This window comes from Micromonospora sp. NPDC048839, assembly GCF_040649915.1.
Classification (GTDB): Bacteria; Actinomycetota; Actinomycetes; order Mycobacteriales; family Micromonosporaceae; genus Micromonospora.
In genome coordinates this window covers 111992-154473 of the sequence record NZ_JBEZGL010000016.1, presented here as the reverse complement: position 1 = coordinate 154473, position 42482 = coordinate 111992, and the positions used below count along the sequence as shown (strand labels likewise).

Annotated in this window: 34 protein-coding genes, 31 tRNA genes and 4 pseudogenes (1 of these 69 cut by a window edge); 44 read left to right on the top strand and 25 right to left on the bottom strand. The window is 68.1% G+C overall.

Annotated elements, in window-relative coordinates:
- Positions 1 to 295: 295 nt before the first annotated feature.
- A pseudogene (locus AB0C25_RS26945) lies at positions 296 to 442 on the top strand (IS5/IS1182 family transposase); the annotation flags it as partial.
- Positions 443 to 536: 94 nt separating this feature from the next.
- On the opposite strand, the pseudogene AB0C25_RS26940 reads toward AB0C25_RS26945, so the two are convergent.
- The 3 genes and pseudogenes from AB0C25_RS26940 to AB0C25_RS26930 all read right to left on the bottom strand — a co-directional run.
- Positions 537 to 815 (bottom strand): annotated as a pseudogene (locus AB0C25_RS26940) (integrase core domain-containing protein); the annotation flags it as partial.
- A gap of 184 nt (positions 816 to 999) precedes the next feature.
- The gene (locus AB0C25_RS26935) at positions 1000 to 1257 is read right to left on the bottom strand and encodes a hypothetical protein (RefSeq protein WP_357376980.1); all 258 of its coding nucleotides are present in this window, start codon (positions 1255 to 1257) and stop codon (positions 1000 to 1002) included.
- A gap of 22 nt (positions 1258 to 1279) precedes the next feature.
- A complete protein-coding gene (locus AB0C25_RS26930; protein WP_357376979.1) occupies positions 1280 to 1609 on the bottom strand; it encodes a hypothetical protein in 330 nt (109 codons plus the stop codon).
- A gap of 575 nt (positions 1610 to 2184) precedes the next feature.
- Between AB0C25_RS26930 and AB0C25_RS26925 the strand changes: the two genes are divergently transcribed.
- The 3 genes from AB0C25_RS26925 to AB0C25_RS26915 all read left to right on the top strand — a co-directional run bounded on the left by AB0C25_RS26925 (position 2185) and on the right by AB0C25_RS26915 (position 5328).
- A complete protein-coding gene (locus AB0C25_RS26925; RefSeq protein WP_357376978.1) occupies positions 2185 to 2694 on the top strand; it encodes a hypothetical protein in 510 nt (169 codons plus the stop codon).
- A 517-nt stretch (positions 2695 to 3211) separates the two neighbouring features.
- Positions 3212 to 3895: a response regulator transcription factor gene (locus tag AB0C25_RS26920; RefSeq protein WP_357376977.1), complete on the top strand. Its 684-nt coding sequence runs from the start codon at positions 3212 to 3214 to the stop codon at positions 3893 to 3895.
- Positions 3892 to 5328, top strand: a complete 1437-nt coding sequence (locus tag AB0C25_RS26915; protein WP_357376976.1) for a HAMP domain-containing sensor histidine kinase — start codon at positions 3892 to 3894, stop codon at positions 5326 to 5328. The genes AB0C25_RS26920 and AB0C25_RS26915 overlap by 4 nt, the downstream gene beginning before the upstream one ends.
- A gap of 56 nt (positions 5329 to 5384) precedes the next feature.
- On the opposite strand, the gene AB0C25_RS26910 is transcribed toward AB0C25_RS26915, so the two are convergent.
- The 3 genes from AB0C25_RS26910 to AB0C25_RS26900 all read right to left on the bottom strand — a co-directional run bounded on the left by AB0C25_RS26910 (position 5385) and on the right by AB0C25_RS26900 (position 9373).
- Positions 5385 to 7529 (bottom strand): MMPL family transporter, encoded by a 2145-nt coding sequence (locus tag AB0C25_RS26910; RefSeq protein WP_357376975.1) that lies wholly within the window; start codon positions 7527 to 7529, stop codon positions 5385 to 5387.
- A gap of 85 nt (positions 7530 to 7614) precedes the next feature.
- Positions 7615 to 7971 carry a hypothetical protein gene (locus AB0C25_RS26905; protein WP_357376974.1) on the bottom strand — a complete coding sequence of 119 codons (357 nt, stop codon included), beginning with the start codon at positions 7969 to 7971 and terminating at the stop codon, positions 7615 to 7617.
- Between the two features lie 955 nt (positions 7972 to 8926).
- On the bottom strand, positions 8927 to 9373 hold the full coding sequence (locus AB0C25_RS26900; RefSeq protein ID WP_357376973.1) for a hypothetical protein: 447 nt from the start codon (positions 9371 to 9373) through the stop codon (positions 8927 to 8929).
- Between the two features lie 996 nt (positions 9374 to 10369).
- Here AB0C25_RS26900 and AB0C25_RS26895 point away from each other — a divergent pair.
- Positions 10370 to 13570 carry a BTAD domain-containing putative transcriptional regulator gene (locus AB0C25_RS26895; protein ID WP_357376972.1) on the top strand — a complete coding sequence of 1067 codons (3201 nt, stop codon included), beginning with the start codon at positions 10370 to 10372 and terminating at the stop codon, positions 13568 to 13570.
- 46 nt (positions 13571 to 13616) lie between these two features.
- The gene (locus AB0C25_RS26890) at positions 13617 to 14054 is read left to right on the top strand and encodes a hypothetical protein (protein ID WP_357376971.1); all 438 of its coding nucleotides are present in this window, start codon (positions 13617 to 13619) and stop codon (positions 14052 to 14054) included.
- Positions 14055 to 14486: 432 nt separating this feature from the next.
- Here AB0C25_RS26890 and AB0C25_RS26885 read toward each other — a convergent pair whose 3' ends face one another.
- The 6 genes from AB0C25_RS26885 to AB0C25_RS26860 form a co-directional block, all read right to left on the bottom strand.
- A complete protein-coding gene (locus AB0C25_RS26885) occupies positions 14487 to 15131 on the bottom strand; it encodes a response regulator transcription factor (RefSeq protein WP_357376970.1) in 645 nt (214 codons plus the stop codon).
- Positions 15119 to 16474, bottom strand: a complete 1356-nt coding sequence (locus tag AB0C25_RS26880; protein ID WP_357376969.1) for a sensor histidine kinase — start codon at positions 16472 to 16474, stop codon at positions 15119 to 15121. The genes AB0C25_RS26885 and AB0C25_RS26880 overlap by 13 nt, the downstream gene beginning before the upstream one ends.
- Positions 16475 to 16943: 469 nt before the next feature.
- Complete coding sequence (locus AB0C25_RS26875) at positions 16944 to 17891, bottom strand: alpha/beta hydrolase (protein ID WP_357376968.1); 948 nt, start codon at positions 17889 to 17891, stop codon at positions 16944 to 16946.
- Positions 17892 to 18211: 320 nt separating this feature from the next.
- A complete protein-coding gene (locus AB0C25_RS26870) occupies positions 18212 to 18886 on the bottom strand; it encodes a hypothetical protein (protein WP_357376967.1) in 675 nt (224 codons plus the stop codon).
- 56 nt (positions 18887 to 18942) lie between these two features.
- Positions 18943 to 19323 carry an Mth938-like domain-containing protein gene (locus AB0C25_RS26865; RefSeq protein ID WP_357376966.1) on the bottom strand — a complete coding sequence of 127 codons (381 nt, stop codon included), beginning with the start codon at positions 19321 to 19323 and terminating at the stop codon, positions 18943 to 18945.
- A 228-nt stretch (positions 19324 to 19551) separates the two neighbouring features.
- Complete coding sequence (locus tag AB0C25_RS26860; protein ID WP_357376965.1) at positions 19552 to 19716, bottom strand: hypothetical protein; 165 nt, start codon at positions 19714 to 19716, stop codon at positions 19552 to 19554.
- A 335-nt stretch (positions 19717 to 20051) separates the two neighbouring features.
- On the opposite strand from AB0C25_RS26860, the gene AB0C25_RS26855 reads away from it, so the two are divergent.
- Positions 20052 to 22952, top strand: coding sequence for an MXAN_6230/SCO0854 family RING domain-containing protein (locus AB0C25_RS26855; protein WP_357376964.1), 2901 nt, complete (start codon positions 20052 to 20054; stop codon positions 22950 to 22952).
- 95 nt (positions 22953 to 23047) lie between these two features.
- Here AB0C25_RS26855 and AB0C25_RS26850 read toward each other — a convergent pair whose 3' ends face one another.
- The 3 genes from AB0C25_RS26850 to AB0C25_RS26840 all read right to left on the bottom strand — a co-directional run bounded on the left by AB0C25_RS26850 (position 23048) and on the right by AB0C25_RS26840 (position 25691).
- The gene (locus tag AB0C25_RS26850) at positions 23048 to 23335 is read right to left on the bottom strand and encodes a hypothetical protein (protein WP_357376963.1); all 288 of its coding nucleotides are present in this window, start codon (positions 23333 to 23335) and stop codon (positions 23048 to 23050) included.
- Positions 23336 to 23758: 423 nt separating this feature from the next.
- Positions 23759 to 24988, bottom strand: coding sequence for a PQQ-dependent sugar dehydrogenase (locus tag AB0C25_RS26845; protein ID WP_357376962.1), 1230 nt, complete (start codon positions 24986 to 24988; stop codon positions 23759 to 23761).
- 109 nt (positions 24989 to 25097) lie between these two features.
- Positions 25098 to 25691, bottom strand: coding sequence for a lytic polysaccharide monooxygenase (locus AB0C25_RS26840; protein ID WP_357376961.1), 594 nt, complete (start codon positions 25689 to 25691; stop codon positions 25098 to 25100).
- 893 nt (positions 25692 to 26584) lie between these two features.
- Here AB0C25_RS26840 and AB0C25_RS26835 point away from each other — a divergent pair.
- From AB0C25_RS26835 to AB0C25_RS26740, 20 genes are all read left to right on the top strand, one after another.
- Positions 26585 to 27814: a cytochrome P450 gene (locus tag AB0C25_RS26835; RefSeq protein ID WP_357376960.1), complete on the top strand. Its 1230-nt coding sequence runs from the start codon at positions 26585 to 26587 to the stop codon at positions 27812 to 27814.
- The gene (locus tag AB0C25_RS26830; protein ID WP_357376959.1) at positions 27811 to 28038 is read left to right on the top strand and encodes a ferredoxin; all 228 of its coding nucleotides are present in this window, start codon (positions 27811 to 27813) and stop codon (positions 28036 to 28038) included. Before AB0C25_RS26835 ends, AB0C25_RS26830 begins: the two co-directional genes overlap by 4 nt.
- A 328-nt stretch (positions 28039 to 28366) precedes the next feature.
- Entirely contained in the window at positions 28367 to 29857 is a 1491-nt protein-coding gene (locus AB0C25_RS26825) for an endo-1,4-beta-xylanase (RefSeq protein ID WP_357376958.1), read from the top strand.
- A 255-nt stretch (positions 29858 to 30112) separates the two neighbouring features.
- A complete protein-coding gene (locus AB0C25_RS26820) occupies positions 30113 to 30757 on the top strand; it encodes a hypothetical protein (RefSeq protein WP_357376957.1) in 645 nt (214 codons plus the stop codon).
- A 335-nt stretch (positions 30758 to 31092) separates the two neighbouring features.
- A tRNA-Trp gene (locus AB0C25_RS26815) sits at positions 31093 to 31165 on the top strand.
- Positions 31166 to 31352: 187 nt separating this feature from the next.
- Positions 31353 to 31425 (top strand) — tRNA-Ala (locus AB0C25_RS26810).
- 50 nt (positions 31426 to 31475) lie between these two features.
- Positions 31476 to 31549 (top strand) — tRNA-Glu (locus AB0C25_RS26805).
- A gap of 16 nt (positions 31550 to 31565) precedes the next feature.
- A tRNA-Gly gene (locus AB0C25_RS26800) sits at positions 31566 to 31638 on the top strand.
- 7 nt (positions 31639 to 31645) lie between these two features.
- Positions 31646 to 31722 (top strand) — tRNA-Gln (locus AB0C25_RS26795).
- 106 nt (positions 31723 to 31828) lie between these two features.
- A tRNA-Leu gene (locus tag AB0C25_RS26790) sits at positions 31829 to 31903 on the top strand.
- Between the two features lie 13 nt (positions 31904 to 31916).
- Positions 31917 to 31992: transfer RNA gene (locus tag AB0C25_RS26785), tRNA-Thr, on the top strand.
- A gap of 1 nt (position 31993) precedes the next feature.
- Positions 31994 to 32069 (top strand) — tRNA-Gly (locus tag AB0C25_RS26780).
- A 99-nt stretch (positions 32070 to 32168) separates the two neighbouring features.
- Positions 32169 to 32240 (top strand) — tRNA-Gln (locus tag AB0C25_RS26775).
- A 5-nt stretch (positions 32241 to 32245) separates the two neighbouring features.
- Positions 32246 to 32323 (top strand) — tRNA-Leu (locus tag AB0C25_RS26770).
- Position 32324: 1 nt separating this feature from the next.
- Positions 32325 to 32398 (top strand) — tRNA-Thr (locus AB0C25_RS26765).
- Positions 32399 to 32458: 60 nt separating this feature from the next.
- Positions 32459 to 32530 (top strand) — tRNA-Met (locus AB0C25_RS26760).
- 13 nt (positions 32531 to 32543) lie between these two features.
- Positions 32544 to 32617 (top strand) — tRNA-Leu (locus AB0C25_RS26755).
- Positions 32618 to 32631: 14 nt separating this feature from the next.
- Positions 32632 to 32704: transfer RNA gene (locus AB0C25_RS26750), tRNA-Ala, on the top strand.
- Positions 32705 to 32729: 25 nt separating this feature from the next.
- Positions 32730 to 32802: transfer RNA gene (locus AB0C25_RS26745), tRNA-Asp, on the top strand.
- Between the two features lie 311 nt (positions 32803 to 33113).
- On the top strand, positions 33114 to 33371 hold the full coding sequence (locus tag AB0C25_RS26740) for a hypothetical protein (protein ID WP_357240601.1): 258 nt from the start codon (positions 33114 to 33116) through the stop codon (positions 33369 to 33371).
- Between the two features lie 10 nt (positions 33372 to 33381).
- Here AB0C25_RS26740 and AB0C25_RS26735 read toward each other — a convergent pair.
- Positions 33382 to 33672, bottom strand: a pseudogene (locus tag AB0C25_RS26735) (transposase); the annotation flags it as partial.
- A gap of 173 nt (positions 33673 to 33845) precedes the next feature.
- Here AB0C25_RS26735 and AB0C25_RS26730 point away from each other — a divergent pair.
- From AB0C25_RS26730 to AB0C25_RS26655, 16 genes are all read left to right on the top strand, one after another.
- Positions 33846 to 33918, top strand: a tRNA-Arg gene (locus tag AB0C25_RS26730).
- 4 nt (positions 33919 to 33922) lie between these two features.
- A tRNA-Pro gene (locus tag AB0C25_RS26725) sits at positions 33923 to 33996 on the top strand.
- A 5-nt stretch (positions 33997 to 34001) separates the two neighbouring features.
- Positions 34002 to 34075: transfer RNA gene (locus AB0C25_RS26720), tRNA-Pro, on the top strand.
- A 5-nt stretch (positions 34076 to 34080) separates the two neighbouring features.
- Positions 34081 to 34168: transfer RNA gene (locus AB0C25_RS26715), tRNA-OTHER, on the top strand.
- Position 34169: 1 nt separating this feature from the next.
- A tRNA-Lys gene (locus AB0C25_RS26710) sits at positions 34170 to 34245 on the top strand.
- Positions 34246 to 34248: 3 nt separating this feature from the next.
- Positions 34249 to 34322: transfer RNA gene (locus AB0C25_RS26705), tRNA-Arg, on the top strand.
- Positions 34323 to 34332: 10 nt separating this feature from the next.
- Positions 34333 to 34406 (top strand) — tRNA-Lys (locus tag AB0C25_RS26700).
- Between the two features lies 1 nt (position 34407).
- Positions 34408 to 34486, top strand: a tRNA-Met gene (locus AB0C25_RS26695).
- Between the two features lie 85 nt (positions 34487 to 34571).
- Positions 34572 to 34643, top strand: a tRNA-Val gene (locus AB0C25_RS26690).
- Between the two features lie 12 nt (positions 34644 to 34655).
- A tRNA-Glu gene (locus tag AB0C25_RS26685) sits at positions 34656 to 34733 on the top strand.
- A 1-nt stretch (position 34734) separates the two neighbouring features.
- Positions 34735 to 34804 (top strand) — tRNA-Asn (locus AB0C25_RS26680).
- Positions 34805 to 34808: 4 nt separating this feature from the next.
- Positions 34809 to 34880, top strand: a tRNA-Val gene (locus AB0C25_RS26675).
- Between the two features lie 20 nt (positions 34881 to 34900).
- A tRNA-His gene (locus AB0C25_RS26670) sits at positions 34901 to 34975 on the top strand.
- Position 34976: 1 nt separating this feature from the next.
- Positions 34977 to 35058: transfer RNA gene (locus tag AB0C25_RS26665), tRNA-Tyr, on the top strand.
- Positions 35059 to 35323: 265 nt separating this feature from the next.
- Positions 35324 to 35396 (top strand) — tRNA-Arg (locus tag AB0C25_RS26660).
- A 9-nt stretch (positions 35397 to 35405) separates the two neighbouring features.
- A tRNA-Cys gene (locus AB0C25_RS26655) sits at positions 35406 to 35476 on the top strand.
- 91 nt (positions 35477 to 35567) lie between these two features.
- On the opposite strand, the pseudogene AB0C25_RS26650 reads toward AB0C25_RS26655, so the two are convergent.
- From AB0C25_RS26650 to AB0C25_RS26625, 6 genes and pseudogenes are all read right to left on the bottom strand, one after another.
- Positions 35568 to 35654: pseudogene (locus AB0C25_RS26650) on the bottom strand (hypothetical protein); the annotation flags it as partial.
- Positions 35655 to 35745: 91 nt separating this feature from the next.
- Entirely contained in the window at positions 35746 to 36294 is a 549-nt protein-coding gene (locus tag AB0C25_RS26645) for a nucleotidyltransferase family protein (RefSeq protein WP_357376956.1), read from the bottom strand.
- A 10-nt stretch (positions 36295 to 36304) separates the two neighbouring features.
- Positions 36305 to 36826: a hypothetical protein gene (locus AB0C25_RS26640; protein WP_357376955.1), complete on the bottom strand. Its 522-nt coding sequence runs from the start codon at positions 36824 to 36826 to the stop codon at positions 36305 to 36307.
- A 192-nt stretch (positions 36827 to 37018) separates the two neighbouring features.
- Complete coding sequence (locus tag AB0C25_RS26635) at positions 37019 to 37216, bottom strand: hypothetical protein (protein ID WP_357376954.1); 198 nt, start codon at positions 37214 to 37216, stop codon at positions 37019 to 37021.
- Positions 37192 to 37653, bottom strand: a complete 462-nt coding sequence (locus AB0C25_RS26630; protein WP_357376953.1) for a hypothetical protein — start codon at positions 37651 to 37653, stop codon at positions 37192 to 37194. Before AB0C25_RS26630 ends, AB0C25_RS26635 begins: the two co-directional genes overlap by 25 nt.
- Before the next feature lie 100 nt (positions 37654 to 37753).
- Positions 37754 to 38089 (bottom strand): immunity protein YezG family protein, encoded by a 336-nt coding sequence (locus AB0C25_RS26625; RefSeq protein WP_357376952.1) that lies wholly within the window; start codon positions 38087 to 38089, stop codon positions 37754 to 37756.
- Between the two features lie 60 nt (positions 38090 to 38149).
- Here AB0C25_RS26625 and AB0C25_RS26620 point away from each other — a divergent pair, with 60 nt between their 5' ends.
- A complete protein-coding gene (locus tag AB0C25_RS26620; RefSeq protein ID WP_357376951.1) occupies positions 38150 to 38488 on the top strand; it encodes a GNAT family N-acetyltransferase in 339 nt (112 codons plus the stop codon).
- A gap of 197 nt (positions 38489 to 38685) precedes the next feature.
- Here the strand turns inward: AB0C25_RS26620 and AB0C25_RS26615 are convergent, their stop codons facing one another.
- From AB0C25_RS26615 to AB0C25_RS26605, 3 genes are all read right to left on the bottom strand, one after another.
- Positions 38686 to 39513: an SAM-dependent methyltransferase gene (locus AB0C25_RS26615; protein WP_357376950.1), complete on the bottom strand. Its 828-nt coding sequence runs from the start codon at positions 39511 to 39513 to the stop codon at positions 38686 to 38688.
- A 307-nt stretch (positions 39514 to 39820) separates the two neighbouring features.
- Entirely contained in the window at positions 39821 to 41581 is a 1761-nt protein-coding gene (locus AB0C25_RS26610) for a DUF1996 domain-containing protein (RefSeq protein ID WP_357376949.1), read from the bottom strand.
- A gap of 135 nt (positions 41582 to 41716) precedes the next feature.
- Positions 41717 to 42482 carry the 3' portion of a hypothetical protein gene (locus tag AB0C25_RS26605; protein WP_357376948.1) on the bottom strand. The gene runs 332 nt beyond the window's last position, so the window shows 766 of its 1098 coding nt (coding positions 333-1098); its start codon lies off the right edge, out of view; it ends in the stop codon at positions 41717 to 41719.

Sequence of the window (42482 nt, the reverse complement as noted above, 5' to 3'; positions counted from 1 at the left end):
ACACAACCACGAGACTCAGCGGTGGCTGCTCCCTGCCCACGGACAAAACCACACCGCCGCAGCAGGTCAGAACGGATCTCCTGCTGGAGTACTAGGCGGTAAGGAACTGTTGGTGGACCTGGCCTTGCAACTGGGAGCAGATTGGGTGCAGGTTGGCGAAGTGGTCTCCGCGCCCGAAGTGCTCACCGACGCCGGACAGAGACGAGGGCGTTGACCTGTGGCGATGCGGTGGAGCGGTGCGGCGTGACCTCCCAGTAGAGGCCGAAGTGGTCAGGCGACGCTGCCGGATGCCTGGGTGCAGGTAATTACCGCAGCCCACCCTGAGTGGATCTTCCCGTTAACCGGGCTGCAGCCCGCCCAGTCCCGCACGCTGGTCCGACTGGTCGCCGAGCGTGGCGGTGACGGCATCGCCGACGGCCGGCCGGGCCGGCGGGCCCAGCTTTGGGTCTGGGTCGGCAGGAGAAGCGTTCGGGGTGCGCGGTCCAGGCGCCGTCGAGGGCGTGAGCGCGCATGGCTTGCTGGGCTGCGGCGTGGTCGTAGTGGACATCGGCGGAAGGATGAAGGCCCATCCCGACGCGGTGGTGTTCGTGGTTGTACCAGCCGAAGAAGGTGTCGCAGAACGCGCGGGCGTGGGCCAATGACCCGAAGCGTTCGGGGAACGTGGGGTGGTACTTCACGGTCTTGAACGCGGCCTCGGAGAACGGGTTGTCGTTGCTGACCCGGGGTCGGGAGTGTGATCGGGTGACCTGCAGGTCGGCCAGCAGCGTCGCGACGCGTTCGGAGGTCATGGAAGTGCCGCGGTCGGTGTGCACGACGTGCGGCGGGCACATGAGCTGATCAACCCGCCCCAAAAATCTTGACACCTTCCGCAGTCGGATCCCGAGATCTACCGTTCGGTGAATGTCGCCATCGACATGCTCGCCGAGATCGGGCCAGGTCTGGGACACCCGCTGGTCGACACGGTGCGGGGCCCGAGGGGCACGATCTACGCTTCGGCCGTCAGTCCGAGGTCCGGATCTGCTCCAGGTAGGTCAGAGGCTTCCGGAGGTGCTCCATGAGCTCCCGCAGCGCGTCCTTCTCCGCCGTGGTGATCACGACGTCCTCCTCCGACAGGGCGCCGACGAGGTCCGTGATCGCCAGGTCCCAGGCCCCGGCGCCGGCGGCCTCCCGGACGAACGGCCGGTGATTCGGGCTGATCTTGGGCGCGAGCTGGTCGATGATTCGGCGGCTGAGCAGGTAGTAATCGATGACTTCCATGGGTCTCCCGTGGGTTCGGCGACTAGGCCGGCGGGTTGGTGGTGACGCCCTCGCCGCTGAGCGGGAAGCCGCCGGAGATGCTGCCGTCCTTGTCCAGGGTAACGACGCAGGTGATGCCATCGCGGGTGCCGGTGACGAGCCAGCCGTCGCCGTGGGGACGTGGCTGAGGGCGGCTGTCGGGGTTGGCGGCGATGCTCTTGAACCAGCCCTCGACCTGCGCCTTGGTGGTGCCAGGCGAACAGAGCGTCTTGCCGGCCAGGGTGGACGAAGGCTTGTGGTTGCCACTGCCCAGGCCGTCGCCGTCCCAGATCATGTCCATCGCCCCGTCGCCCATCTCACCGAAGCGGCGCATGTCGTACCTGGCGTCGGCGAAGTCGGGGTCGTCCCAGGGGTTGGTCCTCTTGGGCGCCTCGGGCTCGGACGTGTCGGCGCCCTTCTCCGCTACTTGATCCGTTCGTAGGCCAGTGAGGGGTCACCCTCCCAGTCACCGTCGGCACGAGGCCGGCAGCTCACGATCCCTCGGCGGCTGGCGGCTGGCGGCTGCCCGTCCAGTGTGAGCCCGGTTTTAGGGGGAGCAGGTTGGGAGCAGTGGGGTGCCCTGAACGGCCCTGAACGGCGTCCAACGGCAACGAACGACGCTCAACTGCACCCACCCCATCCTGCGGCTCCACGTTGCTGCAGGTCAGAGTCGGTGCGGCGTCCTGTTTCACACCGAAGAGGTCGCTGGTTCGATACCAGCATCGCCCACCCTTAGTTTTGCAGGTCAGAGGCCCGTTACCGGAGTCATCGGTAACGGGCCGGTCCCTGGCTCTCGTTGGCCCGGATTCAACCGAACTGCCCTGGATTCCTGCGCAGTGGCGGCCGATCGCCCGCTCCACCGATCCGGCGAACCGATGTCGCACTGCAGTGGCGTTGTGGAACCAGGGCTTGCTCGATCTGCTGCCCCGGTTCGCCGAGGCGCTGCGCACGCGTCTCGTCGACGTCCAAGCTGCTATCACCGATGACTGCCCGGTGCTGGTCTACATCGGACGAGCCGACGGCGGCGGGTACGTCGGCTGGGTCGGCTACGGCCCGCGTAGCTTCGGTGAACCGCCACCTTTCTGGGATGGCTTCCCCGAGCCGTTGCGGGTCTTTCTGCGCGAGGTGCACGCCGGCTGCGTCTCGGGCGGCCGGCTGTCGTACGGGCCGGTACGCCCCCGGCACATGGAGACGCGGGCCGACCTCGCCGACTGGCCGGAGGGCATCGATGGCTGGGAGGCCGACATCGAGTCGACCCGGTTGTTGCAGATCAGTTCGGACGGCGGATTGTTGAGTTACTGTCTGAGCCCGGACCTGCGGCCGGGACAGGTCGCCTTGGTCTACGAGGGTCACGTCGGCGCGAAGGACTTCGGCTCCGAACTGGACGAGCTCCTCGCCTCGCGGCTGCGCCACCCGTAGGGCCTAGCCACCGTCCGATCGGCGTGTCATGCCGCGCGCTCGGGGTACGGCGAGCCCATTCACCGAGGGCGTGCAGGGCGACATCGTGCGGGCACCGACCGGGCCGGGCCTAACCACTGCCGTCAAGTCCAGCGCGCCAGCAGGGACGGTTGACGTACCTTGCCGCCGTTGGCGCAGCGGTCGACAAGGCTCTGTGTCACCTGGCATCGGAGTGTGCGCAGCCGCCCTGCCGGACCAGTAGCTGGTCCCGTTAGCTGAGACGTCGATCCCAGTCCCGATGCCGTGACCAGTGCATTCGCTGTGGCGACCTCTTCGGCACCCGAAGGCATCGACCTTCGAAGGTTCAGGTCATCACCCCGGGATGCACGCTCGCTCATGCCGAGAACAGTGCACCTGATCATGGCGTGGGATGCTGCGGTCCACCGTGCGCCCAGGTCTCTAATCCTGGCCTCAGGTTGATCGGGGACCATGAGCGGCAAAAGCTTCGACCGGAAGGGGGCGCAGCGGCGTGCGGATCATGATCGCGGATGATGACGCGGCCATCCGTGAGTCGCTGGAGCGGGTTCTCCAGGTCGAGGGTTACGACACCAGTACCGTCGCCAACGGCTTCGCCGTGCTCGACGGGGTCGGTGGGGCCGGCGGTGACACGCTGGATCTGCTGATCCTCGACGTGATGATGCCCCGCCTCGGCGGGTTGGAGACCTGCCGGCGGTTGCGGGCGGCGGGTCGGGATCTGCCGGTGCTGATGCTGACCGCTCGTGACCAGGTCTCGGACCGGGTCGCAGGGCTGGACGCGGGCGCCGACGACTACCTGCCCAAGCCGTTCGCCACCGAGGAGTTGCTGGCCCGGGTGCGGGCCTTGCTACGCCGGCGCACGCCGGGCGACGGGGAGTCGCAGGTCCTGTCGTTCGCCGACGTCCGGCTCGATCCCGACAGGTTCGAGGCGTGGCGGGGCGGGCGACCGCTGCGCCTGACCCGGACCGAGTTCTCCCTCCTGGAGGTCCTCGTGCGTAACGCGACCCGGGTGTTGACCCGCGACGCGCTGTTCGAGGCGATCTGGGGCTTCGACATGAGCGCCACCGCCAACAACCTCCAGGTGTATGTGAGCTACCTGCGCCGCAAGATGGAGGCCGAGGGTGAGCCGCGATTGATCTACACGCTGCGCGGCCTGGGATACACGTTGCGGGAGAGTCCTCCGTGAGCAGGCGCGCCGGCCGGGAACCGCGCCGGCTGACCCGATGGTGGCGGCGGCGGTCCCTGCGGACCAGGCTGACGGTGATCGCGGCGACGGCCATCGCCGCCAGCGTGTTCATGGCCTTCCAGGTGGCCAGCGAGCTGCTGGACGGGGAGCTGCGGGACACCGCCGAGGATCAGCTGCGCGCCGACTCCGGCGTCCTGGCGACGGACGCGGAGCGCGCCGGTCTGGCGCAGATGCAGCTACCGCCGTATCCCGGATCCGGTCGGCTGGTGCGGGTCATCCTGCCCGACGGCTCGACCCGGACGCCGGCCGGCCAACCCGCGCTGCCCCCGGTCAGCGAGCACGCCGGGCGCGTGGCGCAGGGCGCTTCGGCCGACCTGATGGAGTCGAACGACATCGACGAGGACGGCCACCTCATCTACACGCTGCGGGCGGGCGACGGCGCGGTCCAGGTGGCCCGCGTCGCCAACGACAGCCCGATCAACCGGTTCGGGTTCGGCATGCTGCTGATCGGGCTGCTCTGCGTGGTCGGCGGCGCCCTTGTCGGGCGGACCGTGGCGCGGGCCGGGCTGGCACCGATCGACCGGCTGACCGCCGCCGCGGTACGCGTCGCGCACACCCAGGATCTCGACGCAGACATCCCGGATGAGGGCGGCGGGGAGATCCGGCGGCTGATCCAGTCGATCAACGACATGCTCGCCGCGCTCCGGGACTCCCGGCAGGCCCAGCAGCTGCTCGCCGAAGACGCCGCCCACGAGCTCAAGACCCCGCTCACCAGCCTGCGCCTCAACGTCGAACTGCTGATCCGGCTCGATCGGCGCGGCACCCTGGACAGCGCGCTGCCGGCGGAGAGCCGAACCCGGCTGCTCAACGACCTCGGCGCCCAGGTAGCCGAGTTGAGCACCCTCGCCGCCGAACTGACCGACCTGGCCCGCGGTGACGTCATCGACGAGAGCACCGACCTGCTCGACCTCGCCGACGTGGTGGGGGCCGCCGCGACCCGCGCGCGTTCCCGCGTGCCCGACATCGAGGTCGCACTCGACGTCACCTCCGCGTGGGTGAGCGGGCGTCCCGCTGCGCTCCAACGGGCGGTGCTCAACCTCATCGACAACGCCGGCAAGTGGTCCCCCGCGGACCAGCCGGTCCAGGTCCGGCTCCGTGCCGAGGGCGCGTCGGCGGTGCTCGAGGTCGACGACGCCGGGCCGGGCATCGACGCAGTCGACGTACCGCGGGTGTTCGACCGGTTCTACCGTGCCGACAGTGCCCGGGCGTTGCCGGGCTCCGGTCTGGGGCTGTCGATCGTTCAGCGGGTCGTCGACGCCCACGGCGGCCGGGCCACCGTCGCCCGTTCCACACGCGGTGGCGCGCTGCTTCGGGTCGACCTTCCGACCGCGGCCCCGCCTGGTCGAATCACGCGGCCCACCGCCGGGTCATGAAGAAGATCCGGGACGGGCCTGAGGCTCCGTCCCGGATCTCGCCCGTGCCGCCGCGCTCACCGTGGCAGCGCGGGCTCCTCCTCGTCGCCGGCTAGCGACTGTCGCCCGTCCGGCGGCTCCACCGGTCGGGACAGCCGGCTCGGCCACCACATCCGCCGGCCGATCAGCAGGGTGAGGGCGGGCACCAGGACCGATCGCACCAGCAGGGCGTCGAGCAGCACGCCGAAGGCGACCAGGAACCCGACCTCGATCAGCATCACCAGCGGAAGTGAGACGAGGACCGCGAACGTGGCCGCCAGGACCAGGCCTGCCGAGGTGATGACGCCACCTGTGGCGGAGAGGGCTTTGAGCATGCCGTCTCTGGTGCCGAGACGCACGGCCTCCTCCCGGGCACGGCTGGCCAGGAAGATGTTGTAGTCGACGCCGAGCGCCACCAGGAACAGGAATGCCAGCAGCGGCACCGAGTAGTCGATGCCCTTGAACCCGAGGATCGTGTCGAAGACGAACACGCTGCCGCCGAAGGCTGCGGCGAATGAGACGACCACGGTGGCCATCAGGATCAATGGGGCCACGACCGCGCGCAGCAGCAGCCCGAGCACGATCAGGACGACGGCGAGCACCAGCGGCATCACCAGCTGTTCGTCGCGGCTGGTGGTCACCTCGGTGTCGAGGTTCTCCGCACTCGGCCCACCGACGATCGCCTCCGCCCCGATCACCGCGTGCACGGCGGTGCGCACCCGCTTGATCGTGTCGTACTCTGCGGCGGTGTCCGGCGCGTCCGTCGGGTACACGGAGATGTCGGCCCAGCCACCCGTGGTCTGACCCGGGATGGCCATGGCCACACCGCGGGTGCCCTTGACGATGTCGAGCACCCGCTCCTGGTACGCCGGCCGCGTGAAGATCGTCATCGGCTGGCCGCCGAGCTCCGGGAAGTGCTGGCGGAGAACGGTGAAGCCGGTGACGGACTCCGGCGCGGACAGGAACTGGTCCTGCTCCCGCAGGGCGCCGGTATTGCCCGCCAGCCCGAGGGCGAGCACGCCGAGGACTCCGAGCGAGCCGAGCGTCGCCACCCACCGGCGGCGGCTGATGGCGGTGCCAAGCCGTCCCCAAAGCCCCGGCCTCTGCTCCACGGTCGTGCTGAACTGCGGGATGGCGGGCCAGAAGATCCGCCTGCCGAGCACCACGAGCACCGCCGGGAACAGCGTCAGCATGGCCACCAGCGCGCACAGAATGCCGGCCGCACCGATCGGGCCCAACCCGCTGGTGCTGTTCAGGTCCGCGACGAGCAGGCAGAGCAGGCCGGCGACCACGGTGGCCGCGGACGCGACGATCGCCGGCGCCGCGCCGCGCAACGCGTGGACCATCGCGATCCGGACGTTCTCGTGGTGGTGCAGTGCCTCCCGATACCGAGCGATGAGCAACAGCGCGTAGTCCGTGCCGACGCCGAATACCAGGATCGTCAGCAGCGCCGAGTTCTGGTCGTTGACCACGATGCCGAAGCCCTTGACGAGCAGGTAGACGGTCGCCATCGCAGTCAGTGCGGCCACGCCGACGACCACGAGCGGGATGAACCACAACACCGGGCTGCGGTAGGTGAGGATAAGCAGGACCGTGACGACGACGACCGTGGTGAGGAAGACCTGCAGGTCGATGCCGTCGAAGACGGCGTCCATGTCACCGTCGACCGCGGCCGGGCCAGTCACGTCGAGTTCCAGGCCGGCGGGACGGTCCTTCGCGGCGTCACGCAACGGCCCGACGATGGCCTCCGGCGCGCCGTAGGTCGTGCTCACGTCGAGAGTGAACATCATCGCCTTGCCGTCGGTGGAGAGTCTCGTCGCCGGCCCCTCCTCGTCCTCGCTGGCCGCCACCTTCGGCGGGTACCGCGTGGCAAGGGTGTTGTAGTGGCGCTCGGCCGTCGCGCGGTCGGCGTCGGTCATGCCGCCGGCGCGGTGGTACACGAACACGAACGTGTTGTCCTCACCGCCGGGGAGACTGTCCTCCAGCACCGCCACCTTGGTGGACTCGGCACCGGCCGGCAGGGTGTCCACGGCTCTGTCGGTGGTGACCGAGCTCAGCTTTCCGCTCAACGGCACCATCACCGCCGCCAGCGCCACCCATAGGCCAATCACCAACCACGGCACCCACCGGCCTGCCAACCGACCGGCCGGCGCTTCCCCGGACGGCGCTGCGTTGACTGCCATCACTAGCCTCCTACAGACGGGTCACATCGCTTATCTGGTGCCGACTTCATACCGAGCGAATCTGAGACGACTGTTAGACCGGCGCTCAGGCCGGTTGGCCGAACCAGGTGCCCAGCGCACGCACCACCGTGGTGGCGTCGAGGTCCTGCCCGGTAGGCAAGGCCCAGGCGACACAGCCGTCGCGCCGGACGAGCAACGCGTCGACGTCCACCGGGTCCGTGCGGGCAGCAACGGAGTTGACCCGTCCGGTCCACGCCGCCGCCGCGGCGGTGTCGATCCAGCGGGTCCGGGACGACATCGTGGTGATCGTGACGTCAGTGCCGCTCACCCGCCGGCTGCTCTCCCGCAGTACCTCGACAGTGAGCGGCTCCACCTGCCGCGGCGGGCCGTCGAACTCCGCTGTGGACAGTCGATTCACCTCGAGCCCGGACCTGTCCGGCATTCGGCTTCCTGACGGGCGACCCGCTGGGCAGCGCCGCGCCGCCCGACTACGCCCCGCCGGGTTCTCCTACGACTCCCGTCGCCGACCGGATCAGCTGCACCAGCCGCCGGGAGCCGGCACTGGTGCCAACCAAAGACTGGGCCGGCAGCTCACGATGGGCCGGCGGCCGGCGGCCCGGTGCGAGCCCGGGCTGGGGGAGCAGGTTGGGAGCAGCAGCGTGCCCTGAACAGCCTAGAACCGCGTCCCAACGGCATCGAACGGCGCTCAACTGCACCCAGCCCTGCCTGCGGCTCCACGTTTGGGCAGGTCAGAGGGGGTTCGGCGTCCTCTTTCCCGCGGAGTGCCCTTTGGTTCTGGACGGCGATCGGCAACGCCCTATGTCGCCTGGTAGGGGAGTGTGCGCAGGTCAAGGAGGTAAGGAGCCGTTAGTTGGCCCGGCCTTGCAACTGGGAGCAGATTGGTGCAGGTTGGCGGAGAGGTCACCGCGTCCGAAGTGCTCACCGACGGCGGGCATAGACGAGGGCTCTGACCTGCGATAATGCGCTCAAGCGGTGCGGTGTGACCTCCCAGAGATGAGCGAAGAGGTCAGCCTTCGCTGCTCCACGCCTGGCCGGTGCCGGCTGTCGTCGTGGAGCCCTTCGAGGGCGATCTAGAAGAGTTCGCCGCATCGGCGTACCGCTCGGGCCGTCCGTGGTGCTGTGCGACCATCGCTGCTCCGTCTGAGGACCGGACGCAGCGGGCCACTCCGTCGAGCGGGCGGCCGGAGACCCGCTGCGCAATCCAAGGATGCGCAGCGGGCCGGCGCAGGCGAGTACTGGTCGTATTACTTGTGCGCTGTCAGCGACAGTGGCGGAGTGGCCATCCATCGCACCTTAGGAGATTGCCGCACCATCGCGGGTGCCCTGTTGCCGAGGCCGAACCACGATGTGCTTCACCTGGTTGGGTGGAGTCAGCGCTACTCGGTCGGAGGGGTCTGACCAGGGCAGACTTCATTGGATCCGTTGCCTTGCAACAGGTCGTCCCGAATCCAGCCCCTCTTAGCCTTATTCGGCACGCTGATGACGTATGTCCACGTGTGGATCCCGTTGATGTCCCGCGCCCAGCAGAACATGTCAAGTTTCTCGCCGGGGTAGATCGTGTAGGGGTCACTACATCTGGTGCTGGAGCCGCTCCTGACATTTGCGGCCTCGGTTACATAGCCCGGACGGTCATCGAGGTTCTGCGGGGCCCCCCTGCCGCAGCTCCAGTGCATCGGGGTCATGTCGGCCGACGTGCTGGCTTTGCCGGCGGCGGCATTGGGCTCGCCGGCCGAGGCTGGTGTCATGAGGATGGTCGTCGTGGCGGCGACGAGCGCGAGCGTCGACGCGGCGAGGGGCAGTGGGCGGATGGGTAACCTGATCAACGGAACTCCTAAATAGGGAATTGACGTTACGTCGTAGATTGCCGTCAGATTCGCACCCGACAACCCGAGTTGGAACAACTTTTCGCATAAGTCCAACTGTAGGTCTCCGTCAGGCCTTGCCAGGTGTAACAGTGGTAATCCAGCCCCTCGATGGGTTGATCCACCCTGATGCGAGGTCAGCCGGTGTCAGCTCCGTTGCGGGTGTTTGCGGCCGTAGTCGTGCGATGGCGACCGGGGCGGCTGTCGTAGTCAGGCGGCGCACACATTCCAGTCCCAACCCATTAGTCCAATGTCGCTTGCTGTCTCGGGGTTCACGGATGTCTTCGCCTCCTCGGTCGACCCAAGGCGGGCCGGGCTTGTTGACATAAATTCCTCCGTTTCGTGATCCTGTCTGCAGGGTCAGGATTTGTTGGATCGTCACCCTCCAGACTTTTCTCATCGACGTCGCGAACGGTCACCTCCGGCTCGGACGGGCTACCGCAGCGGACAGGAGGAAGATTATGTGAACGTGCAGTAGAAGTTCGATAGAAAATCGATATTCCTTCGACATGTTCTCGATGTGTCGACTTCGGAATTGCCGGAAGGGCGTGTTGAATGAACACGTCAATGGCACCTTCCACCATCAGTGCTGGTTGACAGATTGCAAGAACGACCCTTTGCGGGCTGGCCTGCCCGCGGCAGGTCTGGCGTCCGCACCCCTAAGCTGCGCTCGATTGGTCGGCGGCTCGATCCGGCGCTGAGTTCGGTCAACCTACGGTTGATCTGCTGCGACGCCGTTGTGCGGCAGGGCGGTGGGGGAAGGTTGGTGCTCAGCAACTCCGCCCTGCTCCACGGTTGCCGGGCCCGCTCAGCGCTTCGACAAGATGATCGACCTACTCCAGTAACGGCGGGCGTCGGTTCGTCAGAAGAGTGTCTCTGGCACGAACCCCAGCGACCTGGGTCGATAGGGTGAGTCGTGAACGGCTGGATCTGTTGTTCGGCTTTCGGGGGGTTCGAATGATCGAGTTCTCGCTGCTGGGTCCGCTGGAGGCCGTTGCTGATGGCGCGCCGTTGATGCTCGGTCCGCCCAAGCAGCAGGTGGTGTTGGCGATGCTGGCGTTGAGGCCGGGTCGGCTGGTCGAAGTGGACGAACTGGTTGATGAGCTATGGCCAGAGAAACCCCCGACGTCGGCGGTAGCGAATGCCCGTGGTTACGCCGGGAAACTCCGGCGGACGTTCGACCAGATACCGGAAGGACGAGGTCTCTTGTCCCCGCGTAGGGGCGGGTACGAGTTGCGGTTGCCGTCGGATGCCGTAGATGTGTTCAGGTTCGTGTCAGAGTGCCAGCGGGTGGGCGTGGCGCTTGCCGGGGGGGACTTCTCCGAGGCTGACGAGTTGATGAGCCGCGTCGAGGGGAGGTGGCGGGGGCGGATGCTGCCCGGCCTGCCGCTGGGGCCAATGCTCTCAGCGCGGGCGGAAGCCGTAGGGGAGATGCGGCTCGCCTTGGTCGAGCAGCGGGCAGAGTTGTTTCTTGCCACAGGCGAGTCAGCGGCAGCTCTGGCATTGTTGCGCGGCCATCTGCTGGCGCATCCGTTGCGGGAGCATGGCCATGCGTTGTTGATGCGCGCGCTGTGCCAGCAAGGCAATATATGTGGTGCGTTGTCCGCCTACACCGCCGCCCGCTCTCAGCTGGTCGAACAACTCGGTATCGAACCTGGCATTGAACTGCGTCAGCTTCACCAGGCGGTACTGAACCGAGATCCCGCCCTGGAGGGCCCTCGTACGGTCATTGCGTCGGGGGTACCCAAGCGGCCGGGACCCTCACCCGAGACTCCAGCCCCGGCTGCTGACGGGAGCGACCAGGCCGCCAGCCAGGTCAACTGGCTGCCCTGGCAGTCCGTTCCGTTCACCGGGCGCTCCGAGATCCTTCGCGGACTGCTGGCAACCTTGCGAGACCCCAAACCCGGCACGGCGGTCGTGCAGGTGATCAACGGAATGGCCGGTGTTGGCAAGACGACGTTCGCGGTAGAGGTAGCCTCTCAACTCGCCGACGACTACCCCGACGCGCAGCTCTTTATCGACCTGCAAGGACACGGCGCAGGCGGGCAGATGGAACCAGCGGCAGCGCTCGTCATCCTGCTGCGGCAACTCGGCGTCCCGGCCAGCCGCATCCCGGTCGAGCCCGACGACCGCATTATGTTGTGGCGCGCGGAACTCGCCGCCCGACGGAGCGTCCTCGTGCTCGACAACGTCGGGAGCAGCGAACAGCTGACCCCGCTGCTCCCGACGTCACCGGGCACTCTCGTTTTGGTAACCAGCCGTCGCCGACTGCTCGTCAGTGGCCATACTCCACCGACATCATTGACGGTCCTCGCTCCGAACGAGGCAATCGACTTGCTGGCCAGGGTCGCCGGCCGGGATCGGATAGACACCGATTCAGATTCGGCAGCGACGGTGGTGCGCTTGTGCGGTTACCTTCCGCTGGCGATCCGGCTCGCGGGGGCACGCCTCGCCCACCGTCCCGGATGGCGAGTAGCGGACCTTGCCCGTCGGCTACACCTGGCTACCCCACTGATGAACGAACTCACCGCCGAAGACCACAGCGTCGCTGGCGCCTTCAGACTCACGTACGAGCCGCTCCGAGAGCCAGTGCGCCGGATGTTCCGGATGCTAAGCCTGCACCCCGGAAGACTCTTCGGTCTGGACGCTGCCGCCGCCCTGACGGACCTCCCGCTGGCGGAGGCAGAAGGCGCGGTGGCGGAGCTGGTCAACTTCCATCTGCTGGAGGAACCCGAAGTTGGTCGATTCCAGTTCCACGATCTGGTCCGCGATTACGCCCGAGGGCTCGCGCTCTCTATCGACGAACCGGCCGACCGCACGACGGCGATCGGGCGATTGCTCGACTACTGCATGTACGCGTGCCTCGCCGCCACTCGGGCGATGGGGAAGACGACGCTGTTGGCGCAGAGCCTCGGTCTCGAACAGCCGCTCCGTCCAGACTTGGTATCCGCGCTTCCCCCGAGTGTGCACTGGTTGGAGCAGGAACGGGATAACCTCTGCGCTCTTGTGCGTCTCGCCGCCGAGGGCGGCCATCCGGATCAAGCATGGCGCCTCACGCGGCTGACCTGGCGTTTCTATTTCGTCCGTGGGTATCCGGACCACCTCTTCGAAGCCCAAAAATATGGACTTGCGGCAGCGCGTCAACTGAACGATCAGGCAGCTATCGGAATGATCTGCAACTACCGCGCGTTCTCCCACCTCCGCACCGGCGACTGCGAGCAGGCGCTGCGAGATCTGGAAACTGCGGTCGAGGCGAGGGAGAGCATCGGCGACCGGTTGGGAGCATCGGTCAGCAGGGGAAATATTGCAATAGTCTACTGGCATCTGGGTAGGCTGACGGAGTCGGTCGAACTGTCGAGACGTGATTTGCGCGATCGGCGGTCATTAGGGCGGAACCAGCCGTTCGTCATGTCCAACATTGCTTTACCGCTGATGTTCCTTGGTCGATACGAGGAAGCCCTCCACACGCACCGACAACACCTCTTTCAGGCGCGCCTGACCGGGAGCCCATTCAACATCGCGCTCGCCCTCAGCAACATCGGCGCTGTCAGGTCGCGCCTCGGCCAACACAGCATCGCGGCGCGCTACCTGAGAGTGTCACTGGGACTCATGGGCCGGCTGGGCATGAGATTCGGGACAGCCTCCTCGTTCAACGAGCTGGGAGGGGTACTTCGAGAGCTGCGGCAGCTGAACGAGGCACAGAAACAGCATGAGTTAGCACTGACCGCGGCCAGGAACCACGGTGAAAAACACAACGAGGCGGCCGCTCTCAACGGCATCGGCCTCATCCTTGCCGCCCAAGGACGTCCTGCGGCAGCCGTGGAAGCCCACTACGGCGCCCTCACCCTGGCAAGCCGGATCAGTCATCCATACGAACAGGGGCGGGCCCTGGCTGGGATTGCGCATCAGATCGAACCCGAGGACCCAGTCGAAGCGCGCCGATATTGGATGCGTGCACTGGCCATCTTCCGCAAGATGGAGGTACCTGAACGCTTCGAGGTGGAGCAGCACCTCAAGAATTCCGCTACCACGCGGTCTCGGGACGACGGCCAACCGCCCTGGTCGAGCGGTGGGGGCGTGCTCCCGTCGTGCCGGCCGAAGCAGGAGTGGATGGCTTCCGCCTCGTCGCCGGGATCGGGCCAGCGCCGGAGTGCGTAGGCGAGTCATGGATAAGCTGCGCTCTCTCGAGGTGCGGGGTGAGAGTGTGCGAAAGTTCGACGACACGCTGACCGGCGAGCGTAGCTGCCCGGACTGGGAGCGGCAGGCCTTGGACTACATCGGCATGATGCGCGCCGCCGTCGCCACCGACCCCACCCACCCACGCGCCGCCGCGATCGTTGGTGAACTGAGCATCCGCAGCGCCCAGTTTCGGCGGCTGTGGGCCCAGCACGACGTACGTGAGTCGGTCAGCGGTACCAAGGCCTTCCGGATTCCCGGGGTAGGCGACATTGTCCTGGCCTGGGACACCTACCCCCTACCGGGAAACCCCGGCTCCGTCATGCTCGTCTTCACCGCCGAGCCGGGCAGCGCCGACGCGGACCGGCTGCAGCTCCTGGCATCGTTGCACGCGACCCGCTCAGCGCTCACCAACCAGCACCCCTCCCGAACGGTCTGGACCGCCGCCGGCCGAAGAGTTGGATGATCCCGTTGCTGCCGAACTCGCCGGTGCCGATGGCAAAGGCGCCCAGGGCCAACGCGAACAGGGTCAGTCCCTTCCTGCGACCCGGCCCGGGAGCGGTATGCCGCTTCGCCTCCTGGGCGTGCTGAGATTCTTGCGGCTTGTTGTGCGTACCGGTCCGGGCCGGCCCGGACCGGGTGTTGCTTACTGACGCGGTCATGGAGCCCTGTCCTTGCCGAGGAATACCTTCCGGCAGATGATGACGACCGGCAGTTGACAACTTCTGGTTTTGCTCTGGAGGCCGCTCGGTGTTCTGCCGGGACTTGGCCGCCCACTTCGATGCGTTCTCCGAGGCGAAGTCGTCCAAGACCTGTCGGTCGCGGTCCATGCGGGAAGCTGCGCTATCGACTCTTCTGCCTGCTCGGCGCTGTGGCTGGTGGGGCAGAGGCCAAGGACTCAACCTTCCAGGTAGGCGAGGACCGCCAGGATGCGCCGGTTGTCGTCCTCGGAGGGCTTGAGGCCGAGCTTGGTGAAGATGTTGTTGCTGTATTTGCTGACGGTTTTCTCGGTGACGAACATCCGGGCGGCGATCGCAGCGTTCGAGCGGCCCTCGGCCATCAGGGTGAGGACCTCATGCTCGCGTGGGCTCAGCTCCAGGAGCTTAGGGTCGGTGGAGCGGTGGGTGAGTAGCGCACTCACCACGTCGGGGTCCATAACGGTGCTGCCGGTAGCGACCTGCCGGACACTGGCGACGAACTGGTCGACGTCCGTGACCCGGTCCTTCAACAGGTAGCCCACCGCGCCAGCGCGATCTGACATCAGCTCCCTGGCGTAGATCTGCTCGACATACTGCGACAGCACCATGATGGGCAGCCCTGGAATCTGGCGGCGGGCCTCGATCGCGGAACGCAGCCCCTCGTCGGTGAAGGTCGGCGGCAACCGCACGTCGACGATGGCGACGTCGGGGCGGTGCGTCGTCAGCGACCGGATCAGCGCGGGGCCGTTGTCAACGGCTTCCACGACCTCGAATGAATTGGCCCGCAGGATCCTGATCAGGCCCTCGCGGAGCAGGGCGAGGTCCTCGGCTATCACGATACGCACGGCAGCGACATCCTCACCTCGGTAGGTCCGCCCGGCGGGCTCTCAACGGTCAGCGTGCCGTCGAAGGCCGCCAGGCGACGGACGATGCCACGCAGGCCCGTGCCGGAATCGATCGAAGCACCCCCACGGCCGTCGTCGGACACCAGCATCGTCAGTTCCCCGGTAGCGCCGCCCCGGTGGGGTGCGAACTCCACGGTGATCCGGATCTGCTGGGCCTGGGCGTGCTTGATGGCGTTCGACAAGGCCTCGGCGACGGCGAAGTAGGCCGCGGACTCGATCGGGGCCGGCAGCCGTCCGGGTAGGCGGGTCACCACCGTGGTCGGGATCGGGTTGACCAGGGCCAAGGCCTTGAGTGCGCCGTCCAGGCCACGGTCGGCCAGTACCGGCGGATGGATGCCTCGTACCAGGTCGCGCAGCTCGGTGAGGGCGCTGGACGTCGACTCGCGGGCCTCGGCCAGCAACTGCTGGACGGCCTGCGGATCGTTGGGCAGTAACTGTTCGGCCAAGCCCAGGCTCATACCCAGCGACACCAGCCGGGCCTGCGGGCCGTCGTGCAGGTCGCGTTCGATTCGGCGCAGTTCACCGGCCTGGGTGTCGACGGTCTCAGCTCGCGAGGTCGCCAACTGTTGGACGCGGGCCCGCAGGCGTGCCTGTGCGGTGGGGCCGAGCAGGGCGCGGATCACCCGAGCGTTGAGGTTCGCGAGGCGCACCGCAGTGACGTACCAGAGCAGGAGGAGAACCGGACCGAGCGGTACCAGCGCGAACGACTGCGCGACGCTGTGCAGCCGGAAGCCCTCCCCCATCGGAGTGCGGAATACCTGAGAAGGCGTCAACTGATAGATGAGTGGATAGGTCAGGTATACGACTCCGAAGACGAAGAACAGCAGCGACAGCCCGCTACTCAACCAGATGGTGATCGAGTTGACCACCAACCAGATCCAGTCCCGCCACGTCGCCGGGTCGCGCAGGATCGTCCAGAGCCGTATCGGCCACCCGGCGTCCGGCGTCGGCTGATAGGGCCGGGCGGGCACCGGTTCGCCGAGCCGGTCGGCGGCCCACTGGCGATGCAGGTCGGCAAACCAGCGCACCAGTACGGTCGCGAGCAGGGTCAGTGGGATGCCGACGCCAAGCGCGGCGATCGATATCGAGGTGATCCAGAGTGTGGCCAGCGCGGCACCTAGGACCGCGCCCGGCAGCAGCACCAGCGACCAGCCCAGCAGGCTCATCCGCTGGGCCAGCGCGGAGCGCGGAATCGGACCGCTGCGAGCGACGCGACCCGGCCCGGAGCCCTCCCGCGAGGGCGAGGAGCCGCCGGACAGGGCGGCTCCGCTGTTGTCGGTCATCTCACTCCATCGTTGCGCATCGTGCCGAACCGCCGGGCTGGTGATTCAAGTTGGCCGGCGATCCGCACTTCCCCGCGGTCGATGTCCGCCACGTCGCGTGGGATCCAGCGACCATGGTTTCCGTCCGTGGTCCACGGAGGCTCGTATCGCCGATCGACGGCTCGGTCGATCGACACCCGCACACACGCTACCCATCGCATAAGCAGTTCCGGCCCGCTCCCCGAATCTCGACAGCGACCTCGCCGTCATCGGGATCCGGACCGTGTGGCATGTCGCGCTCGCCGGCGGCGCTGCCCCGGTCATCGGCAGCTGCGCCACAACGTATTCCGAGTCGGCCGGACACTCCGTGCTCGCTCTACCGGTGACCGCACGCGGTGAGGTCGTCTCCGCAGCCTGGTTGACCGAGAACGCCGGGGCAGCGCCGGTCAACCAGGCTCGCCGGTCCTGTCAGCCGTCGGCCCGATGGCCTTTACTTGACGGTGGTGGTCATCTGTTCGATTTCCTTGAGCACCAGGGCGGGCTTGTCCTGGGGAACGTCGTGCGAGCTTCCCTCGGCGACGACGAGTGTGCGGTCGGGCCCCGCCTTGGTGAACGCCGCTGCGGCGTCGCGCCAGGCCTGAGCGTCCTGCGGAGATCCATCGAAGGGCGTCTTGTCCGACACGATATAGACGACGGGAACGCCGCCGGGCCAGGAGACCTTGTGGTACGCCTGGTGCGTGGGACCGAAGTTGTCGGCCGTGGCGATGAGCTGGCGGTTCGCCTTCGTCGACGGCGCCTTCTTGAGCTCGTCGATCTGCGGCGTGGTTAGCGCGACGAGACGTTGGGTCTGGGTGTCGGTGAAGAATTGCGGCACGTTGGCATCGATGAGCACCGCCCCGGAGACAACGCCGGGGTTCGCGAGGACGAAGTAGTGGGCCACCTCGCCTGCCTGCGAGTGGCCCGCGAGGACCACGTTCTGGGTGACGCCGAGTTCACGCAGACCGGCCTGCAGGTCGGAGGCGGCGGCCTTGGGGTCCCACGGGCCCTTCACCTCCTCGCTGGCACCCAGACCGGCCCGGTCGTAGGTGATGATCTGCGATCCGGTGGCCCGCGACAGCTGCGGCACCAGGGCATCCCAGTACGAGGAGTCCTCGCCACCGCCGGCGTCCAGCACGATTGTGGGAGAACTACCGGGCGTGACGTGGAAGGCAAGCTGATGCCCGTTGGTGGCGACCATATGCAAGCCCGCTGCGGGGGCCGCACCTGCCGGGCCGGCCGCGCTTGTCGAGGTCGAGGGAGCGGCGGCTACCGAACCGGCCGCGGGCGCGGCCTTCGGCGCCGCCGAGTCATCACACCCGGCGACTGCCGCCATCACGGCGACGGGAAGGACGAGGGCCAGGCCGGCCCGATGGAACCGGGAGATCTTCTGCGTGGTCATGAAAATGAGCTTCCACGGTTTCTGGATCTTGCTCGATCCTGCTACCACCCAGTCGGGTTGGGAGTTACCCCTACCCTCGCCAGGGGCAAATCAGAACCCGTCAGGCGGGTGCCCGGTCCGGGTCGGGCGCACCAGCGCCCGCCGGAGGGCCGGCCAGCAGGTGGGTGCTGGTGGACCAGATTCCTGCCACGGCCGCTTTCCCCGCCGGTTCGACTCAACGTCTCGGGCGCTCCGCTGCACCTGTCGAGGCGGCTCTGGACGATGTCCCTCCCGCAGGGCGGCGTCGATGCGCAGGCTTGTCGTCTGCAGGAGCGCGGCAATCACTGGCCCCAGTCCTCCGGAGCCTCGACGAGTTTGCATCGGAGCGCGTCGCGGATCAGCGAAGCATCCTCGCCGAACGAACTGCTGAGATCCCCGTACTCGTGGTTGAGCGCGTCATCTGGATCGAGGCGGCCGATCAGGTCGGCGATGTCGTCGAGTTCGAAGTAGGTCGCGGCCGCGGCAAACGCGACGATCTGCTCGGCGGTGCAGTCGTCCAGCGGCCAAGCGGCGCCGTTGGCCATCGCGCCGTTGTGGAACCACATCAGGTAGGACAGATGCACCAGGCCAACCGGTCCCTCCGGCGCCGCCCACGGTTCCACGTCGAGGGCACGGTCGACGCTCGCCTCGACACGGTCGCGGTCGAGGTATTCGCCTGCGCCCCAGCGCCAGTCCAAGGAGTGCACCCAGTGGTAGTCCGCGTCGGGCGCGCGCAGGATCTCCAGGCCACGGGCGCGGGGGAGGACATTCGTGCCGGACTCGACCAGGTGAAGATCCCGGCCGCGCACGCGCCGTTCGACCCGGCAGTGATCGGGGTCGCTGACCCACACCATGACGCCGTCGTGCTCGAAGACCGGTCTGGTCTCAGGGTCCACCGCGAAGAAGGTGATTTCGAGATCGGCAGGATCGACGACGCGCTGCCGTTCGCGAGCCTTGTACAACCGGAGCCTGATCACGCCCCTGGTGTGCAGGCCGCCCGGCGAGGTGATCCTGAGCCGCGCTGTGGTCGCGTCTAGCAGGTCGAGTGGAACAGCCCTGCGACGGCGGTGCCACTGGTGACGAGGGCGTTGTAGATCTGGACTGCCTCGGTGGTCTCGGCCACGTGGACGGCTACCCCGCGCTCCTCGAGCAGCCTGAGGGTACGCGAGTCGACCTGCAGTCGCAGTTGCATGCCACGCGACAGAACGACGGTCTCGGCGCCATGAGAGAGAAGTTCTTCGACGTCGTCCGGTTGGACACCGGGGCTGTGGCGGGTGCCGGTTTCGGACCAGTCCCACGGGCGGCCGCCGCCGGGGTAGAGCTTGAAGTCCTTGCCAACTCCAAGGTCCTCGACGTCCATCCGACCCCACGAGATCGACAGGACGAGCGGCGAGCGGGTTGTTTCGCTGGACACGGCTTCTCCTCGGTGACGGCAGCCGCGTCGGTCGCGGCACGGACGGAGCTAGGACGGCCGGCCGTCGATCCACAGTATCTTCGAGTGTCGATCCGCGCCCTACACGTTGCTACTCCGGCTAGCTCGGTGTCCGTCCGGGAGCGTCGATGACAGCCGCGTTCAGGCGGCCCGGGTCAGGCGTTCTCAGCGGTGGACGGCATCGGCCGGGGGCAGTCGTCAAACCCCGGGTCAGTTCCAGGGATCGGCGTTCGGATTCTCGCCGAGCAACCGCGCGCTCTCCCGGCACAGGTCCTCACCGAACAGCTGATTGCCACGGGAGTCGGTGCCCCAGGTGTCGTCGGCGACGGCAGCGATGGCGCGCCACGTGTAGCCCTCAGCCCGCCATTGCCTCACTTGCCGCGCTATGTCCGTGGTCACGGTTAGTCCCCATCCATCCGCCACATGTCGAATCTACGCTGCGCCTGGCAACGCACCGATGGTCGACGGCCGTCCGCTCCGGTCCAAGGCTCCGGGGAGCAGGTGGGGAACGGGGAGGCCGGTTAGCCCGGATTAACGGTGTGCGGACGGAACGGCCCCCACCGTACGATCCACCAGCCGGGTCGGCTCCCAGGTGCGCTTCCTTCTGACCCCTCTGCCTGGAACTAGCGTGCCGACTCTCCGACCCGGCTCTCAATCCTTTTCAGGACCGGTAACGGTCGGTGGCCCGGATCGACGGGGAAGGAGGGCCGATGGACGCGGTTGCCACGGTGGTGCTTCGCCGAATCGGGGCGGTTCCACTTCCGACGGCGGGTCCGCCGACCCCCGCCGACGGCCCGGCCTGGGTCGTTGCCCTCGAAGCCGACCTCGCGGCCCGTGGTTGGCTGCTCGACACGGCGCTGCGCGAGCGGTTCGCGTCGCTTGACCCGCTGACGCGTATGCGCTGGGCGGACTGGCTGTCGGCGGTGGCCGACGAGGTCGTCGGCGCGGACCGTGACCACGTACCGCTCTTCCGCCGGTTTCCCGACACGCCGATCGCCCCGGAGGCGCTCTACGTCGAGCGGCTCATCGTTCACCTGCTGCAGACGGCCGCGGCGCCCTGCATTCTCTGCGGGACCGTCGGCAGCGTGCGGCCGCTCGACCCGTGTGGCCATCTCGTGTGTGCCGAGTGTTTCGCACCCGAGGTTTACACCGCATGCCCGATCTGCGGCGGGCGGCTCACGGCCGACAACACCTACCTGCCGCTGATCCCCACCCCGCGGACCGGGTCGGCGTCCCGATCGGGGTACGCGACCACCGCCGCGCCGGTGCGCCTGCGACGGCTCACGCTCGACGTGACCCCCGAGGTCACCGCCGTGCGCCTGCGGGACAGCCTGGTGGCCAGTCCGGCGGCGCTCGGCGCGGCGGACCTGGCCGACCTGCGGACGCTCGTCGCCGCCACCGCACCAGGACGGCTCGACTGGCTGCCGGACGTCGTGCCGGCGCGTGAGACCCTGGCCGGGGTCATCGCCTGGGCGCTGCACGCCACGGCGCTCACCGACACCTCCGGGCAGGTGCTCGCGGACGCCACCGCCTGGTGGCGCACGGCCACCGACGTGGCGCGCACCCTCTGGGTCTACTCGGGCGGCGACCCCGGACTGGTCCTGCCGCGCCCGCGCGAGACAGGCGGGCCGCTGGAGGCCTATCGGCCGGTCGACGAGCCGCGCATCACGGTGGAGATCCCGAGGGTCCGGGCACTGCCCCGGCCGCTGCGCCGCGCCGTACTGGCTTTCCTTGACTCACTCGACCCGGCCACCGCCGCCGAGGACCTGGCGCGCCACCCGGTCGTCTGGAAGCGGCTTGCCGAGCGGCTGCACCCGTTCGAGTGGGCCAGCGCGTATCCGCAGGCCGCCGTCGTGTTCGCCACGCTGCGTGGCACCCGTGTCCCGGCCGTCAGCGCCCTGGGTCGGACCCTGGCGGCTGTCAGCGCCCGCCGGCCGGAGCGGTTGATCCTGTCGAGTCACGCCGACGGCACCGTGTCGGTGCGGGTGCGGACCTTCGCCGCGCTTGTCGAGCAGGCCGTCGCCGGTGATGACGCCGTCGCGGCCGCCGCCCTCCTCGCCGACCGTCCGGGCGACCTGTGGCGGCGTATGGATTACCTGCTGCGCCTCGCCGACGACCCGGCTGCCGAGCAGTTCGTGCTCGACGCCGCCGCGCGGGTCGCGCCGATGGTCGCACCGATGGTCCTCGCGAGCGCGGCCGCTGCCCTGACCGGCCGGGACACGACCATCGCCGTCGAAGCGGCCGAGGCGCGGGTCGCCGTGGCCGCCGACGCCTCGGTCGCCGACGTGGCCGCGGCCGGCAGTACGACCGGGATAGGCGCCGTCGGTGCCGCGTTGCGCCGCGCGCTGGGCATTGGCGGGCCGGCCCGCGGCGAGGTCGTGTCGCCGGTGCCGGCGCGCGGCCCCGAGCCAGGCACCCCACGGCGGACGTTCTTTCCCAAGGGCGATGTCGTACGCACCTGGACGGCGCCGGAGCGGCGCCGGAGGCTGCCCGTCGACGCGGTCGCGCGCGTCCGGGCGACCGTCGACGCGGAACTTGCCGACCGGGCCGGCCGGCTCGACCGGTTCGACGTCGCCGTTCTCGACGCCGAGCTGGCCCACGTTCCCGCTCCCATGCGCGAGCGCGCCGGCTCGGAGCAGTTGGCCGCCTGGTCCCGCGGCAGTGTCCGCGCACTAGACGGCCACGAGGTGGTACGGCTGTTCCTGCACTGGGTGGACGCCGGGTCCTCCCGGGTCGACCTCGATCTGTCGTGTGCGTTCTACGACGAGGCCTGGGCACCGGTAGGGCACTGCGACTACACCCGGCTGCGGTTCAACGCGACGGCCGCCGTCCATTCCGGTGACCTCACCTCGGCCCCGGCCCCGCTGGGCGCGACGGAGTTCCTCGACCTGAACCAGGCCGCGCTCCGGGCGGCCGGGGTCGTGTGGGCCGTGCCTGTCGTGTTGAGCTACAACGACGTCCCCTTCGAGGCGCTGACGGCGGCCTTCGCGGGGTTCTCCCTGCCGCAGGAACAGGGTGCCGCGTTCGACGCCGCCCGGGTCATGCAGCGGTTCGGGCTGCGTGGAGATGCCCGGTCCCTGGCGCCGCTGGTCCTCAACGTGCGCACGGGTCAGGTGATGTGGGTCGACGCGAGTCTGTCGACCCGGGGCTACGGGCACAGTGTCGGCCAGTACGGTCGACGGCTCGGTCGGGTTGCCGCGGACCTGTGGGAGCACTTCGAGGCGGGTACCCGGGCGAGCGTGCTCGACCTCGTCGCGTGGCACGCGGCGGCCCGCAGCGACCGGATCCTCGTCGTCCACGCCGATGGCACCGCCACGGAGGTGCCGACCGGCGCTCCGGCGGCGACGGTGGCGGCGATTCGGGCGGCGGCGGCCGAGCCGAGCGGTCCCGGCGTGCTCACGTCAATCGTCGGGTCGACGGTGCTCGCGTCGATGGTGGACACGAATCGACTGGAATCGGCAGTCGGCGGCGACGTCGCCGGGGGGTCGGCGGCTCTGCTGATCGAGGGCCGGGCCGGCACGCCCTGGACCGCGCTGACCGTCGCCGACCTGACGGCCGGTCTCGTCCCCAGCGCCGTTGCGGCATCGCCGGCGGTCCCGGGCCAGGGGTAGGGGCGGAGTCGACGAGCGGTGGGCGTTCCTGCTCGGAAGTGCCGAAGAGCAGGCGCTCGTCGAAGGGCCCAACGCCCGGCAGGAGTTGGCATCGCTCACTCCGTCTCTCCCGGGCCGGGCAGACCCACCCCAGAGATACGACGTTCCTCCCGCACGGCTTCCTCCACGAATGCCGCCAGTATCGGTAGTGGCAGGCCAGAGTCGATCAGGAAGGCCTCGGCGCCACCGGTGTTCTCGCCGGCGAACGTGACGGTCACGAGGGCCGGACCCAGCTCGCCGTCCACCAGTTCCGCCAGCTCGAGCGCCGGGCCGTCATGCCGTATGGCGTCGTGGTAGGCCATGGCCTGGAACCGCCGACCGCCGTACTCAAGGGGCATCACCATCGGTAGACCTTCGCATCACTCAAGACGAGGCGGTCGGTCGGGTGAATCAGGCTTGGGGACACCTCGACCACATCGGCGACAAGGACCTGATCTTCCACGAATCGCCTGACGATTGGGCTCGTACCATCTACTACGGCAAGGACTCGCGCTGGTGGCAGGGCGAGGACGGGCTCAAGCCGTTGCCGTACGAGTCGGACGCGGGATGGAGAGCGGCGCTCGTGGGCCGAGGGTTCGTCACCAGGCCCACGCAGGCTCGTCCGCAGAGGCCCGTCACCGGAGTTGCTGGTGACGGGCCTCTGCGGAGAGACGGCTTACCTGGCGAGCAGCGGTGCGTTGCGCGGCGGAAGCGCGCTGGTCGGGCACGCAAGCTCTGGTGCTGGCCCGCCTCCGCCGCGCGGGATCGTCCCGAGGTTCAGCGGTTCGTCACCCCGCTGCCGGAGGTGGCGGGACCCGCTCGAACCGTACCCGGCTCAGCCATCCCGGGAGGTCACTGAGCACGTACAGCTCGCCGTGCACATCGGCGCCGAACGCCGTCGGCTGGGTGGGGAAGGTGCCGATCTCGGCGGACTCGTAGCCACCCGTGGACTTGGGACGCACGGCGAATGCGCGGGTCGAGCAGTAGTCGCTCGCGATGTAGGTCCCGCGCGCCTCCGGGGTGACGGACCCCCGGTACACCAGGCCGCCGATGATGGAGCAGTTCTCCGTCATGTAGTGGTCGTACTCGACGACCGGGTCGGTGAGCCGCACGCCCGGTCGGCATTGCGTCTCGTCGAAGACCGGTGTGCCCTCTCGGCAGGACCAACCGAGGTTCGCTCCGCGCTGCGACGGCCGGACGTGGTTGATCTCCTCGATCAGACCCTGGCCGACGTCACCGATCCACAGCGAGTTGTCGGCCGGGTCGATGGAGAACTTCCACGCGTTGCGCAGCCCGTAGACCCAGATCTCCGGCCGCGCGCCCGGCGTGCGGACGAACGGGTTGTCGGAGGGTACGCAGTAGCGCTTGCCCCCGCAGGAGCGGTTGACGTCGATGCGCAGAATCTTGCCGAGCAGGGTGCCGAGGTTCTGACCGCTCTTGAACGGGTCGTTCGCGTTGCCGCCGTCGCCGAGGGACCAGTAGAGGTAGCCGTCGCGGCCGAAGGCCACCTGTCCGCCGTTGTGGTTGCCGAACTCGGCGTGCTCCTGGGTGAGTAGCACCTGCAGCCGGTCGGGAGCACCGATGGGCACTCGCGCCAGGGTCAGCGCGCCGGCCGGCAGGCTCGTGTAGGCCACGTAGAGGATCCCGGTCCGCGCGAAGTTCGGCGCGGGCGTGATGCCGAGCAGGCCCCGCTCGTTGTCCGACGTGTCGATCCGGGCGGTCAGGTCGAGTACCGGCTCTGCGGCCAAGCCGGTGTCGGGGTGGTACGCGCGGACGGTGCCGTTCTTCTCCGCGATCAGCATCCGACCGTCCGGCAGTCCGGTAATGGCGATCGGGCGCTGCAGCCCGAACGCCACCCGTTCGGACACCACGGTCAGCTCGGCCAGTGGCGCCGCACGGGTGTGGACTGTGCCGGCTGCCGCAGTGCTTGCCACCGGCGGTGGCAGCAGAAGCGCGGACAGGGTCAGGATGAGCAGCCCGGCCAGCATGGTGGCCGGGCGATAACGCCGTCGCTGCATGTTCAGCTCCTCGAGCAGGTGGGCGGAGGGTGTGGTCTGGGAGCGGGCCGGCCCAGGGCGCCAAACGCACCCTGGGCCGGAGTGGTGCCATGCCGGTCGGACCTGCCGATCAGGAGATGGTGATGTCGCTGCACCACATGTAGGTCTGGTCCAGGTGTGACGCCCTCCAGAGCACGAACAGGATCTGGTTCCCGCTGCGTGCGGGGAGCGACACGTTGAACGAGATGTTCTGCGCTGGCGCGTATCGCCCGGTCGTCGTGATCAGGTCGAGGTTGCCCCACCCGAGCCGCTGGGTGGCCGGGTTGAACCCCTGCTTGGTGACGTAGACCTGGAAGTAGTCAGCACCGTGGCTGGCCTGGTCGTACATCTGGACCGTGAGGTTGCGGCTGACGGGGGTCGTCTTCCACGCCCCGGGCTGGTTCACGGCGTTGTTCCTGGAGAGGCCGTTGCTGCACAGTTGCCCATCCGGGGTTTTGGCCTGGTACTGGCCGCCGAGACCGTCGCGCAGCTGGCTCATCCAGTTCCACATGGTGTCCGGGTTGGCCTGGAACGCCTGCCAGCACATCGGGTCCTGCTGCTGCATGGCCGGGTTCATGTGCTGGCTGCCCCAGGCCTTCCAGCACTGGTACGCGCGAGTCGCCGGATTGATGACGGTCCCGTGTGCCTGAGCAGCGCCGGTCCAGGGCAGCGTACCGATCACCATCGCGAACATCAGGACGAGCGCCTGGAGGGATCGACGGACGGTTGACCGGGGTCGTCCGCCGGATTGATCGGGCTTGTGTAAACGCACTGTTCATCCTCCGTTCCTCGGTACGAAACATCAGTGTGGGAACGCTCCCAAGGCCACTGTTGCATCTATCAACTCAAATATCAATGCTGATCTATCTATGGGTGGATGTGGAGCGGGCTGTCCGGGATCGTCGGATCTTTGACGGGTCCACGTGGTCCACGTGCCCTGCTCGACAGCCCGGCGTGGTCGGCGCCCCGGCTGCCACGTCGTGCCAGCGGTCATCTCCGCAGAGGTGGAAGCCGTAGCCCTCTTGGACGTGGGGTGCGAGCGGTGGATGCACCCGGGCACGTCAGGCGTCGATCGCGTCGGCCGTCGTGGACGCGTGCCGGGCGATGCATGCGGCGGGCGAGGAACGTCTGCCTGCCCTCAGGGCGATGGCCCGGCGGTGGAACGTGCGAGCGCCTGTCAAAGTGACGCGTTGCTGGCCCTGCGAGTGCTCCCGTGCTGGCCGTTCTCAGCACGGTTGCCCCCGTGCTGCGGCGATATGAGCCATTCCAGCACATCTGAGTCCATGATTGCAACATTGATGAACGTCGTCGTTGCTCCGGCCCGGCTGTGCGTACCCTCCACCGCTGCCCGGGGCGACCGGCCAGGCCAGCTGTCGTATCCAGTCACGGACGAGCGCTCGGGGTGGACGCGGACCAGCCGCCATGGCGATCATCGACATCTGCCGCTACGATCCGATATCGATGAGTCACTGAGCGTTGTTGCGTGCTGTTCGCAAGGCCCTGGACGCGCGCAATTCGGCACCGCTACGAACGTGGTGCCGGCCTGAGGATCACGCCGTCTCGACGAAGGACATCCGGATGACGGACAGTGCGCAGACCATCGGAAGCCGAACCGTTCCGCCCGCGCGGCCGTACCCGTTCAGTGTGCCCGACCGCCTCGTCGTCGATCCGACCTATGGCGAGTTGCGCGAGAACGAGCCGATGACCCGGGTGCAGCTTCCCTACGGCGAGGAGGCGTGGCTCGCCACCCGGTACGAGGACGTCCGTACGGTCCTCGGCGACGTGCGGTTCGGCCGCGCCCCGGCCGTCCAGCGCGACGAGCCCAGGCTCACGTCGCGTCAGCAGTCCAGCGGCATGCTGACCATGGACCCACCCGACCACACCCGGCTGCGCCGGCTGGTGGCGAAGGCGTTCACCGCACGTCGGGTAGAGGCGCTGCGCCCCCGGACCCAGGAGATCGCCGACGCACTCGTCGACGACATGGTGCGGCTCGGTCCTCCGGCCGACCTGGTGGAGCACCTCGCCACACCGCTGCCGATCCAGGTGATCTGCGAGCTGCTCGGGGTCCCGTACGCCGACCGCGACCGCTTCCACATGTGGTCCGAGGCGATCGTCTCGACGACGTCCCTGCCCGTGGAGACGATCCAGGAGTACCTGAACAATCTCTGGGGCTACATGGGTGCCCTGGTCGCCGAGCGCCGCCGCGAGCCGGGGATCGACGACCTGCTCGGCGCGTTGGTGCAGGCCCGCGACGAGAACCAGGATCGGCTCAGCGAGACCGAGCTGGTGGAGCTGGCCGGAGGGCTGCTCGCGGCCGGCCACGAGACCACGGTGACCCAGATCCCCAACTTCGTCTACGTCCTGCTGCACAATCCGGACCAGCTCGCTCGGCTGCGGGCCGACCCGTCGCTGGTGCCGGCCGCGGTCGAGGAACTGTTGCGGTACGTGCCGCTCGGCGTCGGGGCCTCCTTCGCCCGGTACGCCAAGGAGGACGTCGAGGTCGGCGGAGTGCTGGTCCGGGCGGGTGAGCCGGTTCTCGGCTCACTGTCGTCGGCGAATCGGGACGGCACCGTCTTTGCCGACCCGGACCGGCTCGATCTCGACCGCGAGCAGCACCCGCACCTGGGCTTCGGGCACGGCGTACACCACTGTGTCGGCGCGCAGTTGGCCCGTATGGAGTTGCAGGTCGTCGTCGCCACCCTCGTGACTCGCCTACCCGGACTGCGTCTCGCCGTACCGGAAGCCGAGCTGGAGTGGAAGCGGGGCATGCTGGTGCGGGGCCTGCTCGGCATGCCGGTGGCCTGGTGAGTACCGCGTGGCGGATCGGGGTGGACTCGCACCGCTGTATCGGCACGAGCATCTGCGCCGGCACCGCGCCCGAGCACTTCCGCCTGGTCGACGGCCGGTCCGCGCCGCTGGCCGACGTCGCCACCCCGACCGAGGTCATCCTCGACGCGGCCAACTCGTGCCCGGTCGAGGCGATCACGGTCCGCGACGCCATCGACGACCGGCTGATCGCCCCGGAGGAGTGACCCGAAGCCGAGCCCAGCCATCTCGGCTCAGCCTCACCACCGCGCCGGGTCGACGGTGGGCGGATCGAATCAATTCGATATAACATCGGGGCAGGGCAGTCACTCCGCACGGGCGTACGGCGCGGAGTCTCGCCATCCACCGGACGGACCGGGCAGCCGGCGGTGGCAACCGATTCGGGCGCGGCCGGGTTGACGCCGGCTCGGCGTCACCTGCTGCGTGCTGGTCCCCGCGGCGAGTGCGGTGCTCCGTTCGTCGGCCTTCGGCGATCGTCGATTCCGTACCTCGCATCGGTAACGGACCAGTCAGAACTCCGAGGAGAAGGCACCGATGAACGACGTACCCGCTCAACCGAAACGCCGTACCAGGGGTGCCGCCAGGCTGCTTCTGGGCGGGGCCTGCGCCCTGGCGATCACCGTGTCCTCGATGGCCCTGGCGACCTTCGCCCGCGCCGACCTCAGCGGACCGCCCGGGACCACCCTGAAAGCTGCCGCCGAGCGCAGCGGCCGGTACTTCGGCGCCGCCATGGGGGCGGACCGTCTCACTGACTCGGGCTTCCTGACCATCGCGAACCGCGAGTTCGACATGATGACGGCCGTCAACGAGATGAAGCCCGACGCGACCCAGCCCAACCCGGGTCAGTTCGACTTCCGTCGCGGTGATGCGATCTACAACTGGGCGACCCAGCAGGGCATGCGATTCCGTGGTCACACCCTGGCCTGGCACGCTCAGCAGCCGAGGTTCTGGGGAAGTCTCAGCGGCAGCGCCCTGCGGGCCGCGATGATCGACCACATCAACGGCGTCATGGCCCACTACAAGGGCAAGTTCTACGCCTGGGACGTGGTGAACGAGGCCTTCGCCGAGAACGGCAGCCGACGGTCGTCGAACCTGCAGTCCACCGGGAACGACTGGATCGAGGTGGCGTTCAGGACCGCGCGCGCCGCCGACCCGAGCGTGAAGCTGTGCTACAACGACTACAACATCGAGAACTGGACGTACGCCAAGACGCAGGGCGTCTACAACATGATCAGGGACTTCAAGTCCCGGGGCGTCCCGGTCGACTGCGTTGGCCTCCAGACCCACTTCACGGGTGGCAGTTCGCTGCCGGGCAACTTCCAGCAGACGCTGTCCAGCTTCGCCGCCCTCGGGGTCGACGTGGCGTTGACCGAGGCCGACGTCACCAACGCCTCAACCAGTCAGTACCAGGGCCTGACCCAGGCCTGCATGAACGTCCCCCGCTGCGTCGGCATCACGACGTGGGGCATTCGGGACAGCGACTCCTGGCGCGGCAACGAGAGCCCGCTGCTCTTCGACCGCAACAGCAACCCCAAGGCGGCGTACACCGCCGTCCTCAACGCTCTCAACGCCGCCTCCACCACCGTGCCGGGGACCCCGCCGACGACCGCGCCGCCGACCACCGCTCCACCGACCACCGCGCCACCGACGACCGCTCCACCGACCACCGCGCCGCCGACCACCGCTCCACCGACCACCGCGCCGCCGACCACGCCGCCGCCGGGTGGCTGTGGCGCGACGTACCGCATGGTCAACAGCTGGAACGGTGGCTTCCAGGGCGAGGTCACCGTGGCCAACAACAGTTCCGCCACCCTCAGCGGCTGGACCGTACGACTGACGCTGGCGGGCGGCCAGACCATTGCCAACGTCTGGAACGGCATCAACACCGGCACCAGCGGGGCGGTCAGCGTCCGTAACGCCGAATACAACAGGTCGCTCGGCGCGAACGCCTCGACCACCTTCGGCTTCCTGGTCAACGGCGGCAGCAACACGGCGCCCAGCGGTCTCTCCTGCACCAGCCCCTGACCGGCGACACGTACCGGCCCAGCGCCTCGGGACGCGGACCAGGCCCGGAGCTACCGGCTCCGGGCCCGGTCGCCGCCTTGGTCGGTCGGACCCGGGTGACGACGGTCGACCGGCGACAACCTCTCCGCGTTGATCCGTACGAGACGCCTTGCCCGCGCCCGCTGAGCGTGGCGTGCCCGTCTCCAAGCCTTGGGATGATTCGATGTGGTTTGTCTCTCGCGGGTAGGCCACTGTCGTCCGAAAGGGGTGGTCGTGGTGACGGCTGAGGTGCCTGCTTCGGATCGGGCGGAGCGCGGTGCGGGCGCCGCAGCGCGGCTGGACCTGACGGCGATCGTGGCCCTGGCCAGCAATATTGCGTCGGTGGGTCGGCCGACGCTGGTGGGGGTGGAGGGATTCGGGGGAGCCGGTAAGACGGTGTTCGCTCGACGGCTCGCCGGCGCGCTGGGCAGTACCCATCTGGTGCACCTGGATGAGTTCCTCATCGAGGGCGTGGTCAGCGACGAGGACAAGAGCGACTTCGATCGCGCGGAGTTCGTCCGTCGAGTGTTGGAACCGGCTTGGCGCGGGGAGCTGACGGAGTATCGGACGCTGACGGGGATCGAGGGCGGCCCGGGTAGGCAGGTACGGGTCCCGGCGGTGCGGTACCTGATCGTGGAGGGCGTGTCCGCGTACCTGGGTGAGCTGTGGCGCTACTACGACCTTCGGATCTGGGTCGATGCGCCGATGGAGGCGGCCCGGGAGAGGGCCAAACAGCGGGACCTGCGGCGGGGAATCTATGACTCTGCCCGGTGGGACGTGTGGGAACGCTCGGAGCTTGCCTATCGGGCGAAGTACCTGCCGCACACGACCTGCGATGTGGTCTTCGACAACGCTGCTGATCACGTCGACCTTGCCGACTGAACGGGTCAGCGGTTCACCTGCCGGTGATCGACGGCGGTGGAGGCCGACTCGGAATATCCATTGCCATCCGATCGGCACAGCGCCTACCTTGAATGAGCAAGGCAGTCCCGACCACACCAAGGAGTTCCCCGTGATGCAGTACGCCTCCACCGAAACCACGCGGCTCATGCCGCGCGGCGGTGTCGTGCTGCCCTCGATCGGGCGAGCCCACGATCTGTGCGCGAGTGAGCAAAATTGGAAGCCGGGGTGGCGGCGCGAATAGCGCCAACGCAAGCTGCGAAGCCGCCCACCCCGACCGGGATAGGGCGGCTTTTTCGTTACCGGAACAACGTCACAGGGGCGTAGCTCAACTGGTAGAGCACCGGCCTCCAAAACCGAAGGTTGCAGGTTCGAGTCCTGCCGCCCCTGCTTTTCGTCACGGCTGCGGCCGGCGACGTAGCAAATTCTCAACTCCACAGTGGATGGCATTTGCAAGACCCCGGCCGGCGCCTGCCTGGGCCGGCCGGGGGCACTACCTCCGGGACGAGGGAGACGGCTGACCCGCTCGCTTTGGGAGCGAGAGACACGGGGTTCGACACCCCGGTCCCGGACACATGGGGTTGTAGCTCAGCTGGGAGAGCGCCGGTTCGGCAGACCGGAGGTCGAGGGTTCGAATCCCTTCTTCTCCACGCATTCGTGCCCTCCGGACGTAACCGGTGGTGCACGGGAGTAGCTCGATGGGCCGTTGGAGCAAGGTGGCAGCTCACCTGGTTCTCAGCCAGGAGGTTACGGGTTCGAGCCCCGTACGGCCTACGCAAGAAAATGCCATGCGGTCGTGGTGAACTCGGCGGACACGTCGGTCTTCCAAACCGAAGAAGCGGGGTCGGTGCCCGCCGGCCGCTCAACCGTTCCGGGATGCTCTGCTGGCAGGGGCGACGGGACTTTGGATCCCGGTACAGACGCAGGTTCGATTCCTGCTCCCGGAGCTCGCAGTCGACCAGCGGAGAGAGTCGCCGTGGGGGTCACGGATCCGAACTCGACTGCCGCTCACTGGATGATCAAAGGGCCGATGCCGCAGCCCTGCGGAGGCCTGCCCCGGTAGCCCAAATGGTAGGAGGCGGCGCATTCAAACCGCGCACAGTGCGGGTTCGAATCCCGCTCGGGGTACTCAGCACACTATGCCGTCGTAGCTCAGTCGGTAGAGCAGCTCCATGGTAGGGAGCAGGTCGCCGGTTCGACTCCGGCCGACGGCTCCACGCGGTTGTAGCTCAGTTGGTAGAGCGCGACGTTGCCAACGTCGAGGTCGCCCGTTCGATCCGGGTCAACCGCTCCAAGCACCACCGGCCGCATCCTCGGCCGGCGCGCCGGTCCCGTGCTGGCCGACGGGGCGAACGGCTGTTCTCAGGACCAGCCACCGGTCGCCGGCCACCATTCCCGGGTCGTCTATTCGGTAAGACGCCGCACTCTGGATGCGGAGAGCTGGGTTCGAATCCTGGCCTGGGAGCGCAAGCCCTCGTAGTCCAACTGGCAGGAGACGCGGCCATGAGGCGGCCGACAGTGCAGGTTCGAGTCCTGTCGAGGGCACCAGGCCGGTGTAGCTCACGTTGGCGGAGCACCGCATTTGTAATGCGGCGGACGCGGGTTCGATTCCTGTCACCGGCCCTATCAATGAGTTCAAGCCGATGGAGCAACGGCCTTGGTTCCCCGTCGCTGGCTCTTCTCGCCGACGTAGCTCAACGGCAGAGCGTCCGGCTCATAACCGGAAGGCACCCGGCTCGACACCGGGCGTCGGCACTCAGCACCACATGCCCGGGTAGCCCAACGGCAGGAGGCACCTGGTTCAGGACCAGGACAGTGCGCGTTCGAGTCGCGCTCCGGGTACGCAGCAACACCATGGGGTCGTAGCTCAGTTGGTAGAGCGTCGCATTCGCACCGCGAAGGCCGTCGGTTCGATTCCGTCCGACTCCACTCCCCGGCCGCCGGCCGGGACCATGCTGACGTAGCTCAGTGGCAAGAGCACCCGGTTGTCAGCCGGAAGGCCGCGGGTTCGAGTCCCGTCGTCAGCGCGCATGAAGGGTTGGCCGAGTCTGGTCGATGGCGCCGCGTTGCTAGCGCGGAGCGGGGAAACCCGCCGGGAGTTCGAATCGCCGAACAGCACGCGGGCGGCCCGCCTGATGCGTGCGGGTTGGCCGCTAGTACTCCAGCAGGAGATCCGTTTCAAGGCTGGTGATGGCTTGTCGGGGGCGTAGTGGCTGATCTTGGCTACGATGCGTCGTTACCCTGGGCAAGGACGGCAGCATCTCCGGCGGCCTCCCGCTCAGCGGCGAGGGCGTCAGAACCAACCCGCAGGCCTAACCACCGCACCCACGGGAGACCCATGGAAGTCAACGATTACGTCCGGCTCAGCCCCCGGATCATCGACCAGGTCGCACCCAAGATCAGCCCGAAGTACCGGTCGATGGTCCTGATGGCCAGAGGCGCCGGCGCCTGGGACCACGCGATCACGGACCTCGTCGGCGCCTTGTCGGAGGAGGACGTCGTGATCACCACGGCGGAGAAGGACGCGCTGCGGGAGCTCATGGAGTACCTCCGGGAACCTCTGACCTACCTGGAGCAGATCCGGACCTCGGACTGACGGCCGAAGCGTCGACCACCCACACCTGAGGCGTCACCAGATCAACCGCGGCCGTCGCCAGCCGCCACCGCACACCGGCGACATCCCAGGTCGAGGACGTCAAGAACTGCTGCAAGTGCTGGTGATCGACCCCGAGCCGCTGCGCCATCGGCTGCATCGACTTACGCCGGCCGTCCAGCATCAGCCCACGCAGATACCGCAGACCAGTCGCCCGCGGATCCGAGCGCCGCAACCCCGCGAAGATCCCCGCCGCGAAGTCCTCCAACCGCGCCCGCAACCGAACGAGTTCCCGCTCATCCACGCACCGCAGCCAAACACCGCCACAACACCCATGCAAGCGACACGCCACAACGACCTAACAAAGCACTACTAGAGCCTGCCGGCGACGGCAGGCCGAGATGGATGGTCGCCCCCACCCTCCGGGGTGGGACAGAACCCGGCGTATCGGCCGGCTTCCCTCGCTCGCAACACAATGCCCCCGTAGCTCAGTGGATAGAGCACGAGATTACGGATCTCGGTGTCGCTGGTTCGATTCCAGTCGGGGGCTCTTTCGGGATATGGCGCAGTCAGGTAGCGCTCCGGTCTGGGGGACCGGAAGTCGTCGGTTCGAATCCGGCTATCCCGATTCAACGGGTTGCCGCTCAGTTTGGTGGAGCGCACGGTTCGGGACCGCGAGGACGCAGGTTCGAATCCTGTCAGCCCGACTCGTGGAGGGTAGTGCGGAACAGGTCCGCAACCGGTCTCGAAAACCGGCACCGGGTGAAAGCCCGAGGGTTCAACTCCTTTACCTTCCGCCACGCGCCGCTAGCTCATGGGGTAGAGCTGCTGACTCTTAATCAGTAAGTGCAGGGTTCGAGTCCCTGGCGGCGTACCAAATCCCCCGGTAGCTCAGAGGATGGAGCGCTGGTTTCCTAAACCGGGTCGTCGCAGGTTCGAGTCCTGCCCGGGGGACGTCTAATTCGGGCCGCTAGCTCAATGGCGTAGAGCTGCGTACTTTTAATACGTAGGTTCGGGGTTCGAGTCCCCGGCGGCCCACTGCGGGGTAGAGGAGTTCGGGCGTCCTCGCCGGCCTCATAGGCCGGAGATCGCGGGTTCGAATCCCGCCCCCGCCACCACGTCCCCGTCGATTCGGGTCGGGCCGGGCACAGCAAGTGCCAGGCGTAAGCGCGGCACACACTCCGCGACCGGCCCCCTATTCACGCCCTGATAGCTCAGCGGGAGAGCGCCGGTTCGACAGACCGGGGGTCGCTGGTTCGACACCAGCTCGGGGCACGTAACCCACCTGGCGCGGTGGACGAATTGGAAGAGTCGCCCGGCTTTCACCCGGGACATGTGCGGGTTCGAGTCCCGTCCGCGCTGCCATTCCCCTGTAGCTCAACGGCAGAGCGGCCGGCTGTTAACCGGTTGATCTGGTTCGAGTCCAGGCAGGGGAGCCGAGCCCGTATAGCTCAGCGGCAGAGCACCGCTCCCACACAGCGGGTCGCCCTGGTTCGAGTCCAGGTACGGGCACTGGCCTTCGGGCCGTAGATGTGGCTGTAGCTCAGCGGTAGAGCGCCCGGTTGTGGTCCGGGTTGTCGCGGGTTCGAGTCCCGCCAGTCACCCCAAGCGCGTCGTGAGCGGCTGGTCGCTCCCCCGCCTGTAAAGCGGGCGCCTTACGGCACGCCTGGTTCAAGTCCAGGGACGCGCACCGAGATCAAGCGGTCAACAGCGCGTACAGGAGCGGCGCTGTTTGGCCCTCAGTGACTTGGGCAGCCCGCACGCGCACGGAGCCTTGGCCGGCCGCCTCCGGTACTGACACCCGCCGCACAGTCGGTGTCTCGTGGTAGCGACGAACTGTCGAGAGCAGCCGCCGCAGACTCGCGGTCCGGCAGAGTTGGTCATGGACCAATGATTGGGGCAGCAGGTCCCCTCCGCCCGCACGCCTCGGTTCGAATCTCTCCACTCCCACGTATGCCCGCGTAGCTCAGGGGACAGAGCACCAGCTTCCGGAGCTGGGTGTCGGGGGTTCGATTCCCTCCGCGGGTGCTTGTGCCTGGTCGTGTGCCCGAGTGGTGAGGGGGCGGTCTGCAAAACCGCACACGCCGGTTCGATCCCGGTCACGGCCTCGACTGCCATCCACTGCGGATAGAGATATGGGCGGTCGCGTTGGCGCTGCTCGTCGAGAAACCGGGTGCGGAACGCTACGGCGAAGGTGTGGTCGTGCTGGGCGTGGCCGATCAGCGCCTTGAAGACGGCACCAGGATCGGAGTGGCTGAGAGAGTCAGCGAGTGGGCGCAGGTGCACGCGTAGGTCGGGTGGATTTCGTCCTTCCCGGTGGAGGACGGCATGGAGATCAGTTGCCGGCTCCGAGACGAGGGGCCGATGATCAGTTGCGCTAGATCTCCAGCCGCAGGCCGGCCCAACGATGGAGCCATCCCTTGGTCTCCACGCGGTACCGCACCTTCGCGCGGCCCGCGGCGTTGTCCATCGCTGGAGTCGGGCGGACAACCATTCCCACAAGGTCAGTCAGACCGTGGCAGGACACCAGGCGAACAGAGTTGCCCCGCAGGGTCACCGCGACGCACGTCGCCGTCTCGGGCCAGCGCGATATCGCGTCCAGGGTCGACGTGTAGGGCTCGTCGCCGTTGCGCAGATGCATCCGTGCCTGATTACGGATCTCCCACGGCACCTCAGGCAGGGCCACTTTCGCTCGGGCTTCGGCGCGTACGTCCTCGCGGGGGTCCAGTCTGTCCGGGTCGAAGTAGGCGACATCCACGTCGCGCGCCGGTGCGACCGGGAGACCGCTGATCGCGTCCCAGACGCGGTTGCGTACGAAGCCGGCACCGATCCACCAGTCCGGTAATCCGAGGTCGGCCGTAGCCCGAAGGACTCGTATTGCTCCCGGGTTCGACTCGATCACGCCCACCACGTCCTGCGCGCTCATGACCATCTCGTTAGCGGCCAACTCGCCGCGCGAGGCCGCCATAGAGGTGGACACGGTTGTCGACAACGTAGTCCGGATCGCCGCGCAGAAACCGGTCGCCTGCGGCACTGCCGTTGCTGACGTGGACCATCCAGTCCTCGTAGTACCAGCTCGGGTCGCACTCGCATCCGGTGTGCCGGAAATTGGCCCGGTACCGGCCGACCTGCCCGTGGGCGAGGGTGAACAGGCGGGTCGACACTCCCGTCCGGGGAAACGCCGCGCTGCCGGGCAGACGCTCGACGGTGACCACCGAGCCCTCGAAGGCGAGCCACAGGGTCAGGTCGCGGGCGATGCTCACGCCACCGGCCAGTACGTCGCTGCGGAGCGAGTAGCTGGCGGCCTCATCGGCCAGGACGTCGTGGACCACCACATCGCCCGCTGGCAGCGGCGCAGGAAGTGTCACCGGACGGTTGAGTCCCCGACGGGCGTTGGCCTGTGGGGCGCCGCGCCCGGCCGCACTCCATCGCACACGTACCCGCTGGATGACGATCACGCCCACAGCATGGGCCACGACAACTGGTCTCGTCAGCCGATATCCACTCAGGCCGCATCGAGCGGGTCGTCGGCTCCTCGACCGGTCCTGCGTGGAGCAGCTGCCTGGCTGGCGGTGAGGCTCCGTACGGTGCCGGTACTGGGGGAGCAGGTGGGGAGCAGCCGGGTGGCCCGCGACGTCACTGACGTGCGGTCACTCCGCCTTCGTCTGGATTCCGTGGTCGGCCTTGCCGGGCCGCCGGTGCTTCCAGGAGTAGATGAGGGCCGCCAGGCCCAGGACGGCGAGAGCGCCAGCGATCGCCGCGTGAACGGCGAATCGCCCCTGGAGTGCGCTGCCCGACTCACGCCGCCGGCCGTGCTCGGGGATCAGGTGCTGTAGAGCCCGTCCCACGGTTCGGTGAACCCGAGGCGGTCTGGGTACAACTCGACCCGGTCGCCCCGCTCAGCGTCGGACTCGTCGATCAGACCGAACGTGACACCGTCCTGGACCACGCGAAACAACTGGATGGCGATGTCGCCGTACCGTCGATCTGGTAGCTGATCGAGCAGGCCCTCCACGTGGGCCTCGGCCTGGTCGCCAAGCTCACCTCGCAGGTACGGAGCTGTGGCCACGAGCGAGATGTCAGACCGGCGGTGGCGGCCCTCGGCGTCGAACAGGTGCAGGTAGGCGTACCAGCGGATCCGTTCCCGGTCCGGATCCGACGCGTGGTCGTCGTCGCGATGGGCGCCGTGTATCCCCGCGTAGAACTGACCCTCGGCGTACCGCCCCACCCTGTCGGTGCGGTAACCCGCTTCGCGGGCGATCGGCACCAGATCAGGTAGCGACATGCCGGTGACAATACCTCTGACGGCACTGGGGCGTGGTGCGTCGCTGTTGTCAGCGGCGCGTGACTGAGTAGCGGAGGTACCTCTGCGTTCACGGTGAGTATCAGTCGGTGGGAGGCTCGTACGAGAAGTCGACCGCGAAGGTGCCGTCACGCTGTGCGGTCATGGAAAACCCGTACCACGGCTCGTTGTCGTCTTCGATCGTCAACTCCCGCAGGTCGATAATCAGGCCGGCGATCTCGTCGACGGCCTCGTCGGGATTGTCCTCCCCGCCGAAGTGGAACGCCTTACCGTCGGGGCTCCGGAGCTCGAGGCCCGCGTGGGCGTAGTTGACGTCGGCTTCACCGTCAACGGTGATTGCCGCCGCCTTGTCCGGCAGAATCGACATGAGGATCTGCCCGATCCTGGTGATGATGTCGCTGTCACGACCGTCGGGCACTGATGGCACCTTTCGTGGTTTGGGAACGTTTACCGAGCTGGGCGACCATCAACTCGGACCATGTCACGCAGTCCTCACTTGTGGATTCGGGTGAACGCCGAGCTGGTCGGTTGGGGCTGTCTGCGGTGGCATCCAGGGCGGGAGGTGGAACTGGACACCTTCGGCCTCAAGCCGGAGTGCATAGGGCATGGCTATGGTGGCTACGCCCTGTCGCTACTGACGCAGGCGGCATGGACGTTGCCGGGGCCGCAGAGCGGCGCAGAGCTTGGCGGGCGCACCCGGCGAGTCTGGCTTCACACCACGAGTTGGGACCATCCTCACGCGCTGACCAACTATCTGGCCCGCGGCTTCGCGTTGGTCGGCTGTCGCGTTTCCGAGCGGTGGACGAGTGGTGGATAGCAAGCAGGCCGGCGGCGGACGTCATGTTGCTTCCGCGGCCGGTTGGCGCAGCTGACTACGCAGGGGGCGGCTGATCGGCAGCAGCCGGGAGGCGTCTGGCGGCACCGCGTACGGGAGACGGGCGGTGCGTGTTTCGCCTGGGGCGGTGTGTCCGTCGGCGGAGCGTGCTCTCGCCGACGGATCAACCGGAATGGAGCCTACGGTTTGCGGGCCAGGAGCCCGACGAATGTGTGATAGGTGTCGGTCTGCTGCGGAGCGGGCGTACCCGGATCTGGACGCCACTCGGCCAGCGGCACCAGTCCCGGTTCCAGGACCGTCAGTCCATCGGCGAACGAGAGGATCTCCTCGTCGGTACGCCAGCGGCCGGTGCCCAGCGACTCGTTGAAGACCCGCTCGACCTCGCGGGCCTTGCGGGAGCCCTCGGGGTCTCGGTCGCCCGGGTCGCGGAAGTGCGAGATCGCCACGTAGCTGCCGGAGGGCAGCGCGTCGATCAACGCTGCCGCCACCGCTCGCGGATCCTCGTCGTCACCGAGGTGGTGCAGGATCGCGAACAGCAACAGCCCGATCGGCCGGTCAAAATCGAGGAACCGACGCACGTCCGGATGGTTGAGGATCTCCTGCGGTGCGCGAGCGTCCGCCTGGATCACCGTCGCGGTGCCCTCCGCGGCGAGCAGGGCCCGGCCATGGGTCAGGACGATCGGATCATTGTCCACATACACCACCTGAGCCTTCGGGTTCTGCTCGGTGGCGACCTCGTGCACGTTGCCCTGGGTGGGCAGCCCCGATCCGATGTCGAGGAACTGGTCGATGCCCGCCTCGGCGACCAGAAAGCGAATCACTCGACGCAGGAAGGCACGGTTCGCCTGGCCGGCTGCCGGCCCGTCCGGCGTTATCCGCAGGGCGTGCTCGGCGACCTTGCGGTCGACCTCGAAGTTGTCCTTGCCGCCCAGGAAGAAGTCATAGACCCGGGCCACGCTGGGAATGTTGGGGTCGATGCCGGGGGGTGCCGCCTTGTCGAGGGTCACAGGCGTCTCCATTCGTCGGGAATTGGCGCAGGTCGAGGTCTACGGGCGGTGCCGGCGATGCGGCGAGTGTAGCGATCGGGATGGTTGTTTTCCGCCCCGACTGGTCCGCCGTGCAGCGGGGAGCTCACCATCCGTGCCAGCCGTACCCCGGATGGTGCGAGGGCGATGGATTTCAGCACCTGCCGCCAAGATGCCCGTCACCGGAACGACCGGCAACGGGCATCTTGGCGTTCACCACGAGGTTGGGCAGCAGGCCGTTTTCGGACCGGCGGGTGCCGCACCTCTCGTGCGGAGACTTCCCGGGGCGTCAGGAGCAGTTCTTGCCCTTGTTGATGCAGGTGGCGATTCGCTGCATGGCCTGGGCGGAGTTGACGTTGACGAAGTCGTTGTGGTCGGAGAACGGGTTGTGGTTCTCCTCGGGGAAGGAGTCGAGGGCGTACTGGCCTTTGACCTGCACGCTGCGGGCGATGTCGTAGGCCACGGTGACCCGCAGTTGTGGGATCGCCTGGAAGCCCTGCGGGCACGCGCCGGTGGCCTTGTCGGCGAACGCGACGTGGTTGCGGTGGTTGTCGCTGTCGATGTTCCTACCGTCCCAGCAGCCGGGGAAGTCATGGACGCGCTGCACCTGGCTGCCCGTGGGGCAGATCGGGTACTTGTCGGAGAGCCGGTCGGTGAAGCCGGAGCAGGTCCAGGTGGCACGGGCGTTGGCCGGACCGCGGCTGGTGGGCTTGGCGTCGCCGGTGAGAGCCCGGAGGAACTTCGGCATCGGCACCACCTTGCTGACCGGGTTGCCGCGGTACTCGATCAACACCTGCGCCGGGCGGACGATGCCGCCGGTGTTGCCGGGCAGTTCGAAGTTGGGCCCCTGCGGATCGGGCAGCGCCGCGGGTGCGCTGGGCGCGCTGCTCGGTGCCGCCGGGGTGGTGGGGGCCTGGTCCAGCCTGCAGGCGGCGAGCGCGTCGAGACCCGCCGGGCGGGTGGCCTGCCGCCCGATCGCGATGGCGATCCGGTCGAGCGCGGCGGCCCGCTTGGCGCGTAGCGGCCCGAGGATGGCGTTGTCGACGAAGGCCGGGCCGCCCTGGCCACGGCTGCTGACGAGGCGCTCGTTGGCCTCGGAGAGCTGCCGGTCGAGTTCGTCGAGGTTGCGGTTCACCTCGGCGAGAGCCCGATTGGGTACGCCAGGCAGCCGGTCCCGTACGGCCGGGCACTGAATCCGCGGATTCGCGGCCCGGGCGGCGTTGGCGCTCGCCCGGTGGGCGCTGTCCGGCATCCGGGCGTGCATGTCGTCGTAGCTGACGTCACAGTCGACAAGCGAGACCAGGCCGGGCTGGTTGCCACCGCCAGCGGTGATCGTGGTGCTGATCTCCTTGAGCAGTACGGCCCGGCGGGCCCGCAGCGCGTCGATGACCTCCCGGTTGAACGCGGCGTCGATCCGGCCCCGGCTGGCGGTCATCCGCTGGTTCGCGGCGGCCTGCTGGCGATCCAACTCGGCCAGCAGACGGTCGACGGTGTTGCGGGCCGAGGTGGGGACGGCCCGCAATTTCCTGCCGGCCGAGGGGCAGACGACCATCGGCTGGGTCTGGGCGAGGGCCTGCTGGACCTGTCTGCCGCTGCGGACGGTCTTGTCGATGCGTACCACGGGCCAGAAGTAGGACGATTTGTCGCCGTTGCGGCAGGTGGTGCCAGCGGCGTCCAGATCGGCGTCCGAGGAGTTCGCGGTGATGGCCAGGTTGCCGACGAAGTCGTGGACGTGTTCGGCGCCGTTGCGGATGCCGGGCTGGGCCACCGGGTTGTCCGGGCTGAACTTGCCGTTTCCGTTCGTGCCGCAGTCGACGGTGAACCGGCCTGTCGACGCACCGGCGGCCGGCCTCGGGTCCCGTACGTTCGGCGGCACGTTCTCGATCGGCACGAACTGGTCCAGGCTGGTGGCGGCGTCCGCGGTGCCCTTGCCGCCACTGGAGACGAAGGTGGCGGTGAGCGCACCGGTGGCCGCCAGCACCAGCACGGCCAGCGCGATCCTGACCGGCCGGGTCTGGACCCGTGCGGTCCCGTTCTTCCTGCGGTTCATCGGAATCTCCTCAAAGCCGTAAACGGCTCCGGTGATGTGCTGTCCCCAGTCGGTACGGGCCGACGCGCGGTCAACGGTCAACGGTCGCCGGGCACGTCATGGTTCGGTAAGAAGTCCGGTGGGCGGGGTGAGCCGCTACCACAGGCCCCGCTCGCGGAGCAGGGCGAGTCGGTCCGGTGGCAGGCAACTGGTCAGGTTCCGGTCCAGGTCGACCAGTTCGAGGTCGACCGCGTACACCACGAAATCGTCGGTGACTGGCAGCGTCGCCGACCAGTCGCGCAGGTTCAACCGAGCCGCGGCCGAGCAGCACAGTCGTCGGAGGATCTCGGATCCGGCCGAGACGTCCGGGTCGTCGGCGTCGAGGAGGGCGAGTTCCTGCCGGATCAGCCGCGACGGCCCGGTGTCGTCGAGGTCGATGTCGGTGCTGGTCTCGAAGTCCTCCGGCGACCAGGCTGCGCGGGCGTCCACCGTGCGCAGGTCGGCCCGTTCCGCCGCGGTGGCGGCGCTGATTCCGAGCGACAGCTGCGCCGGCCCGGCATAGCCGAGGGCGAGGCAGGCGATGGGGTCGTCGACCGGCAGGCGTGCCGCCGCGTCCGGAACCAGTGTCACCACCATGTCTTCAAGGGCTCGGCACGCCGCGTCGAGGTCGAAGCCCACCGGTGGTCGGACGTAGAGCTCCCGCGACTGCCTGCCCGTGACCTCGACGAGCCGGAGCAGGCCGTGGTCGTCGTGCTCGGCCACCAGTACGGCAGGTGAGCGGCCGCGGTGCTCGATCTCGACGCGGCTGATCCGCCCGTCGGTGTACGCGTACGATTCCCGCCCCGAGCCGCGGCGCGCGACCATGTCCGCCGAGCGCATCAACCCGTCTTCGAAGCGGTACTCGTGCAGGTAGATCGGGCCG

Coding starts and splice junctions, on each gene's coding strand:
- AB0C25_RS26935 (WP_357376980.1), bottom strand. CDS start 1,257: ATGGAAGTCATCGATTACTACCTGCTCAGCCGCCGAATCATCGACCAG.
- AB0C25_RS26930 (WP_357376979.1), bottom strand. CDS start 1,609: ATGCGCCGCTTCGGTGAGATGGGCGACGGGGCGATGGACATGATCTGG.
- AB0C25_RS26920 (WP_357376977.1), top strand. CDS start 3,212: ATGATCGCGGATGATGACGCGGCCATCCGTGAGTCGCTGGAGCGGGTT.
- AB0C25_RS26910 (WP_357376975.1), bottom strand. CDS start 7,529: ATGGCAGTCAACGCAGCGCCGTCCGGGGAAGCGCCGGCCGGTCGGTTG.
- AB0C25_RS26905 (WP_357376974.1), bottom strand. CDS start 7,971: ATGCCGGACAGGTCCGGGCTCGAGGTGAATCGACTGTCCACAGCGGAG.
- AB0C25_RS26895 (WP_357376972.1), top strand. CDS start 10,370: ATGATCGAGTTCTCGCTGCTGGGTCCGCTGGAGGCCGTTGCTGATGGC.
- AB0C25_RS26880 (WP_357376969.1), bottom strand. CDS start 16,474: ATGACCGACAACAGCGGAGCCGCCCTGTCCGGCGGCTCCTCGCCCTCG.
- AB0C25_RS26875 (WP_357376968.1), bottom strand. CDS start 17,891: ATGACCACGCAGAAGATCTCCCGGTTCCATCGGGCCGGCCTGGCCCTC.
- AB0C25_RS26855 (WP_357376964.1), top strand. CDS start 20,052: ATGGACGCGGTTGCCACGGTGGTGCTTCGCCGAATCGGGGCGGTTCCA.
- AB0C25_RS26850 (WP_357376963.1), bottom strand. CDS start 23,335: ATGGTGATGCCCCTTGAGTACGGCGGTCGGCGGTTCCAGGCCATGGCC.
- AB0C25_RS26845 (WP_357376962.1), bottom strand. CDS start 24,988: ATGCAGCGACGGCGTTATCGCCCGGCCACCATGCTGGCCGGGCTGCTC.
- AB0C25_RS26840 (WP_357376961.1), bottom strand. CDS start 25,691: ATGGTGATCGGTACGCTGCCCTGGACCGGCGCTGCTCAGGCACACGGG.
- AB0C25_RS26835 (WP_357376960.1), top strand. CDS start 26,585: ATGACGGACAGTGCGCAGACCATCGGAAGCCGAACCGTTCCGCCCGCG.
- AB0C25_RS26825 (WP_357376958.1), top strand. CDS start 28,367: ATGAACGACGTACCCGCTCAACCGAAACGCCGTACCAGGGGTGCCGCC.
- AB0C25_RS26740 (WP_357240601.1), top strand. CDS start 33,114: ATGGAAGTCAACGATTACGTCCGGCTCAGCCCCCGGATCATCGACCAG.
- AB0C25_RS26645 (WP_357376956.1), bottom strand. CDS start 36,294: ATGAGCGCGCAGGACGTGGTGGGCGTGATCGAGTCGAACCCGGGAGCA.
- AB0C25_RS26630 (WP_357376953.1), bottom strand. CDS start 37,653: ATGTCGCTACCTGATCTGGTGCCGATCGCCCGCGAAGCGGGTTACCGC.
- AB0C25_RS26620 (WP_357376951.1), top strand. CDS start 38,150: ATGTCACGCAGTCCTCACTTGTGGATTCGGGTGAACGCCGAGCTGGTC.
- AB0C25_RS26610 (WP_357376949.1), bottom strand. CDS start 41,581: ATGAACCGCAGGAAGAACGGGACCGCACGGGTCCAGACCCGGCCGGTC.